Origin of the sequence: Chitinophaga oryzae, from assembly GCF_012516375.2 — a bacterium.
Taxonomy (GTDB): Bacteria; Bacteroidota; Bacteroidia; order Chitinophagales; family Chitinophagaceae; genus Chitinophaga; species Chitinophaga oryzae.
Genome location: NZ_CP051204.2, coordinates 173015 through 230685, shown reverse-complemented (window position 1 = coordinate 230685; position 57671 = coordinate 173015). Strand labels below are relative to the sequence as shown.

General features: G+C 51.4%; 46 protein-coding genes (1 of these 46 cut by a window edge). 27 read left to right on the top strand and 19 right to left on the bottom strand.

Annotated features, from left to right (window positions below; translation table 11 throughout):
• The first annotated feature begins 24 nt into the window (after positions 1-24).
• Positions 25-708 (top strand): hypothetical protein, encoded by a 684-nt coding sequence (locus HF324_RS00960; RefSeq protein ID WP_168861766.1) that lies wholly within the window; start codon positions 25-27, stop codon positions 706-708.
• A gap of 4 nt (positions 709-712) precedes the next feature.
• Here HF324_RS00960 and HF324_RS00955 read toward each other — a convergent pair whose 3' ends face one another.
• The 5 genes from HF324_RS00955 to HF324_RS00935 form a co-directional block, all read right to left on the bottom strand.
• Complete coding sequence (locus tag HF324_RS00955; protein ID WP_168861765.1) at positions 713-1690, bottom strand: NAD-dependent epimerase/dehydratase family protein; 978 nt, start codon at positions 1688-1690, stop codon at positions 713-715.
• 90 nt (positions 1691-1780) lie between these two features.
• Positions 1781-2629, bottom strand: coding sequence for a 3-hydroxyacyl-CoA dehydrogenase family protein (locus tag HF324_RS00950; protein WP_168808587.1), 849 nt, complete (start codon positions 2627-2629; stop codon positions 1781-1783).
• Positions 2630-2803: 174 nt separating this feature from the next.
• The gene (gene pheS, locus HF324_RS00945; RefSeq protein ID WP_168808585.1) at positions 2804-3832 is read right to left on the bottom strand and encodes a phenylalanine--tRNA ligase subunit alpha; all 1029 of its coding nucleotides are present in this window, start codon (positions 3830-3832) and stop codon (positions 2804-2806) included.
• A 24-nt stretch (positions 3833-3856) separates the two neighbouring features.
• Complete coding sequence (locus HF324_RS00940; protein WP_078670335.1) at positions 3857-4543, bottom strand: response regulator transcription factor; 687 nt, start codon at positions 4541-4543, stop codon at positions 3857-3859.
• A gap of 135 nt (positions 4544-4678) precedes the next feature.
• Positions 4679-6118 carry a sensor histidine kinase gene (locus HF324_RS00935; protein ID WP_168808583.1) on the bottom strand — a complete coding sequence of 480 codons (1440 nt, stop codon included), beginning with the start codon at positions 6116-6118 and terminating at the stop codon, positions 4679-4681.
• 190 nt (positions 6119-6308) lie between these two features.
• Here HF324_RS00935 and HF324_RS00930 point away from each other — a divergent pair, with 190 nt between their 5' ends.
• Together HF324_RS00930 and HF324_RS00925 are read left to right on the top strand one after the other, a co-directional pair.
• Entirely contained in the window at positions 6309-7115 is an 807-nt protein-coding gene (locus HF324_RS00930; protein ID WP_168861764.1) for a GLPGLI family protein, read from the top strand.
• Positions 7116-7154: 39 nt separating this feature from the next.
• On the top strand, positions 7155-10019 hold the full coding sequence (locus tag HF324_RS00925) for an outer membrane beta-barrel protein (protein WP_168808579.1): 2865 nt from the start codon (positions 7155-7157) through the stop codon (positions 10017-10019).
• An 88-nt stretch (positions 10020-10107) separates the two neighbouring features.
• On the opposite strand, the gene HF324_RS00920 is transcribed toward HF324_RS00925, so the two are convergent.
• Positions 10108-10392: a hypothetical protein gene (locus HF324_RS00920; protein ID WP_078669638.1), complete on the bottom strand. Its 285-nt coding sequence runs from the start codon at positions 10390-10392 to the stop codon at positions 10108-10110.
• A 200-nt stretch (positions 10393-10592) separates the two neighbouring features.
• Between HF324_RS00920 and HF324_RS00915 the strand changes: the two genes are divergently transcribed.
• Positions 10593-11489: a hydroxypyruvate isomerase family protein gene (locus HF324_RS00915; protein WP_168808577.1), complete on the top strand. Its 897-nt coding sequence runs from the start codon at positions 10593-10595 to the stop codon at positions 11487-11489.
• Between the two features lie 258 nt (positions 11490-11747).
• A complete protein-coding gene (locus HF324_RS00910) occupies positions 11748-13208 on the top strand; it encodes an amino acid permease (RefSeq protein ID WP_168808575.1) in 1461 nt (486 codons plus the stop codon).
• On the opposite strand, the gene HF324_RS00905 is transcribed toward HF324_RS00910, so the two are convergent.
• The 3 genes from HF324_RS00905 to mqnC all read right to left on the bottom strand — a co-directional run bounded on the left by HF324_RS00905 (position 13202) and on the right by mqnC (position 15912).
• Positions 13202-13747: a GNAT family N-acetyltransferase gene (locus HF324_RS00905; protein ID WP_168808572.1), complete on the bottom strand. Its 546-nt coding sequence runs from the start codon at positions 13745-13747 to the stop codon at positions 13202-13204. The two genes, HF324_RS00910 and HF324_RS00905, sit on opposite strands and share 7 nt — an antisense overlap.
• A gap of 149 nt (positions 13748-13896) precedes the next feature.
• On the bottom strand, positions 13897-14523 hold the full coding sequence (locus HF324_RS00900; protein WP_168861763.1) for a hypothetical protein: 627 nt from the start codon (positions 14521-14523) through the stop codon (positions 13897-13899).
• Positions 14524-14787: 264 nt separating this feature from the next.
• Positions 14788-15912 carry a cyclic dehypoxanthinyl futalosine synthase gene (gene mqnC / locus HF324_RS00895; RefSeq protein ID WP_168808568.1) on the bottom strand — a complete coding sequence of 375 codons (1125 nt, stop codon included), beginning with the start codon at positions 15910-15912 and terminating at the stop codon, positions 14788-14790.
• 131 nt (positions 15913-16043) lie between these two features.
• Between mqnC and HF324_RS00890 the strand changes: the two genes are divergently transcribed.
• The 8 genes from HF324_RS00890 (at position 16044) to HF324_RS00855 (ending at position 22592) form a co-directional block, all read left to right on the top strand.
• Positions 16044-16205 carry a hypothetical protein gene (locus HF324_RS00890; protein ID WP_168861762.1) on the top strand — a complete coding sequence of 54 codons (162 nt, stop codon included), beginning with the start codon at positions 16044-16046 and terminating at the stop codon, positions 16203-16205.
• Positions 16205-17275, top strand: coding sequence for an aspartyl protease family protein (locus HF324_RS00885; RefSeq protein WP_168861761.1), 1071 nt, complete (start codon positions 16205-16207; stop codon positions 17273-17275). The genes HF324_RS00890 and HF324_RS00885 overlap by 1 nt, the downstream gene beginning before the upstream one ends.
• Positions 17276-17288: 13 nt before the next feature.
• Positions 17289-18203: an aspartyl protease family protein gene (locus tag HF324_RS00880; protein WP_168861760.1), complete on the top strand. Its 915-nt coding sequence runs from the start codon at positions 17289-17291 to the stop codon at positions 18201-18203.
• 136 nt (positions 18204-18339) lie between these two features.
• Positions 18340-19584: a M16 family metallopeptidase gene (locus HF324_RS00875; protein WP_168808555.1), complete on the top strand. Its 1245-nt coding sequence runs from the start codon at positions 18340-18342 to the stop codon at positions 19582-19584.
• Between the two features lie 36 nt (positions 19585-19620).
• Positions 19621-20901 carry a M16 family metallopeptidase gene (locus HF324_RS00870; RefSeq protein WP_168808553.1) on the top strand — a complete coding sequence of 427 codons (1281 nt, stop codon included), beginning with the start codon at positions 19621-19623 and terminating at the stop codon, positions 20899-20901.
• Between the two features lie 10 nt (positions 20902-20911).
• The gene (locus HF324_RS00865; RefSeq protein WP_168861759.1) at positions 20912-21721 is read left to right on the top strand and encodes a class I SAM-dependent methyltransferase; all 810 of its coding nucleotides are present in this window, start codon (positions 20912-20914) and stop codon (positions 21719-21721) included.
• Positions 21722-21724: 3 nt separating this feature from the next.
• On the top strand, positions 21725-22120 hold the full coding sequence (locus tag HF324_RS00860; RefSeq protein WP_168808549.1) for a lysozyme inhibitor LprI family protein: 396 nt from the start codon (positions 21725-21727) through the stop codon (positions 22118-22120).
• 64 nt (positions 22121-22184) lie between these two features.
• Positions 22185-22592: a lysozyme inhibitor LprI family protein gene (locus tag HF324_RS00855; protein ID WP_168808547.1), complete on the top strand. Its 408-nt coding sequence runs from the start codon at positions 22185-22187 to the stop codon at positions 22590-22592.
• A gap of 76 nt (positions 22593-22668) precedes the next feature.
• Here HF324_RS00855 and HF324_RS00850 read toward each other — a convergent pair whose 3' ends face one another.
• Both HF324_RS00850 and HF324_RS00845 read right to left on the bottom strand, forming a co-directional pair.
• Positions 22669-23808, bottom strand: a complete 1140-nt coding sequence (locus HF324_RS00850; protein WP_168808545.1) for a formimidoylglutamase — start codon at positions 23806-23808, stop codon at positions 22669-22671.
• A 117-nt stretch (positions 23809-23925) separates the two neighbouring features.
• Positions 23926-24174: a hypothetical protein gene (locus HF324_RS00845; protein WP_078669652.1), complete on the bottom strand. Its 249-nt coding sequence runs from the start codon at positions 24172-24174 to the stop codon at positions 23926-23928.
• A gap of 381 nt (positions 24175-24555) precedes the next feature.
• Between HF324_RS00845 and HF324_RS00840 the strand changes: the two genes are divergently transcribed.
• Positions 24556-25617, top strand: a complete 1062-nt coding sequence (locus HF324_RS00840; RefSeq protein WP_168808543.1) for a glycosyltransferase — start codon at positions 24556-24558, stop codon at positions 25615-25617.
• Positions 25618-25693: 76 nt separating this feature from the next.
• On the opposite strand, the gene HF324_RS00835 is transcribed toward HF324_RS00840, so the two are convergent.
• On the bottom strand, positions 25694-26023 hold the full coding sequence (locus HF324_RS00835) for an arsenate reductase family protein (RefSeq protein ID WP_168808541.1): 330 nt from the start codon (positions 26021-26023) through the stop codon (positions 25694-25696).
• A gap of 100 nt (positions 26024-26123) precedes the next feature.
• Between HF324_RS00835 and polA the strand changes: the two genes are divergently transcribed.
• From polA to HF324_RS00820, 3 genes are all read left to right on the top strand, one after another.
• Positions 26124-28934 (top strand): DNA polymerase I, encoded by a 2811-nt coding sequence (gene polA / locus HF324_RS00830; RefSeq protein ID WP_168861758.1) that lies wholly within the window; start codon positions 26124-26126, stop codon positions 28932-28934.
• 134 nt (positions 28935-29068) lie between these two features.
• Positions 29069-29614, top strand: a complete 546-nt coding sequence (locus HF324_RS00825; protein ID WP_078669656.1) for a GNAT family N-acetyltransferase — start codon at positions 29069-29071, stop codon at positions 29612-29614.
• 84 nt (positions 29615-29698) lie between these two features.
• Complete coding sequence (locus HF324_RS00820) at positions 29699-30841, top strand: C1 family peptidase (RefSeq protein ID WP_168808537.1); 1143 nt, start codon at positions 29699-29701, stop codon at positions 30839-30841.
• A gap of 323 nt (positions 30842-31164) precedes the next feature.
• Here the strand turns inward: HF324_RS00820 and HF324_RS00815 are convergent, their stop codons facing one another.
• Together HF324_RS00815 and HF324_RS00810 are read right to left on the bottom strand one after the other, a co-directional pair.
• The gene (locus HF324_RS00815) at positions 31165-31761 is read right to left on the bottom strand and encodes a hypothetical protein (RefSeq protein ID WP_168861757.1); all 597 of its coding nucleotides are present in this window, start codon (positions 31759-31761) and stop codon (positions 31165-31167) included.
• A gap of 13 nt (positions 31762-31774) precedes the next feature.
• On the bottom strand, positions 31775-32392 hold the full coding sequence (locus tag HF324_RS00810) for an L-threonylcarbamoyladenylate synthase (protein WP_168808533.1): 618 nt from the start codon (positions 32390-32392) through the stop codon (positions 31775-31777).
• Between the two features lie 169 nt (positions 32393-32561).
• Between HF324_RS00810 and mtgA the strand changes: the two genes are divergently transcribed.
• Positions 32562-33338, top strand: a complete 777-nt coding sequence (mtgA, locus tag HF324_RS00805; protein ID WP_168808531.1) for a monofunctional biosynthetic peptidoglycan transglycosylase — start codon at positions 32562-32564, stop codon at positions 33336-33338.
• On the opposite strand, the gene HF324_RS00800 is transcribed toward mtgA, so the two are convergent.
• The 4 genes from HF324_RS00800 to HF324_RS00785 all read right to left on the bottom strand — a co-directional run bounded on the left by HF324_RS00800 (position 33304) and on the right by HF324_RS00785 (position 36856).
• Positions 33304-33825, bottom strand: coding sequence for an AAA family ATPase (locus tag HF324_RS00800; protein ID WP_168808529.1), 522 nt, complete (start codon positions 33823-33825; stop codon positions 33304-33306). The two genes, mtgA and HF324_RS00800, sit on opposite strands and share 35 nt — an antisense overlap.
• Positions 33822-34445 carry a nicotinamide riboside transporter PnuC gene (gene pnuC, locus HF324_RS00795; protein ID WP_168861756.1) on the bottom strand — a complete coding sequence of 208 codons (624 nt, stop codon included), beginning with the start codon at positions 34443-34445 and terminating at the stop codon, positions 33822-33824. Before pnuC ends, HF324_RS00800 begins: the two co-directional genes overlap by 4 nt.
• Before the next feature lie 30 nt (positions 34446-34475).
• Positions 34476-36173, bottom strand: coding sequence for a PNGase F N-terminal domain-containing protein (locus HF324_RS00790; protein WP_258539379.1), 1698 nt, complete (start codon positions 36171-36173; stop codon positions 34476-34478).
• Between the two features lie 86 nt (positions 36174-36259).
• Positions 36260-36856 carry a NifU family protein gene (locus HF324_RS00785; RefSeq protein WP_078669665.1) on the bottom strand — a complete coding sequence of 199 codons (597 nt, stop codon included), beginning with the start codon at positions 36854-36856 and terminating at the stop codon, positions 36260-36262.
• 151 nt (positions 36857-37007) lie between these two features.
• On the opposite strand from HF324_RS00785, the gene HF324_RS00780 reads away from it, so the two are divergent.
• From HF324_RS00780 to HF324_RS00765, 4 genes are all read left to right on the top strand, one after another.
• Entirely contained in the window at positions 37008-37523 is a 516-nt protein-coding gene (locus HF324_RS00780; RefSeq protein ID WP_168808525.1) for a ferritin, read from the top strand.
• Positions 37524-37577: 54 nt separating this feature from the next.
• Positions 37578-38030, top strand: a complete 453-nt coding sequence (locus HF324_RS00775; RefSeq protein ID WP_168808523.1) for a methylglyoxal synthase — start codon at positions 37578-37580, stop codon at positions 38028-38030.
• 84 nt (positions 38031-38114) lie between these two features.
• Entirely contained in the window at positions 38115-39968 is a 1854-nt protein-coding gene (locus HF324_RS00770) for a mechanosensitive ion channel family protein (RefSeq protein WP_168861755.1), read from the top strand.
• Between the two features lie 73 nt (positions 39969-40041).
• Positions 40042-41583 (top strand): glycoside hydrolase family 10-like protein, encoded by a 1542-nt coding sequence (locus tag HF324_RS00765; protein WP_168808519.1) that lies wholly within the window; start codon positions 40042-40044, stop codon positions 41581-41583.
• Between the two features lie 22 nt (positions 41584-41605).
• Here HF324_RS00765 and HF324_RS00760 read toward each other — a convergent pair whose 3' ends face one another.
• Complete coding sequence (locus HF324_RS00760; protein WP_168861754.1) at positions 41606-42694, bottom strand: hypothetical protein; 1089 nt, start codon at positions 42692-42694, stop codon at positions 41606-41608.
• 363 nt (positions 42695-43057) lie between these two features.
• Between HF324_RS00760 and gltB the strand changes: the two genes are divergently transcribed.
• From gltB to tamL, 5 genes are all read left to right on the top strand, one after another.
• The gene (gltB, locus tag HF324_RS00755; protein WP_168861753.1) at positions 43058-47587 is read left to right on the top strand and encodes a glutamate synthase large subunit; all 4530 of its coding nucleotides are present in this window, start codon (positions 43058-43060) and stop codon (positions 47585-47587) included.
• A 189-nt stretch (positions 47588-47776) separates the two neighbouring features.
• Positions 47777-49252, top strand: coding sequence for a glutamate synthase subunit beta (locus tag HF324_RS00750; RefSeq protein WP_168861752.1), 1476 nt, complete (start codon positions 47777-47779; stop codon positions 49250-49252).
• A gap of 295 nt (positions 49253-49547) precedes the next feature.
• On the top strand, positions 49548-50165 hold the full coding sequence (locus HF324_RS00745; RefSeq protein ID WP_168861751.1) for a DUF6563 family protein: 618 nt from the start codon (positions 49548-49550) through the stop codon (positions 50163-50165).
• Positions 50166-50434: 269 nt separating this feature from the next.
• On the top strand, positions 50435-55504 hold the full coding sequence (locus HF324_RS00740; RefSeq protein WP_168861750.1) for a translocation/assembly module TamB domain-containing protein: 5070 nt from the start codon (positions 50435-50437) through the stop codon (positions 55502-55504).
• Positions 55504-57671, top strand: the 5' portion of a protein-coding gene (tamL, locus tag HF324_RS00735; RefSeq protein WP_168808500.1) for a translocation and assembly module lipoprotein TamL. It continues 295 nt past the right edge of the window; 2168 of the gene's 2463 nt are visible here — the first part of the coding sequence; the start codon lies at positions 55504-55506; its stop codon lies beyond the right edge, outside the window. Before HF324_RS00740 ends, tamL begins: the two co-directional genes overlap by 1 nt.

Sequence of the window (57671 nt, the reverse complement as noted above, 5' to 3'; positions counted from 1 at the left end):
TTCGTAATCCGTAATTCGTAATTCATGAAAAAACTACTGTTTCCCTTTCTCTTTCTCCTGTCCTGTACCACTGCCAAAAAATCCACCACGACCCCGACGGTCCACAACCTGTACAGCCAGGCGCAGGAATGGCCCGTAAAGGTGAACGACGGCTGGCTGACCGCCAAAACCATCTCCTTCGGACTGTATAGCACCACCTCCCGGAAAAACGGCGTGGCGGAAACCATGGGCAGCTTTGTCAAAGATCCCAAAACACCTTTCAACTTCTACGTAAACGGTAACGATGAACATATCCTGGTGCAAACCATGAACACCACCCGGATCGCTTTCAGTAATCGCGATTTACCGGCCGTTTTAAAAGACCTTGACGGCAGTACGGCCCTTTCGTACACCCTGATCAACGGGACTAAAAATGAGCCGCTGAAACGCTGGGAAATGATATTAAAATCACCCGGGTACCTGGAGCTGAACAATAACAAACAGGCGGGCATCCTCCGTTGTGCAGACACGGATATCCGCATTACGGCACATAACCGTTACGGCAAGGTCAATTCCTACGAGAAAGTATGTTATGAGTTCCAGTATCGCGGTCAGCCGGTAGCAGCAGTTATTGCCGGCGACAAGCCCCGTGTGTGGGTCAGCAAAGATGCCCCTGCGGAAACCGCCAAAACACTGGCGGCGGCTATCGGCGCGTTGTTGTTGAAGTAAAATATCAGTTGCGGGAGGCCAGGAAAGCGGCGGATATTTCCCGGATGGTTTCTTCCAGCGGGCGGAAGGTAAATTCAGGCAGCGCCTTCAGTATCTTTTGGTTGTCGTAGTACACCTTCAGCTGTGCCGTACGCGCCGTTTCTTTCGTTATGACCGGTTGTTTGCCTGTCAGCAGCCCCTTTACTTTTTCGAGCCGCCACACCAGTTCCGCCATCCACGGTTTCGCTGCGATATGGGGCGGCTTTTTACCCAGGGCATGGGCCATGGAGGTAAACAGCTGCCGGTATCCCCAGTTGCCGGCCGACAGGATAAACCGTTCGCCGCTCACGGGGCTGTCCATCAGCAGGACCATGGCTTTTACCACATCCAGAACATCCACGAAGCCGTTAACCCCTTCGGTATAATAAGGGAATTCTTTCCAGGCATTCTTCAGCAGGGTACCGGAGCCTTCATCCCAGAAGCCGGCGCCCAGTATGATAGAGGGGTTGACGATCACGGCATCCAGCCCTTCGGCGATCCCTCTCCACACTTCCATCTCCCCCTGGTATTTGCTGATGCTGTAACGGGAGTTATTGGGGCTGTCTTCCCATTCGCAATCTTCATCGATGGCGGCCTGCTCCTTCGCTCTGCCGATGGCGGCGACCGAACTCACATATACCAGCTTTTTTACGCCGGCATCGAGCGCGAGGTTCACCACGTTGGCCGTCCCTTCCACGTTGATCTTCATCAGACCGGCGGCATGCCCGGGCTGAAAAGACACTACAGCGGCGCAGTGATACACCTGGGTAACGCCCTGCATGGCGTCTTCCAGCGCGCATACGTCGAGGATATCCCCCTGCACCCATTCTATCTTTCCGGAGAGGTCCTGTAACCGGGGAGACGGGGCTTTCCGGTAAAGGGCTCTCACAGGCTTACCTGCCGCAACCAATGACCGAATCAAATAACTGCCTAAAAAACCTGTACCGCCGGTTACTAAAATCATGAAGACTAATTCATTTACTTAAGGAGGCCCAAAAATAACTAATGATTTCCGTGATTTGAGCGGTCCTCCTGATTTATAACTGTTAAAAGTTTACTGCTCGTACCGGTAGAAGCCGAGGCCCGTTTTGCGGCCCAGCCTTCCGTCTTTCACCCGCTGTTCCTGCAGTGCGTTGGGCCTGAAGCGTGGCGCCTGCTGAAAAGCGTCGTATAGTGACTGTGTCACTGCCAGATTGATATCATTACCGATGAGGTCCATCAGGGCAAAAGGCCCCATCCGGAAGCCGGCATTTTCCAGCAACTGATCAATGGTGCTGAAGTCGGCCATCCGCTGTTCGGCCAGCAACATCGCTTCCAGGTAGTAATGGCGCGCTACCCGGTTAACGATAAATCCCGGCGCATCTTTCACCCTTACCGGCACTTTGCCCATCGCCCTGGCCAGCTCATACACGCGGCCGGCCACTTCCGGCGATGTTTGTTCACCGCTTACTACTTCAACCAGCTTCATCAGGTGGGCAGGATTAAAAAAGTGCATACCGGCCACCCGCTGCGGATGGGGGAGGGTGGCTGCCAGTTGGGAAACGGACAACGAAGAGGTATTGGAAACAAAGATGGCGTCTTCCCGGTTGATAGGCGCCAGCTGGCTGAACAAAGCTGTTTTGGCCGCCATATCCTCGACAATGGCTTCAATGATCACGTCCGCCACACAAAGATGGATATCGCTGGTAAAAGTAAGCCGCTCCAGGATAGCGTCTTTGTCTTCCGCTTTCAGGCGTCCTTTTTCCACTGCTGTGGTCAGGCTTTTGGTGATCTGCGCCTGCGCTCTTTCCAGCCCCTCCGGGCGAATGTCAAACAAGACCGTCTTATAACCACCGGAAGCTGCTACCTGGGCTATGCCGGCACCCATGGTGCCAGCGCCGCATACAGCAATAGAATGTATCATCTTGATTTGGGAATTTTTTGATTTACGATTTTTTGATTTGGAGGCTGCCTGGCTTACCTGAAATCAACGATAAATCATTTGTCGGGGACTTTTTTTTGATTTACGATTTTTCGATTTAGACTGCCGGGGCATACTTCAAATCAAAAAATCGTAAATCAAAAAATCGCTAAATAGCTATACCGTTCCTTCAAATTGCTCCAGGAAGCGGGTATCATTCTCAGAAAACAGACGCAGGTCTTTGATCTGGTATTTCAGCATGGTAATACGTTCGATGCCCATGCCGAAAGCGAAACCGGTATATTTCTCCGGATCGATGCCGCAGTTGGCCAGTACTTTAGGGTGTACCATGCCGCAACCCAGGATTTCTACCCAACCGGTTTGTTTACATACGGAACATCCGGTACCGCCACAGATAAAGCAGGAGATATCCATCTCGGCGCTGGGTTCTGTGAACGGGAAGTAGGAAGGACGGAAACGGATACCGGTGTTTTCGCCGAAGAACTCTTTCACGAAGTGATAAAGCGTTTGTTTCAGATCGGCAAACGAAACGTTTTCGTCGATGTACAACCCTTCTACCTGGTGGAAAAAGCAGTGTGCACGGGCGGAAATGGTTTCATTGCGGTATACCCTTCCCGGGCTGATGATGCGGATAGGCAGTTTGCCTTGCTCCATCACCCGTACCTGGGCGGAAGAAGTTTGGGTACGCAACAGCCAGTCAGGATTTTTGCTGACAAAGAAAGTGTCCTGCATATCACGCGCAGGGTGATTTTCCGGGAGGTTCAGCGCAGTAAAGTTGTGCCAGTCGTCTTCGATTTCCGGGCCTTCTGCAATAGTAAAGCCCAGCCGTTCGAAGATGCGGATGATTTTATTCCGCACCAGGCTGATAGGATGACGGGTACCCAGCCGGTGAGGGGCCTCGGGCATCGTATAGTCTATCTCCTGATGATTGGCGCCGGCAGCTTCTTTCAGCGCTGCAAACGCTTCATAGCGCTCTTCTGCCAGCTGCTTAAACTCGTTCAGGATCTGTCCGAATTCTTTCTTGCGATCGTTGGGGACCTGTTTCATTTCGCCGAAAAGGGCCTTCACGATGCCTTTGGTACCGAGGAATTTTATCCGGTACTGCTCCAGATCGGCCGCATTGGCGGGCGTAAAAGCCGCTATTTCCTGTTTATAGGCTGCTATTTGCTGTACTAACTGTTCCATAAAGAACAAAGATAAGCGATAATGCTAAAATATCAGCTTATAACCAACCCCCCGGATATTAACGATCTGGACCCGGCTGTCGTCCTTGAGATAACGCCTCAATTTGGTGATAAAAACGTCCATACTGCGGGCGTTGAAGAAATTGTCGTCGCCCCAGAGGTCCATCAGCACGGCCTTGCGTTCCATCACCTCATTTTTGTTGTCATACAGCCGGCGCAAAATCTCGGCTTCGCGGTGGGAGAGAAACTCGGTGGTGTTATTGCGGGTAAGGGTCTGTTTGGCATAGTTGAAGATGTACTGGCCGATCACCACGGAACCCTCTTCCATCTCCTTCACCGCCGGATGATCGCTGAAGCGCTTCAGCAGGGCCTTGATACGCACAATCAGCTCGTCCATGCTGAACGGCTTCTTGAGATAGTCGTTGCCGCCCAGCTCAAACCCCTTCACCACGTCTGCCGTCTGTGATTTGGCTGTCAGGAAGATGATGGGCGTGAATTTGTCCTGCTTCCGGATCTCGGCTGTCACCGTAAAACCGTCCATATTAGGCATCATGATGTCCAGCACCACCACATCCGGCCGCTCCTGCTGGTACAGGCGCAGCCCTTCCTTGCCGTCTTCTGCATACAGCATCTCAAAACCGCGGGTTTCCAGGCTGTCTTTAACAATCTGGCCCAACTGCCATTCATCTTCTATTAATAATATTTTCGCCATATCGTTTTTTTCGTTCCCGGGCCCCAGGGCTCTCGCCCCGGGCACGTTGCGGAACAGGTGAAGTATTGGAGCTGTTCCGTATGAAAGTCATGTACCTGCTATCATCCTGAAGCCCCCTGATTGTCGCTCCGGGCTTCAGCCCCGGGACAACGGAATATTGATCGTGAACTCCGTCCCTTTGTCCGGCTCACTATGCACCCGGATGGTGCCGCCATGCATCTCCACTATCTTTTTCACATAACTCAGGCCCAGTCCGAAACCTTTCACGTTATGCAGGTCGCCGGTAGGTACCCGGAAAAATTTATCAAAGATATTCTCCTGGTACACCCGGGGGATGCCAATACCATTATCCCTTACCCTGATCTTCAATATACCGTTCTCTTCGCTGCAGCTGATATACAACTGCACCTGCTCCCCGGAATACTTGATGGCATTGTCCACGAGGTTATTGATGGCGTTGGACAAATGGGTTTTATCTACATAAACAGTGGGGCGGGTCAACTTGTTGTCATACCGCACCTGCAGCACTTTCGTCGCTTTCAGTTGATGGTTCGTCAGGATATTATCGATCACTTCGTTGAGGTCTGTTTCCTCGCGGAACAACTCAAAGTCCTCTTTCTCTTCTGCGGCAATGTGCAATACCTTTTCCACCAGATCGGACAGCCGTTGCAGTTCATTTTTGGAAATATCCAGGTAAGTCTGCGTTTTGCGCTGATCGTTCAGCGCATTGAAGTTCTGCAGCGCTTCTACCGCCGCAGATACGGTGGCTATCGGCGTCTTCAGCTCATGGGTCATGTTATTGATAAAATCGTTCTTCACCTCCGACAGTCTTTTCTGTTTGAGGATAGTACGCAGCATATATACGAAACACAGCACAGTCAGTACCAGCAGCGCCACAGAGCTCACCAGCGTCCAGAGCATTTTCTGCAGGATGAACTGCAGCGGCGACTCGAAGCTGGCCTGCACAAACAGGTTGCTGGCAGGATTGAAAGGTATCTTGGATGTTTGCCGGGGCTCTCTTTTCCGGATGCTGTCGCGGAAGCTCTCCCTTTCAAAACCGCTGTAACTCATGTGAAAAGTGTCCAGTTGATACGGGGTGGCTATCTGGCGGTTATGGAGTTCAGCACGGAAAACGGAGTCCAGTTTCCTGAGATTGGCGCTGTCGTTGCGGTTATTGCCGGCGATCAGGAATTCGGAGATCTGACGGGCGAGGGTATCGACATAAATGCGGGCGGTAACATCTCCCTTGATACTGTCTGGCGGAGGCAGAGGGCCGGGTGGCATGTCGCCCGGGCCATGCCGGTGCCGGCCGTCATGCCGGTTTATCCGCAGCATCACCATACGGGCGCTGTCTTTTGCCCTGTAATAACGATAGCTGCGCATATCCGGGAACTGCCGGTGCACATCGGAGAACTGTTTGTTGAATACCGCTGTCCGCAAGGCATCATTGATCTCCTTGCTGAACTGCTCCTGCCGGATGCGGTAGGAATTGTACACCCAGTATCCCTGGAAGAGAAAGATCCCGAGGATACAGCTGCACATGAGGATAAGGATGTTTCGGATTCGTTGCCGCATCAATCATATTTATATCGTTACAAAACTATCTATTCCGGCGCTAAAGGGGCGAAATCCTTAACAGTAATTAACAGTAGATAAGCCTATTTAACGCTGGTAGATAACCTTTAACAGTAAATAACAGTAAATAAAGCTTTTTAACGCAAAAAGAAACGGGGAAGCGGGATTTTTGCCGGTAAAATCAGCAACCATGAAAGGTATATCCCGGATCATTATGAGCGCAGCCCTGGCGCTGCCTTTTTCACAGCCGCTGCTGGCGCAGCAGTCAGGCACTATTGTTTACGAGGTGACTGCTAAAACAGACCCCGAACGGATGCGCGGGTTCCAGCGCGGCGGTGGCGACGGCGATGACGCCCCGCAGATCCCCGACGTGATCACCTTCAAACAAACCCTTACTTTTAATAACGGCCATGCCAAACTGGCCACAGAAAGACCCGACTTTGGCAATGGCGGCGGCCGCTGGGGTGGCAGAGCCCGCAGAGACACCAGCAACGCGCCGGCACAAGGGCCCGGCCCCGGCCAGCGCAGAATGGGTGGCATGATGGGCCGCGGCAACACACAGTACTTCGACCTGGCCAATAAAAAAGTCATCCATGTTTTCAGCACCTTCGGCGAAGACCGCAAAACCTACTACAGCGAAGAAGACTTTATCGTTGCCGCTGATACCAAAACCAGCGAAAAGACAAAGAAAATAGCCGGCTATACCTGTAAAAAAGCCACTGTAAAGCTGAAAGATGATACCTATACAGTATGGTACACCACGGAACTGCCGTTCAGCTTTTCCCCCATCAACGGATTATTGCCGGAAGCCAACGCCGTAGTACTGGTAGCCGAAGGCGGCAAACGTGCTTTCAACGCCTCCAGCGTAAACCTGCAGGCCGTTACAGATACTGACCTCAGTATCCCCGCAGGAGCGGAGAAAATCAGCCAGGAACAAATGCGGGATATCAGGCAACAGGAGATGGAGAAATTACGTAAGCGGCAACCCCAAATGTAAAAATTCATCCTATCTTACCTTTTTGCGCGAACCTCCATTATGAAAAAAATTATACAGCTCTTGCTGGTACTGAGTTTGGGAGTCATCTGCTCCCAGGCTCAGGCACAGCAAGGAAAGATTAAGGGACAGTTAACAGATCAAAGCACCAGGGAAGCCATGCCCGCGGCCACTGTGGTATTATTGCACGCCAAAGACTCTACCGTAGCCAGTACAGCCATCACCGACAACAAAGGGAATTTCGAGATCACTAATATCGCCAACGGCGACTATCGCCTCTTTATCAGCTTCCTCGGCTATAAAGCCATCAATAAACCCGTAAAAATCACGGAAGAAACACCATCGCTCACACTGGGCACACTGGGCATGGAACTCAAAGGCGTAAACCTCAACGCCGTAGAAATCAAAGATGAAAAACCACCCATCGTGGTGAAAAAAGATACCCTCGAATTTAATGCAGATGCCTTCAAAACCCGCGATAACGCGGTAGTGGAAGACCTGCTCAAAAAACTGCCCGGCGTCACCGTGGATAAAGACGGGGCCATCACGGCGCAAGGAGAAACGGTTACCAAAGTATACGTGGACGGCAAACCGTTCTTCGGTACAGACCCTAAAATGGCCACCAAAAATCTGCCTGCCAATATCATCGACAAAGTACAGATCATCGATAAAAAATCCGATCAGGCTGAATTCACTAAAATCGATGACGGGCAGACAGAAAAAGCAATCAACATCACCATTAAAAAAGATAAAAAGAAAGGCCTGTTTGGCCGCGCCTCCGCAGGCTACGGTACGGACGACCGCTTCTCCACCGCGTTTAACATCAACCGCTTCCGCGATAATCAGCAAATGAGCCTCATCGGCGGCGGCAATAACATTAACAGTACCGGCTACTCGGTCCGCGACCAGATGAGCTTCAGTCCCGCCGGCGGCGGCGGTGGCGGGGGCCGCGGGAGAGGTGGCCGAGGCGGCGGTGGCATGATCGTTACACAGGGTGGCGGCGGCGGCAACGCTAACCCCGGCATCACCCGCAACTGGAACGCAGGCCTCAACTTCAGCGAAGACTTCAGCAAAAAAGTGCAGTTCAGCGGCAGCTACTTCTTTAACGATACCAAAAACAACCTGGCGCAACAAACTTCCAGGCAAACCTTCGCCGGCAACAGCACCACCTTCTATAACGAAAATTCCGCCTCGCAGACAGACAACAGCAACAACCGCCTCGACGCCCGCGTGGAATACGAAATAGACTCCATGCACTCCCTGGTGTTTTCACCTTCCTATTCCCTTACAAACGGCAACAGCTTCAGCTCCCGCGACTACCAGACGCTGAACAACAACAAGGACACGGTCAACAAAGGCACTACCACCAACGACGGCCAGGGCAACAATCAGAATATCGGCGGATCACTGCTGTTCAGAAAACGGTTTAAAACACCCGGCCGATCCCTCAGCCTCAACCTGACATACAATACCAGCATTAATGATCAGCAGAACTTCAACAAGTCCAGCGTGTATTATTTTGCCAATGACAGCCTGTCAACATTCAATCAGAACAACCAGATCAATACCACCAGCAAAAATGCCGGCGCCAACCTCACGTACACCGAGCCTTTAGGCAGGGATAAATATCTCGAAGCCAACTATGGCTTTACCAACTATAAAAGCGATAGTAAAAAATATACGTACGACTATGATGAAGGCAAAGGCATATACGATCAGCTCAACGATTCACTGAGCAACGCTTTCACCAACAATACGCTCAATCAGCAGGCCGGCCTGGCTTTCCGTACTACCAGGCTGAAGTACGATTACTCTATCGGGCTGAACGTGCTGTTCAATAATCTCGATAACACCACCTATTCTTTCCGTACAAAAAGAGACAGCCTCATTCATCAGCGGACTGTTAACTTCGCACCCAATGCCAGCTTCAACTACACGTTCGCGAAGAACAAACGGTTACGCATAAACTATAACGGTAACACCCAGCAGCCTACCGTACAACAGCTGCAACCTGTACCGGACAACAGTAATGCGTTGTATGTCCAGGAAGGTAACCCCGACCTGAAACCGTCTTTCAATAATACCCTGCGCATTAACTATAACCAGTTCAACAATACGACGTTCAGGGGTATGTTTGCCATGCTGAGAGGATCTTTCGGCTCCAACAAAATCGTCAACTCCACCCGGCTGGACACCGCTACAGGAAAGACTTTCAGCAAACCGGTAAACGTGAATGGCTATTACAGCATTAACGGTATGTTGCATAACTCCATCCCGCTGTCACGCACACCCGGCCAGAACCTGAATACCGGCACCATGATCGGCTACAGCCGCGATGTAAACATGACACAGGGCGTAATGAACTATAAAAGCACGTTTCAGCTGACGCAATCCGTGAACGTAAGCTATATGTATAAAGAGCTGTTCGACGCAGCCCTGGGCGGCAGCGTAAACTATAACGCCACCTCCTATACGTTGCCGTCTACTCCCAACACACAGTACTTTGACTATAACTTCAATGCCGATGTAAATTTCAATCTGCCGCTGGGCTTCATGGTGGGCTCGGACATTACCTGCACGCTCAGCAGAGGCCGTACTGCTGGCTATAACCTGACTTCCACCATGTGGAACGCCAACATATCCAAGTATGTGTTCCCGAAAAAACAAGGTATGATCAGGATACAGGGCTTCGACCTGCTGCGGCAGTACGTAGCGGTTTCCCGCGATGTGAGCGATAACTACATTGAAGACGTTCGTTCCAATGTGCTGCAGCAGTACTTTATGGTCAGCTTTACTTATTTCCTCAATAAGTTCGGTGGTAATAACAAAGGGAACAATGCAGAGAGAGGTATGCGGATGATGGGGCCTCGCGGAGGACAGGGAGGATTCAGGGTGAACCACTTTTAAAATTTTTTGATTTTCGATTTTTTGATTTGGGAATTTTTGTACACCCACAATCTCAAAATCAAAAAATCGAAAATCAAAAAATTTAAAGTTACCGCATAGAAACGGTCCTTCTGCCCGCCCAGATACGCTTTACAATCCACGCCACGGTGAAGGTGGGGATAAAATCCGTTCCGGGAAACAGTTCTTCCAAAAAGTTAAAGGCACTACCAAAAGTACCAACGGGGCCACCAAACATACGGTAAAAGATAATTGCTGAAATCGGGGCCCAGATCACATCGCTGACATCACCTAAAACAGGTACGGCATAACTCGCACAACCAATCAGGTCCATCAGGATACAGAGCCATAAACTTGGGGTATATTTTTTTTCCATTTCAACCTCCGCTTTTCAATACATAAACAAAATGCTTACCAAAATAAGATTGCTGCTTTAAAGGTAAGATTTTCAGTCCGTTTGCCTTCAAAAAAACTGTGACAACCTGTCGGAGCCCTTTCCTGTTGCGAAGTTGCAGTAAGTGTTGCAAATACGCTTATTTTCAATTAAATTGATGCCACTTAAAGCACACTGAAATTATGCACGAGGAAAACTCCCGCCGCGACATGATCAAAAAAGTAGCGACTATGGCACTGGCATCTACCGCCTTATCTTCCCTTTCAGAAAGGGTAGCGGCTCACGACAAAACCGTTGGAGAACCGCTGAAAGGAAAAATCAACCACTCTGTATGTGCGTGGTGTTATGACGATATTTCGCTGGCCGATCTCTGCGTGGCCGCCAAAAAGATCGGCATTCCGTCAATCGACCTGGTAGACCCGAAGGATTTCGCCGTTCTGAAAAAACATGACATGACCTGCGCCATGGTGGCCAGCAACGGTCCGGAATGGGGCATCACCCGGGGATTCAACAACCCTGCCCATCACGATAAACTGGAAACCTATTTCCGGCATTATATCGATGAAACAGCCAAAGCCGGTTTCTCCAATCTCATCTGCTTCTCCGGCAATCGCAATGGCCTCAGCGACGAGCAGGGGATCGCCAACTGCACGAAAGGACTGCAGCGTATTATCAGCTACGCGGAAAAGAAAAAAGTAACCCTCGTGATGGAGCTGCTGAACAGCAAAGTAGATCACCATGACTATCAGTGCGACCATACCGCCTGGGGCGTAGCGCTCTGTAAATCAGTAGGTTCCGAAAACTTTAAACTGTTGTACGATATCTACCATATGCAGATCATGGAAGGAGACGTTATCCGCAACATCCGTGATCATCATCAATACATCGCGCACTACCATACCGGCGGCGTTCCCGGTCGTCATGAAATAGACGAAACCCAGGAACTGTATTACCCCGCTATCATGAAAGCCATCCACGAAACAGGCTTCAAAGGATACGTGGCGCAGGAGTTCATTCCGTCCCGTCCCGATAAACTGGCTTCCCTGAACAATGCCGTTCATATCTGCGACATCGCATAAAAGATTTGGGGATTTTGGAATTTTTTGATGTCGGAATTTCGGGGAAACATGAATGCGGAGACCGGGCAACAATAGTAAATTTTTAAACTATTTATTATTGTTTGGTTTCGAGTATCAACCTTTATCATCATCCCCGAAATTCCAACATCAAAAAATCAAAAAATCCCAAAATCAAATAAAAAAATGTCCCCAATGACCAAATAGCCAAATATTAGCTACTTTTGCGCCCAATTAGTCCACCAAACAAGTAGGGTATTAATGAAGCAATACTACAAAAAACCACTGGCCTGGCTCTTACAGGAGTCCGGAGAAGAGGGCAGTCATGGCCTGAAACGTACGCTGAGCGGCTTTCAGCTGGTCATGCTGGGCCTCGGGGTTATCATTGGCGCCGGCCTGTTTTCCCTGACAGGCCTGGCAGCAGGCAACAACGCCGGTCCGGCAGTCACCATCTCCTTTGTGGTGGCAGCGGTAGGCTGTGCTTTCGCAGGCTTGTGTTATGCTGAATTTGCCGCTATGATCCCCGTCGCAGGCAGCGCCTACACCTACGCTTATACCACCATGGGCGAGATGCTCGCCTGGATTATAGGCTGGGACCTGGTGCTGGAATTTTCCGTGGGCGCCGCCACCGTATCTATCAGCTGGTCCAACTACCTGGTGGAATTCCTTGCCGGCTATGGCATCTACCTGCCGCCCCGGCTGGTGCATTCCCCATTTGAAACGATCACGCTTCCCGGCGGGGAAGTAGTACACGGGTTGTTTAATCTGCCCGCGGCACTGGTAGTCATCCTGATGTCCTATATCCTGATGCGCGGCACCAAAGGTTCCGCTATCTGGAATGCCGTGGTGGTATCTCTCAAGGTGGGTGTGGTACTGGTATTTATAGCCCTTGGGTGGAAGTATGTACAGCCGGCCAACCTGGTGCCTTATATCCCTAAGAATACGGGGGAACTGGGCCATTTCGGCTGGTCAGGCATCCTGCGGGGAGCAGGGGTGGTTTTCTTTGTCTTCCTCGGTTTCGATATCGTGAGCACCGCTGCGCAGGAAACCAAAAACCCCAAGCGTAACATGCCTATCGGCATTCTTGGCTCTCTGGCCATCTGCACCGTGCTGTTTATATTGTTTTCTCATGTAATGACAGGTCTCGCTCCTTACACCGAGTTCAAAAACAGCGGCGCCCCGGTAGCCATCGCCATATCCCACACACCTTTCAAATGGCTGGGACAATTGGTGGTACTCGCCATTATCATCGGCTATACTTCGGTGATCATGGTAGATCTCTGGGGTCAGTCACGCGTATTCTATTCGATGTCTAAAGACGGGCTGCTGCCTGAAATATTCTCGGAAATACATCCCCGCTTCCGCACCCCGTGGAAGTCAAACATCCTCTTCTGTGTTTTCATCAGCATATTTGCCGCGCTGGTACCTATCAAGGTGGTAGGGGAGATGACCAGCATCGGCACGCTGCTGGCCTTTGTCATTGTATGCGCCGGCGTATGGATACTGCGCTATACCATGCCCGACGCGCCGCGGCCATTCAAAACACCCTGGGTGCCTTTTGTGCCTGTCATGGGCATTCTCACCTGTGTGGGTATGATGGTGTTCCTTCCGCTGGATACATGGCTACGGCTGATTATCTGGATGGCGATAGGGATGGTGATCTATTTCTGCTACGGCAAAAAACACAGCCGGGTAAGGCGGGAACTCAACGCCGGTCAGTAATGCTTCCAGTCCTGCCGCAGCACGCCCATCACAACCATGTCCACATACTGGCCATGCAGCTTGGCGTTGTGCCGCAGGATACCTTCGCGGGTAAATCCCAGCTTAATAGGGATTTGCCCGCTACGCTCGTTCTGTAACACGAACCGGATCTCAATTTTATTTAACCGCAGTTTTTTGAAAGCATAGGTGATCAGCGCCCGGCAGGCTGCTGTGGCAATGCCTTTCCCCTGAAAAGCTTCTCCCACCCAATATCCGATTTCCGCTTTTTGTACCTGGTGGTCCCACCCGTGAAGGTCCATCACCCCGCATAAATGGTGCTGGTACCAAATGCCCAGCGCAATGGCTTCCTGTTCTTCCGCTTTGCGCTGCATCATCTGAATAAAACGGGCGCTGTGTTCTTCATTGGTATTGTAATCCACCCAGGGCAGGAACTTACGCAGGCTTTTCCGGGAGGCATCCAGCTGTTTATATACCAGTGGGGCGTCCTGCATGGTGAGTTGCCGCAGATAAAGATCTTCATTGACAGGTATATCTAACATAACCGGAATTAAAGTGGGGGATAAACCTACGAATAAAATTATGATTTGCGAATTTATTGATGATGAATCGCTGACAAAATAAAAGGCAGATCAATAATGATCTGCCGTCATTTTTATCACACTTAAAATCTGTCTTTTATCCGCTGTTATTAGTTTTGTGCCAGCAGGTTTCTCTTCGTCATATCTTTCACTACCTGCTGTGCATACAACACCGCCATTCTTGCAGTGGACGGCGGGTCAAAAGATTGTGATTGTACAGAGTACAGCAACTGGCCGCTCTTCAGGTCGTACAGGTTGCCTTCCCACTGATACCTGGTGCTGTAGGTAACATACCCGGGACCATAATACGTATTATACCAACGGGAATAGTAAGGCCAGAATCCCCAGTAACCATAAGGAGCGTAGGCATATCCCGGCGTATAGCTTTTTTCCCTGCCTTTATCTACCATGACGATGGTCAGGACCTGGCCGACATCGCTACCCTGAAGCTTTCTGACAGCCTGTTTTTCGCCCATTTTCATAAACTCGCCGGGACCGAATTCCTGTAACGCGGAAACGGCGTTATACCCCTTGCGCCTGAATTCTGCTACGGTGAAATCCTCCATCTGGCTTCTAAGGGCACGGTCTTTCTGGGGTACCAGCGCCATCACCATTATTTTCTGATCTTTCCGTAACTGTTGCGCATTATTGGCGCGCCAGGAAGAAGTAACTTTCGTACTGCACGCAGCCAAAGCCATTATCACTAATCCTGACAATATTAAACCCAGCTTTTTCATGGTTTCCTCCTTGTTTTTGCGTTATACCTGTTAGACGTGGCAGGGAGGAAAATGTAACAGCGACAAAATAGTTTTAACATTCCTATAACTGTGAGATCATGATTACTGCAGATTTGCGAAGATCATAGCACGACATAAACGAGATAAAAGAAGGCAAGCTCAGATATAAAAAAAGACATGCCCCGGAGGCATGTCTTTTTTTATATCTGAGTTTCTATTACGCCATGATCTTCGCAAATCTGCAGTAATCATGGCCATCAAAGTTTAGTAGTTAATCACCTGCTCTTCGATAGCGGCCGGTAATTCGCGGAACTGGTACAGTTGCGTACGCAGCTGCGGTTCAAAACCAGCTTCCCGGATAGCGTCCTGCATGGTGCGGTAGGTAAAGCGGTGTGGTGCGCCGGCAGCGCTCACCACGTTCTCCTCGATCATGATGGAGCCGAAATCGTTGGCGCCGGCATGGAGGCACAGTTGCGCTACCTGTTTACCGACAGTGAGCCAGGATGCTTGTATGTTTTTAACATTGGGCAGCATAATACGGCTCATAGCGATCATGCGGATATACTCTTCGGCGGTGGTCATGTTATGTACCCCGCGGATCTTGGCCAGCAGCGTGTCTACGTCCTGGAAAGTCCAGGGGATGAAGGCGGTGAAGCCGTAGTGTCCTTCGGGTTTTTCGCTCTGTACCTGACGGATGTCCACCAGGTGTTCGAAGCGTTCCATCACCGTTTCCACGTGACCGAACATCATGGTGGCAGAGGAGGCTATATTCAGCTTATGCGCTGCCCGCATCACGTCCAGCCATTCCTGTGCGCCGCATTTGCCTTTGGAGATCAGCCGGCGTACGCGGTCATTCAGAATTTCGGCACCGGCGCCGGGAAGGCTGTCCATGCCCGCTTCCTGCAGCGCGCGCAGCACTTCGATATGGGTGCTTTTCTCCAGTTTGGTGATGTGCGCTACTTCCGGGGGCCCCAGTGTATGCAACCGCAGGGTAGGGTATAGCTTCTTCAGTTCCCTGAACAGGTTGGTATAGAAGCTCAGCCCCAGTTCCGGGTGATGCCCGCCCTGTAACAACAGCTGGTCGCCGCCGTATTTCAGGGTCTCGTCTATCTTGCGTTTATATTCCTCTATGTCGGTAATATAGGCTTCGGCATGGCCCGGTATGCGGTAAAAGTTGCAAAACTTACAGTTGGCCGTGCACACGTTGGTCGTGTTCACGTTTCTGTCTATCTGCCAGGTCACCTTCCCATGCGGCACCTGCTGCTTACGTAACTCGTTGGCTATATGCATCAGTTCTGCCAGCGGTGCATTCTCAAACATGTACACCCCTTCTTCTGCTGTCAGAAACTCAAACTGCTGCGCCTTTTGATATAAATCCTGAAGTACCATATGCTTTTTTCTAATCGCTGAATAACCCGACAAAGGTAGTATATCGCACAATAACAGCGGGTAATAAAAATATTTTATATGTAGCGTATTAAACATTAAATTTAGGCAAATGATCCCCTTGCATCACCTGTATGCCTAAACCAAATCTGTTACTCGCCGCGCTGCTCTCCTTAGCAGCCATAGCCGGTCTTTATCAACCAGTATCTGCCGGAAATGCCATCCAGGAGAATGACACCACTCAGCAATCTGTGTTCATCACCCGCTTTAAATTCAAACAATACTACGGGGCGTAGTGGTTATCTCGGCCACACTGGACAACATCCCGGACACGCTTCAGTTTATCCTCGACACCGGCAGCGCCGGCATTTCACTGGATACCGCCACCTGTGTCAGGCTTGGCATCCCCCTAACGCCTACCGACAAGGTGGTGAAAGGACTCGGCGCCGCCAAAACCGTCTCTTTCGCCATGGGGCACTCCCTGAAGCTACCCGGGCTGACAGTAGACAGCCTCAACTTCCATGTCAATGATTATGAACTGATTAGCCAGGTATACGGTATACAGGTGGATGGTATCATCGGCTACAGTTTCCTCAGCCGCTATATCGTAACGGTAGACTATGATACGGAAGAAATTATCGTTAACACCAAAGGCCGTTATGCCTATCCGAGAGGCGGGCAACTCCTGCGCCCTTCGCTCACCCAGATACCACTGATCACAGCACCGCTGCGCAACGAGCGGAAAACGGTCACCAACCGCTACTACTTTGATACCGGGGCCGGCATGTGCCTGCTGCTCTCCACCCAGTTTGTGAAAGACAGTGCGCTGATCACCAGGCAACGCAGAGCCCGGAAAATTATTCAGACGGAAGCACAGGGCCTGGGCGGCAAAATGCAGATGTCACTTACCACCGTGCAGGAGTTCCGTATCGGCAACTACTCCTTCCGGAACGTGCCGACCTACATCTTCGACGACCGGACCAACATCACGGCCTATCCCTTCCTCGGCGGCATGATCGGCAACGACCTGCTGCGCCGCTTCAATATTACGCTCAACTACAGCAAAAAAGAGATATACCTGATGCCCAATACCCATTACAAAGACATGTTCGACTACTCCTATACCGGCCTTATCATCTACCTGATCGACGGCCGGGTGGAAGTAACGGACATCATCAAAGGGTCCCCGGCAGAAAAAGCCGGTATCCATAAGGGCGATATCATCATGGCTGTCAACAACAATCTCGGCTCCAACCTCCAGGTGTTCCGCGAACTGCTCAAAAATGTAGGCACTAAGGCCACCCTGCTGATTGCCAGGGATAATGAACTGTTAATTAAAAAGTTGCCAATAAAAAGCATTCTTTAACGTTATTTGCAGCATGTGGCGTACTCTGGTGACTGTAATATGCTTATGCTGTAATTTATTCCTGCCTGCTTTCGCACAACGAAAAAACGCTGCCACCGCAGCGGCAGACAACAGCAAACCGCTGGCTGTGATCCCCTTCCGCATGATCGGCAAACATGTGGTGCTGCCGGTCGTTCTCTCCGGCAGTACAGACACCCTGCGCTTTGTATTTGACTCCGGCGCCGAAGTCACCGTACTCCATAAACGCATCGCCGAAAAAATGCGGATCAACAGCGGACGCCAGGCTTTTATGAGCGGCACCAACAATGCCATGGTAAAAACGCCGGTAGTTACCATCAATGCACTGTACCTGAACGAATTACGACTTCCTTACGTCAACGCCTACCTCGAAAACCTGGACAACCTCGGCGATATCGACGGCGTCATCGGCGTAACCCTGATGAAACTGTACATCGTAAAGATCGACTACCGGCAACAACAGCTGGTACTGTACCGCAATGGTAAAACACCCGCCGGCAACACCGGGCGGCTGCTGCATTTCCAGCTCAATTACTCCACGCCGGTGATAGATGCCGCCATCACCATGCCCGACGGCCGCCACCTTCCCGGGCATTATCACATCACCACCGGCGGCGATTACGGCATCCTGTTCAACTGGCCTTACGTAGACTCCAACCGCATCAACAGTCTCCCTACCATCAATACCGACAGGGTACAGGACATGGTCAGGATACTGTATTACATCAACAGCACCATCCCCTCGCTGCAACTGGGCGGGAAAACAATGAACAACGTGCCCGTCAGTTATTGTAAAGACATCAACGATGTGGGCGTGTTCACAGAAATCGCCGGGTCTGTCGGTTATGAGGTATGGAAACAGTTCACCATCACCATCAATTACGGAAAGAAAGAGCTGTACCTGGAATGACCGCCACCACTACATTACAGCGTATATGTCTCCCCCAAACCCATCCTGAGAACAGCAAACCCACACCCTAATTCTTAATTCCTAATACGTAATTAGTCCTTTTACCCTATTTTTACTCTTATACGAATATTACATTATGATTCATTATAATAAATTTACATTAGCTAATGGGTTGCGGGTAGTGGTACATGAAGACCACACTACGCCCATGGCTGTATTAAACGTACTGTACGACGTAGGCGCAAGAGACGAGAATCCTCAACAGACCGGTTTTGCCCACTTATTCGAACACCTCATGTTTGGCGGGTCTGTGAACATCCCGGAATATGACGAGCCGCTGCAGATGGCAGGAGGGGAGAACAACGCCTACACCACCAGCGACCTCACCAACTACTACATACAACTGCCGGCGGAAAACATCGAAACCGCTTTCTGGCTGGAAAGCGACCGGATGCTGTCGCTCGCCTTCAGTGAAAAAAGCCTGGACGTACAACGCAAAGTGGTATCGGAGGAATTTAAGGAACACTATATCAACAAGCCTTATGGCGACGTTTGGCATAAGATGCGGGAGCTGGCATACAGCACGCACCCGTACCGCTGGATGACCATCGGTAAAGAACTGTCGCATATCGAAAATGCGCAGCTGGAAGATGTAAAAGCCTTCTTCTTTAAGTTTTACCGGCCGGTCAACGCCATTCTTTCCGTAGCGGGCAATGTGACCGTGGAACAGGTGAAAACGCTGGCCGAAAAATGGTTTGGCGACATCCCCTCCGGAGAAAAATACACCCGCAACCTGCCGGTAGAGCCGCCGCAGGACGCAGCACACAAACTGGAAGTAAAAGCCAACGTACCACTGGACGCGCTGTACAAATGCTACCATATGTACCCCCGCTCCGACAAACGGTACTACGCGGCCGACCTTATCTCCGATATCCTCGGCGGCGGCAGCTCTTCCCGGCTGCACCAGGTACTGGTAAAAGAGAAAAAACTCTTTAGCAATATCGACTGCTATCATTTCGGCAGCCTCGACGCCGGCCTGCTCACCATCGAAGGTAAACTGGTCAAAGGCGTGAAAATGAAAGACGCCGAAAAAGCCATACAAACGGAACTGGAAAAACTGCAGGGCGAAGTGATCGCAGAACGCGAATTGCAAAAGGTGAAAAACCGTGTGGAAAGCCTGCTTGCCTTTGAAGACATGAGCCTGCTCAACAGGGCCAACAACCTGGCCTTTTATGAGCTGCTCGGCGATGCCGGCCTGATGAACAAAGAATTTGAAAACTATGAAGTGGTGACAGCAGAAGATATTCACCGGGAAGCACAGCTGCTCTTCGATGAAAAAAATGCCAACACCATTTACTATTACGCCGAAAACCAGGGATAATCCACTTCTCCGTCACACGGTATAAATGAGCTATTTATGAACAGAACGATTCCTCCTCCCATTAAAGACGCTGTGGAGTTTGATATAAAACTGAAACCTTACGAGAAATTCACACTGGACAACGGTATTCCCGTTTATGTGATTAAATCGGAAGAGCAGGAAACACTCCAGCTGGAACTGATATTTCCGGCAGGGTCGTGGTATGAAAGTGAAAGCCTGGAAGCCACCGCTACCAACTTTCTCATGAAAAACGGGACCAGCAAAAGGACCGCGCTGGAGATCAACGAAGCCATCGACTATCATGGCGCCTATCTCAACCGGAACGCCTATCACGAAAACGCCACCTTCACCCTGCACTGCCTTACCAAACATACGGAGGTGCTGCTGCCGGTGCTGCAGGACGTGATCCTTGATCCGGTATTTCCGGAAGAAGAGCTGCAGCTCTACAAACAAAACCAGAAACAGAAACTGGCTGTCAATCTCCAGAAATGTGACTTTGTGGCCAACCGCTTTATCGATAAATACCTGTTTGGCGAATTCCATCCCTATGGCCGCGTGAGCAGCATGATGGCCTATGACGCCCTACAGACAGAAACGCTGCGCGCTTTCTATCAAAAGCACTATACGTACAATAACTGCCGCATTTTTGTGGCCGGCAACATGCCCGCCAATATGCTGGAACTGCTGAATAAACACTTCGGCAGCACCCAATGGAACGGCGAAACCAGCCTTACCAGGCTGGACCTTCCGGTACAACCCGCTGAGGAAAAGAAATTCCGCATCTTCAATGATGAAAACGGGGTGCAGGGCGCCATCCGTATCGCCCGGCCGTTCCCGAACCGCTACCATCCCGACTTCCCCAAAATGCTGGTGCTCAACACCATCCTGGGCGGATACTTCGGCTCCCGCCTGATGAGCAATATCCGGGAAGACAAAGGATATACCTACGGCATCTATTCCCAGCTGTACAACTTCCGGCAGGTGAGCGCCATAAACATCCAGACCGAAGCCGGCCGGGACGTGTGCGAAGCTACCATCGAAGAAGTGTACAAAGAGCTGCAGCGCCTGCAAAATGAGGCTGTGCCGCAGGAAGAGCTGGACCTGGTACGCAACTATATGATCGGTTCCATTCTGGGCGACCTGGACGGAGCGTTCCAGCTGATACAACGCTGGAAAAACCTGATCCTCAACGACCTGGACGAAAACTATTTTTACAACAATATTCAGACGATCAAGAACATCACCGCAGAAGAATTACAACATCTCGCCAAACAATACCTTACACCCGGCGACTTCTATGAACTGGTGGTGATCTGATGAGATAATCATGCACGACGAACAACATTACCTGGCAGCTAATAAAGCACTGTGGAACAAACGTGCAGCCGTGCACGTTAACTCTTCCTTTTACGATGTGCCGGCTTTCCTGGAAGGGCGTAATTCGCTCAACAGTATTGAGCTGGCATTGCTGGGCGATGTCGGGGGAAAACGCATCCTGCATCTGCAATGTCATTTCGGGCAGGATACGCTTTCCCTGGCGCGCATGGGCGCCAAAGTAACAGGAGTGGACCTCTCCGATGTGGCAATAGCCGAAGCAACCAGGCTGACTTCCGAGCTAAACCTTTTCCACCAGGCCACGTTCATCTGCTCGGACATTTATAGCCTCCCCGTACACCTGCACGACAAGTTCGATATCGTGTTCACCTCCTACGGCACTATCGGCTGGCTGCCCGACCTGAACAAATGGGCCGGCGTAGTGCAGCATTTCCTGAAGCCGGGCGGCGTTTTTGTCATGGCAGAATTCCATCCGGTCGTATGGATGTTTGACGATCAGTTCACCCGCGTGCAATATGATTATTTCAATACAGAAACGATCGTGGAGAACAATACCGACACTTATACAGATGCCGAAGCGGCCGCAGATGTGAAAGGTGTTTCCTATTCCTGGAACCATCCGCTGAGCGATGTCATTGGTTCCCTGCTGGCGCAGGGCCTGCAGTTACAGGTGCTGCAGGAATTTGACTATTCCCCGTATAACTGTTTTCAGCATACCACCGGAGAAAACGGGCATTTCCAGATCAAAGGCATGGAGGGCAAGCTGCCCATGGTGTACGCATTTAAGTTCCTTAAACCTTAACATATGAAGTCACTTCTCATTACATTGTTATTCGTGGCGGGCAGTCTCACCGGGATGGCCCAAACCCAGTCGGATATGAACAAACAAGCCGGACAGGAATACAAAGAGGCAGATAAGAAGCTGAATACCATATACCAGGAGATTCTGAAAAAATATGCGGCCAATAAAACGTTTATTACCAATTTCCGGGAAGCGCAGCGGCTGTGGGTGCAACTACGCGACGCACAGCTGAAAGCGATGTATCCCGGGCCCGCCAAAAGTTACGGCAGCATGTTCCCCATGTGCAAAGCCACCTATCTCACAGAACTGACCAATCAACGTACAGAAGCTATACGGGTGTGGCTCAATGGCCTGCCTCCCGGTGAAACCTGCACCGGTTCTGTCGGCGCTACGGAATAGCTAACATTTATATAATATAAATTACATATTATTTTTTGTATATTTGGCGCAGAACACCGCGCCTATGAGACTCCCTATCCTAATCCTGGCGGTATTGCTATGTGGTAATGCCTATAGCCAGTCCCGCCAGACAGCACTGGACACACTCGAAAACCGCTATCAGCGTTGCCTGTCAGCAGGCAGCAACAGTTACGGCTGCGCCCTTGTATATTATAAACAACTGGACAGCCTCCTCCACACCACGTTACAGCGCCTTTACAGCCAGATCGACCCTAACAGGCTGCACACCCTTCAGACAGAACAGGGGGCGTGGGAAGAGAAAAAAGATGCGTATTTCCGCAAAATAGACGAGCGGGTGGAGAAAATGCACAAAAGCACGATGAACGGGCTGGACGATGATATGATCTCTACAGATAACAAGGCGGCTTATGTAAAAGACCGGGTTACCGCACTCCTGGATTTTGAAATTTAGAAATTTACGGATTTTGAGATTTCGGATCCAACCCCAAAATCTCAAAATCCGTAAAATCAAAAAATCCCTAAATGCGTTAAAGTCTCTCCTGGTGCCGCAGCCAGCGTTCCGGCATTTCGTTATTGCTGGCCAGCAGGTAATCATTGTACGCGCAGGGCACAAACTCCTGGTCGGGGAGCTGCATCCACCAGCGGCCGGTACGTTTGCTTTTCAGGAAAACGGTTTCTATATCGGAGAAGGCTATATGAAATTCCCAGAAGGCATCCCTGTCATCCAGCAGGGCTTCTTTGTTTTTGACGGAGCGGCCGTCCATAAAATACCACATCATCTGCGCTATCTGGCGGGCTGTGAGTTGTTCCTTATCTTTTTCAGGCCGGTAGCCATAAATGCCGAAGGAAGACAAGCGGCTGCTCATCCCTGCATAACGGGCCAGCGAGCAGGCTTCTTCGCCGCTGAAGCCGTTGGGAGAGAGGCTGTTGGCCGGCGCATCGGTATGCCGGATGATATTGATGTCCAGGCTGAACAGGTCCGAGTGGCGCAATACCGGCTCCGCTTCTTCCATATTCTCACGGATACGGCCTAAACGAAAACAGTCGAAACGCAGCTTGTCCAGCGTTTCTAACATGCGCGGATGTACGAAATAGCTCTGAAATCCCAGGTGGTTGTAATGACGGAGATAATTGGGTTGTTCTGTAAGGATATCCATCAGGTACCTTTCACTGCGGTGGGCGGACTCCTCCTGCAGGTCGATCAGCGCATCTGCCACGGTGGCTTCGATGATCAGCTGATGCGCAGCATATGCTTTGTATTGCGGGTAGGTAAGGTCGTGAGAGCCCCCGAGTATCAGTACGGTTTTGTTGGCCTGTATCAGTTCCCCCACCACTGTTTTCATGGCGGCGTAAGCATCGGCCAGGAAAGCGCCGGAGCGCAGATTGCCCACGTCGGCCAGGCGGATATCGCGGTGCCAGTTGTAGAGCTTAAAGAACTCGCGCCGGATGGCATCGGGGCCGCTGGTGCCGGTTTTACCACTGGCACTGCCTCTCTCTTCTCCCACTCCAAGCAACACAATATCGGCAGCATCCAGGTCCGGATGATGCTCTTCCTCATAAGCGTCTATCACACCCCCGATCTGGAAGGCGTCATACTCCTGATCATCGTTCAGAAAAGCTTTGGAAACAGGTTGCAAAAAATCCTGCAGGTGCAAAAAATCTGCCATCACTTTAGTTGGGTTTGTTTGACGGCAAACGTACAACAAGAATTTAAAAAAAATACATCATGATGCAGATAAGCAGCGGGTTATGCTACTGTAACGGGAATACCAAAGGCACGACTCTTAGTTGCGGTGAATAATAAACTCAAAAGGCTTATGCGCTTTACGTGAAATTGCTTTCTCCAGCACCGATCGTTTGCTGGTAATTCTGCTTTTGTTGCAATCTACTACTTCCATTACTGCGCACAGATAATCCATTGTTTCAATTAAAGACAACATCTCACTGATTTGCCTTACAGCAGACTGGATCTGCTGCTCTGTGTACCTATCTTCATGTAGCAGGATCAATAAATCTCTATCTACCGGTTTCATGAAAAAAATTTTGACTGTTCCCCGAAATAATTGTTTGGCCAGGTTTTCATGGGATAATCCAAAAAAGATAAGGTAAAATCATTTCAATGTTGCGTCAGGTGTGTGCCTCTTAGTGCATTCGTTTTTTGTTCATAGTGGGACATCCGCAATCGTTTTTCTTAAACACTTTGCAACCTGTCATCGTTAAACTTCCACAAAGAAAAAAGATCACCATCCATTTAAGCCTTTTCATAATGCTAGTTAAAATACTTCCGGTTAATTATAAATCCTTCCCTAATTAGTTTACCTTTTCTTAACAATCACCCTTTGTAATTTAAGCTAAATTCGCAAAAAAATTCAATTTATTTGTCCACAATCCAGCCTCCCGTAAAAATTTTAACAGTGCCTCTGGACTGGGGCCTGGGACACGCCACCCGCGATATTCCCCTCATCCATGAAATGCTAAACGCAGGCGCACAGGTTTTTATTGCTGCCGAAGGCAAACATGCCGCACTGCTGAAACAGGAATTCCCGGAAATTACCATTTTACCGCTGCCCGGATACCGCATTCAATACGCGCAGAAAGGCAAGTTCTTCGGAATGAAGATCATACAACAAATTCCCAAGATATATAACGCAGTGAAATACGAGCAACGGTGGCTCAAAAAGATCGTGAAAGAATATCAGATCGACGCCGTGATCTCGGACAACCGCTTCGGACTGTCCCATAAAGACATCCCTACCGTGTTCATCACCCATCAGCTCCTGATCAAAACCCCTTTCGGCGGCTGGATTGAGCGAACACTGCAGAAAATCAACTATAATTTCATCCGCAAATACAGCGCCTGCTGGATCCCGGACTTCGCCGGCGACAACAACCTCTCCGGTGAACTGGCCCATCCGGCAAAACTCCCGCCCAACACTACCTACATCGGATGTCTTAGCCGTTTCGAGCCCCAACCGGATGTCGAAAAAAAATACGACCTCCTCGTGCTCATCTCAGGACCGGAACCCCAGCGCACCAACCTGGAAAAGCTGGTACTGGAACAGGTGAAAGACCTCTCCCTGAAGGCGCTCATCGTCAGCGGCAAACCGGGCACACCCTTTCATGAAGAGGTAGCTCCCGGCGTAACGCACGTTAACCATCTGAACGCCAAGGCGTTAAACGAAGCCATGCTGGCTTCTGACATGGTGCTGAGCCGCTCCGGCTATACCACCCTGATGGATCTTGTGAAACTCAACAAAAAAGCGATCCTGGTACCCACACCAGGCCAGTCTGAACAGGTATATCTGGGAGAATACCTCATGGAGAAAGGGTATTTCTATTCAGTCGTACAGGAAAAATTCGACCTGAAGACGGCCCTGGAGGAAGCTTCCCGCTTTCCGTTCAAATCTTTCCAGCACGAACAGGACATGTCGCTTTACCGGGAAGTGGTCAGGCAGTTTGTCCAAAAACTACGTTGATGCCCATATTACTGATTCCCCTGACCGCCAATCTCCGCCTACCAGGAAAATCAGTAATATTCATGGATTGTCACAGTTACATGTTTTTCACTTCCGCCCCGATATAAATCCTGTTACCGGCAATACCCACCGGCCTTTTCAGGAAAGAATATTCCTGTAGTATCAGGTCCCGGTAATCCTGCTCCGTCAGGCTTTTCTCATGAAGTCCCATGGGCCTGTACTTCTGTGACCTCCGGCTGAAAAGGGCTTCATAGCTGCCAGCCAGCGTATGCATCTCGTCCAGTTGCCCGGGCGTGATTTTTTCCGTTTTGATGTCCTGCAGTTCTATCCCCCTTTCTTTGGCTTTTATTTCTTCGAGAATTTTTTTGCAGGTATTACAGGTCGACAAATGATATATCTTGTTCATATGCTTTGATATTATTTCCGGGTTTAAAAATACATTCTGAACGTATATTGTGGTACTATCTTAATTTTGTGCATTCAAATTAATTCTTGTAGGTTTAGTGATGCAAAAGAAATTATTTTTACTCGACGCTATGGCCTTGATTTACAGGGCTTACTACGCGCTGATCAGAAATCCCAGGCTTACCAGCACAGGTCGCAATACCAATGCCCAATTTGGTTTTACGACCACCCTGCTGGACCTTATCAATAAGGAAAAACCTACCCATCTGGCTGTTGCGTTTGACACGCATGCGCCCACCGAACGCCATACCACTTTCACCGACTATAAAGCCAATCGCCAGGACGCTCCGGAAGATCTGCTGGACGCCCTCCCTGATATTAAACGGATCATCGAAGGGTTTAATATCCCGGTAGTGGAAATTGATGGTTACGAAGCCGATGACGTGATCGGGACGCTCGCCTGGCAGGCTGCTGACGCCGGTTATACTGTGTACATGGTAACACCCGACAAAGACTACGGCCAGCTGGTGAAAGAAAACGTATTCATCTACAAACCTCCCTATATGGGCAGCAAAGAAGAGATTCTGGGCCCGAAGGAAGTATGCGAGAAATGGCAGATCAAAGATGTACACCAGGTGATTGACATCCTCGGCCTCATGGGCGATGCGGTGGATAATATCCCCGGGATCGCCGGCGTGGGCGAAAAAACAGCCATGAAACTGCTGGCCCAGTACGAAACCCTGGAAAACGTACTGGCCAATGCCGACGCCATCGGCGGCAAAATGGGAGAGAAGATCAAAGCCGGTCACGACAACGCACTGCTGTCCAAAGAACTGGCCACCATCATCACCAATGTGCCGGTTACCTTCCATGAAGAAGATTTTTCCCTGACCGGTATCCATAAAGAGAAATTAACCGAAATCTTTACCGAACTGGAATTTAAAACCCTCGGTAAAAGAGTGCTGGGAGATGGTTTCTCCTTTAGCGGCGGCGCGCCCGAACCCAAAGCCAAAGTGGTGCAAACAGACCTCTTCGGCCAGGCCGTGGAAACAGCCGTGGCGGAAGAACCAGCCGAAGCCCCCGCCTTCCTGGCGCCGGATAAAAACATCAACAACACACCACATAACTACCTGCTGATCGATACGCCGGAAAAACGCGCCGCACTGCTGGCCGATCTCCTGCAACAGCAGGAAGTGGCCTTCGATACCGAAACTACCGGCACCGATGCCAACGAAGCGGACATAGTGGGCATGAGCTTCGCTTACAAAAAAGGGGAGGCCTATTACATTCCCCTGCCGGCGGATTATGACGCCGCCCGTGCGATCATGCATGAGTTCAAACCGCTCTTCGAACATCCGTCTCTCACCCTGGTAGGCCAGAATATCAAATACGATATGCTGGTGCTCAAATGGTACGGCCTGGAAGTGACCACCGCGCTGTTCGACACCATGCTGGCGCACTACCTCATTGAACCGGAAGGCCGCAGAAGCATGGACGCCCTGAGCGCCCAATACCTGCAGTACGAGCCCGTGGCCATCGAAACGCTGATCGGCAAAAAAGGAAAAGGGCAGGGCACCATGCGCGATGTGGAAGTGGAGAAAATCAAGGAATATGCCTCCGAAGATGCAGACATCACCCTGCAGCTGAAACATACCTTCGTGCCCATGCTGCCGGAAAAAGCAGTGGAGAAAGTATTTTACGATGTGGAAAATCCGCTGGTGAAAGTACTGACCGACATGGAGTTTGAAGGCGTACGCATCGATACGCTGGCGCTGGCAGACTACTCCCGCGAACTGGAAACGGAAATCAAACGCGCAGAGGAAAGCGTATATGAACAGGCCGGCGTAAGGTTTAAACTGGCGTCTCCCAAACAACTGGGCGAAGTGCTGTTTGAAAAACTGCAACTGGACCCTAAAGCCAAGAAAACAAGGACAGGACAATACGCCACCGGTGAAGACGTGCTGGCGAAGCTGGCCAACAAACACAAGATCGTGGATGATATCCTGATCTTCCGTGAACTGAGCAAGCTGAAATCTACCTACGTAGACGCGTTGCCGTTAATGATCAACAAACGGACCAACCGCGTGCATACGTCCTACAACCAGGCCGTGGCCGTCACCGGCCGCCTGAGCTCCAATAATCCCAACCTGCAGAATATTCCGATCCGGACAGACCGCGGACGGGAAGTGAGAAAGGCGTTTGTTCCGCGCAATGAAGAATTTGTACTGCTGTCTGCCGACTACTCGCAGATTGAACTGCGTATCATTGCAGCCATCGCGCAGGACGAGCAGATGATGAGCGCCTTCCGTGAGAAAATAGATATCCACGCGGCCACGGCAGCCAAAGTGTACAACGTTGAACTGGACGCCGTTACTTCAGATATGCGCCGGAACGCGAAAAGCGTCAACTTCGGTATTATCTACGGGGTGAGCGCCTTCGGCCTGTCCGAAAACCTGGGCATCGCCAGAAGCGAAGCAAAAACCCTCATCGACAACTATTTCACGCAGTATCCGTCTATCAAAAAATACATGGACGATCAGATACAATTTGCGCAAACTAACGGTTACGTACAAACGATGCTCGGACGCAAGCGGTGGCTGAAAGATATCAACTCTTCCAATGCCGTAGTACGTGGCTATGCGGAAAGGAACGCGATCAACATGCCTATCCAGGGCACGGCCGCCGACATGATCAAACTGGCCATGATCTCGGTCCACAAGGCGTTTAAGGAAAGGAACCTGAAATCCAGGATGATCCTGCAGGTGCATGACGAATTGGTATTCGACGCCCATCGCTCTGAACTGGAAATTATTAAACCCCTGATATTGGATTGTATGCGTAATGCGCTGCCATTGGCCGTTCCCGTTGAAGCTGAAATGGGCATCGGTGAAAACTGGCTGCAGGCCCACTAATTTATTTTGAGATTTTTTGATTTACGATTTCCTGATTTTGTGGTCGCTAAAATATACCCAAAATCAGGAAATCGTAAATCAAAAAATCCGCAAATCCATTATGATTTCCCAAAACAGTTTACTAGTTTCAAAACATGATCCAAACTCCTCGACTACAATTGTTGCCTTGCACATTGCAGCATTTTGAGTCGCTATTACAGGGCAATGATACACTGGCCGACCTTCTTGGCATTTCGGTTCCGGAAGGGTGGACAGAATATCCCGAAATGGTGCTGGTAGCATATGATAAATTACGCAACGACCCTTCCATGCTGGGATGGTTCTTTTACCTTGTTATTCACCGGGAAGACAAACGCCTGATCGGCGCCGGCGGATTCAAAGGCAAACCCAATCACCAGGGCCTCGTTGAAATGGGCTATGAAATTACTGCAGATTACCGCGAGCAGGGCCTCGGCTCTGAAATGGCGCAGGCGCTCGTTCGCTTCGCCTTCGGGCACTCGTACGTTAAAAAAGTAATCGCCCACACGGAAGAAGAATATAACGCCTCCGTTAAGATATTACAAAAAGCAGGAATGCGATTTGTCGGCACTGTTAAAAACAAAGAAAACGAAGACCTCTGGGAATGGGAGGTCACCAGGGAACAATACCAGGAACAACAAAATACTGTGCAAAAGCTGTAGCAAGCTCCGTTCATCCATCTTTTTCAGGGAGGAATACCCCGATTCCCTTATTTTTGGCCCTTGTCTAAAACCTGTCTTAACAACATGAAGAAATGGATGATCAGCGCTGCCATGCTGTGCAGCACTGCCGTATTTGCCCAAACAAGCACTAATGTAGAGGGTAGCCGCTACCAGTTTTCCGTTATTAAAAATATGGACGCAGGAGATGTACAGAACCAGGGCCGTACCGGCACCTGCTGGTCTTTCTCCGGCCTCTCCTTTTTTGAATCTGAACTGCTCCGCAGCGGTAAAGGCAAAGGCCTGAACCTCAGCGAAATGTTCGTTGTCCGCAAAATGTACCCGCTGAAAGCAGCCAACTACGTAAGAATGCACGGCCGGGCCAACTTCGGCGAAGGCGGCGGTTTCCCCGACGACCTGCTGTGCCTGCGCGAATACGGACTGGTGCCGCAGGGCGCTTACGACGGCAACAAAGGCAAAATGTACAACCATGCCGAAATGGAAAGCCTGCTGGAAGGCATGGTGAAAACCATCGGCAACGCCAACGGTACCATTAACCCCGACTGGCAGAAAGCATTCGACGGTGTACTGAACGCCTACATGGGCGACGCACCGGAAAAATTCCAGTATAACGGCAAATCCTATACGCCGCAGTCTTTCGCTAAAGAACTCGGCCTGAGCGCTGACGATTACGTGCTGATCTCTTCTTTTACCCACCACCCGTACAACAGCCAGTTCGTGCTGGAAGTACCGGATAACTGGAACTGGGAGAAAGTATACAACGTAACCCTGGATGACTTTAACCGCATCGCGGAAACTGCCGTTACCAACGGTTACACCCTCGCATGGGCCGCTGACGTGAGCGAAAAAGGTTTCAACTTCAAAGATGGCCTCGCCATCGTTCCGGATAAAGACTGGGCTGATATGTCTGCAGAAGAAAGAAAAAACATGTTCCTCGAGCCAGTGAAAGAAAAAACCATCACCCCGGAAGTACGCCAGCTCGCCTTCGATAACTTCGAAACCCAGGACGACCACGGCATGCACATCGTAGGCATCGTAAAAGACCAGAACGGCAACAAGTATTTCCGCGTGAAAAACTCCTGGGGCACCGAGAACTTCGGCCAGGGTTACTTCTACGCCTCTATGCCGTACTTCGCTTATAAAACCACCTGCTTCATGGTGAACAAAAAAGCACTGCCGGCTGATATCGCGAAAAAATTAAAACTCTGATATCCGGACGTCAGGCACAGCTGCCTGGTACCGGTCAGCGTTTTCAACTGACTTTTAAAAGGGGCTCCCTCCGGGTAAGCCCCTTTATTTTTTGAGCCCTGCATAATTACTGCCGATCAAACCGCAGCGCCTATACGCTCATCACAGTCCGGCAATTTCCCCCGCTGACGCGAAGCCACCGGATCATCCGAACATCACCCGGCAATTGTTGCAATAAATGAATTGGTTTTCAGCATGGAAAATCTATTTGACTTTGTCAAATAAATATATTTGATTAAGTCAAACAATCATTTATAATATATTATTTTACAATATATTACATGCTACTTTCCTTCTTGTCGCTGGGTGAGGTCATAACTTCCCAGTCTTAATTTCACCGGGATGCCGGTTTGTTTCTGCCAAACCCATTCTTTCTTGCAGAAAAAACCAAAATGCTGGTCGTAGTAAGCATGGCTGGTCATCAAACAGGCCGGGGAGGGTGAGCGAGAGGACAGGGCTGTCCGCTGCGGGAAGTTATCATTGGCGCGGTCTTCTCTTGAAAGCAGCGCGAAAGGGAAGCTTCCGAAAGAGACCTTATCAGCAGGTAGACCGTCCGCAGAGAGGCCATCGAAAAACAGCCGGCCGGCAGCAAGACCTCCTGACCGGGGAGGAGAGGATATTTTTTCTGCGTTGAAGCCACCGGAAGTGTGAGCAGACGAAAGCCGGGCAGCGGCATTACCAAAAAGGGAAACGCTGCTACGGGAAAATACAAACGGTGCGGGCGCTCCTCCGGCAGACCTGCTCTGAGGCACATGGCCGGAGTCCGCAACCAGCAACACCTGTTTGCCGGACGCCGGAACCTCCGTGATCTTACCGGATGATACCTGTGCCTGTAATGATACAGGCCCTATCATCAAACAACCGATCATCCACCATTTCATTTTATAAAATATTTCAGGTAATAGCCTCATAGCTGCCTATGCCTTCACGTATCAGTTCCGGTTCCGGACCGGTACAATCCACCACCGTGGAAAAACCCATTCCCCCGGGGCCGCCATCCACCACAATATCCACCACCTTGCCGAATTTCTCATAAATGATTTCCGGATCCGTATATTCTTCCACGTAGTGGTCAACGGGAAGCGTGGTACTCATCAGCGGATTGTCCAGTTCATGCACAATCGTCCGGCAGATATTGTTGTCCGGCACCCTGATACCGACCGTATCCTTCTTGGTCTTTAACAGTTTGGGCACCATCTTGCTCGCAGGCAGGATAAAAGTATAAGGGCCGGGCAGCGCTTTCTTCAGCATCCTGAATACCGGCGTATCCACGCTCTTGGCATAGTCCGAGAGATGGCTCAGGTCATAACAGATAAAAGAAAAATGCGCCTTCTTCGGATCGATCTGTTTAATCCGCGCGATCCGCTCTATCGCTTTGTGCTGGGTAATATCACAACCCAACCCGTAAACGGTATCAGTAGGATAGATAATGATACCTCCGTCCTTCAGACATTCCACGATCGTTTTTATATGGCGGGGATTCGGATTATCCGGGTGAACATTTAACAGCATAGTATCATGAATTAAATGAAAGTAACAACGATGACAACTGCGCAACAACCGTGCTGCTACTGTAAATTTACCAAATTAAATGCTCACTGTAAGTTAATATGCAATTCGTAATTCATAATTCCACAATTACTTCCTATCTTTCGGCCCGATTTTTCCAAACCTACGCGGAATGAAGTTAAAAGGCATTGTCCCCAGAACGTGGAGGAGATTGAAGCGGATACTGCTGGTCCTGTTTGTCGCACAATTTGTATATATCATCCTGTTACGATGGGTCAATCCACCGATCACTATCACCATGATCTCCAGCTGGGTCAGCGGCTGGGGCACCGATAAGCACCTGCAGAAATCCTGGGTCAGCTACGATGAGATATCCCAGCACGCCAAACTGGCCGTGATTGCCAGCGAAGATCAGCTCTTCCCGGACCACGACGGTTTCGACTATAAGTCGATCGAAAAGGCCATGAAACACAATTCCACCAGCAAAAAGATAAGAGGGGCCAGCACCATCAGCCAGCAGGTGGCCAAAAACGTATTCCTCTGGCAGGGCCGTAGCTGGGTGCGCAAAGGGCTGGAAGTGTATTTTACATTTATGATCGAAAAAATCTGGGGCAAACAACGCATACTGGAAGTATACCTGAATGTGGCCCAGACAGGCGATGGTATTTTCGGCGTGGAAGCCGCCTCTCAGGCTTACTATCATAAACCAGCCGCCAGCCTGAACCGCGAAGAAGCCGCGATGATAGCCGCCTGTCTTCCTAACCCTGTTAAATATACAGTCAATCCGCCGGCCCGCATTACCGCCTGGAGACAGCGAAAAATCCTGGTACAGATGCGCAACCTCGCGCCCGACCCGGACATTATGGAACTTGTTTCCGGCGTGAAAAAAGAAACTCCTGCATCAGAAAAAGGCGCTACTCCGCCAGCAACCGGCTCACAGCCTCAATAGCCAGCGCCTCCCGCTGTTCATAACTTCCCCGTATATCCGTCCAGGTTACTCCCGACTGCATCACGATGTCGCGGTACACCCGGTAAAAGTAAGACCGCATCTCCGGATCGGGATATTCACGCTGGGGATCTTCTTCCCAGGGCAGATCAATATAAGTCAGCAGGTAATGATCACACTCCTGTGCCGCGATGGCGGTCAGGATACGGGGATCGCATTCCTGGTATTTATGCTCGCTCCATACTTTGATTACATACAGATCAGTATCACATACCAGCAGGCGATTGGCTTTGGCAGCCATTTCCCGCTCCAGTTGCAACTGCCCTTCGGCGATGGCCAGCAGATCATGCTGCTCATAGGGGCGCCCAAGACCGTCCAGGTACTCCCGGGCGTACTCCGGAGTCCAAACGGTATGGAAATGCGCTGCCAGCGTGGCGCTGAGCGTGCTTTTGCCTGTTGACTCAGGCCCTATGACGACTACTTTTTTCATGAGTGGGAGGTTTCCTGTTGCAGCACAGCCTTACGCCAGCTGAAATATCCGAAGATAGCAATGATAAACAAAAAGATGGTCAGCAGCGCCGTCAGGTACAGGTGTTTGTAAAACAGCAGTGGCACTGCCACGAAGTTGGAGATATTCAGCAGTATCCAGTTTTCCACTTTCCGCTTTGCCAGCAACCACATCCCGCTACATGCCGTAGCAGAGATAAACGCATCCATGACCGGCACATTGGAATCGGAGAAATTGACCAGCAGCACATAAAAGACGGCCCATCCTGCCAGTGCGATGAAGATCGCCGTAGCCAGCTCCCGGGAGCTGCTACGGCTGATCTTCACTTCCGGTTTGGCCGGGCCCTGCCGGGCCCAGTATACCCATCCGTAAATGCTCATCACCAGGTAATAGGCGTTGAGCGTGGCGTCTGCATAGAGTTTAAAATGCTCCCGCGATAGCAGGTAGGTATAGATGCCGGTGCTGATGATACCGGTAGGGTATACCAGTATATTGTTTTTCTTCTGAAAGACGACCGACAATACAGCAAACAGTACTGCAATCGCTTCCAGCCAGGTCATGCCATGCAAGCTGTTTTGCAGTCCCGTTATAAAATCATTCATACAACAAATGTAAGTATTGCAGTTGATGGATTATTTTTTCCGTATACCCATGAGCGTACCGGATATATCCCAGAAACTCTGGCTGGTACCGGCCGGGGCGCCCTGTGGAATGGCCACCCTGATGGTATGCAGCCCCGGGCCGAGATCAGGCAGGGAAATGAACACCGGCGGGGTCAGCGTACCCGGGCACCAGTTGGAGCGGCTCAGGTCAGAAGAAGACAGGCCGTTGCCGAAGTTGCCGGATGCCGGATTGGACAGGCGATAGGTGCCGCAGTCCGTACGCCAAGGGATGAAGTGATATGCCCTTTTTCCGTCAACGAAAATTTCATTCTGCTTCGGGTTAAACTCATCGCCGCCGCCCCAGCCACCATGGCCGGTAGTGATATAACGCAACTGCAGGTGATGAACACCTTCCGGGATGTTGACGGTCACCGTCAGAGAATCCTTATCGAAGAGGGTAGGATACTCCTGTCCGGCCATTTCCATCAGGTTGGTGGTATTAAAAACCGGGTAGATCCAGTCCGGCTTCTGGCTGTTTTCATCTTCGTCGTCGCCGGGATAATATTTAAAACGCAGGCTTACCTTGTGTCCGCCTTTGTCGTAGTTACCGATATAAACGCCGAGCCACACTTCGCCCTGGAGGCGGTTCTGCAGTTCGGTGATGTCCTGTTTGTACATGACGGAATCGGCCCAATGATATCCTTTTATTTTCACCTGTTCATTGAAGTGGCGTACGCCGAAAGGGGTAAAGAAACGCAGCACTTCCAGCGCGGGCAGGTAATTATCGGTAGCTATCATGCCCTGGTACTGTTTGCCGTTTTTAGCGGTAAATACCGGCAGGGCGGCGGCGCCTTTACGGAGGCCGTCGAGGAAAGAAGCGGCTTTGTCTGTGGGCACCATGAACACGGAGCCGGTACGGTCATAGGCGTCTCCATTGGAATACTGCACCAGTTCAGCAAACATGGTTTCCCCTTTTTTAGGCGCTGGCAGTTTTACTTTTTTGAGGATCACGGTACCGCCGGCATAGCGGTAGGTGATGTTTGACTGGTCGTCTGCCGGGTTGGCGATATTGTTGCCCCAGCTGATCTGTTCCTGGTCAAACACCGGCAGGGTGGTGTAGCGGCTTTCGATCACTTCCCGCATGTAGGCAGCATCGTCTACCAGTTGCCCCGTTTGTGCCGGCCATGCCAGTTCTGCCGGGGTTATCTTGCGGTAGTCGATTTTGCGGGCGACGGTTTCGCTGTTGCCATTCCGTACGATTTTGAGCACCAGTCCCAGTCCCGGCGCCACCGCCAGGTTGGGCGTACCTTTGAGCGCCAGTTGATTAGTATACCATACTTCGATGGTATTGGAGCGGATAAAGAGTTTAGCTTTCTGACAGACCAGTCCAAGGATGGTGTCTGTGCCGGGCAGCAGTTCCGGCTGAACATACTCTGCGAAGGGTTTCTTTAACGTGTAGATGTTCCCGTTAGGACTGCCAAGCACCTGCAGGGAGGCATTTTCGGCCAGGTCCAGGTATTGCTGCTCTTTGGCGGCGGGACCGCCGGGAACGAGGCGGGCCCTGTTGTGGTCAATGAATAGCTGCAAGCCGTTGCCTGCATCTTTTCCGTTGCTGCGCATGCCGTAGGTGATCACGGCGGCGGCGCTGTCGGTGTTTCTTTTCTTCTGTGCCAGTACCGGCTGGGCGGTGATGGCCAGGCCGGCCAGCATAACCAGTAATCCTTTCATTGTCGCTATATCTATCTTAAAAAAATAAAAAAGCACAGCCAAAAAGACTGTGCTTCATTTAACACTATCATTCACTCAACTATGGCTTATTCTGCTTCTGCCACAACTTCCTTCACTTCCGGGATCATACGCTTCATCATGCCTTCGATACCGGCTTTCAGCGTAATCATGGAAGAGGGGCAGCCTGAACAGGAACCCTGTAACATCAGTGTTACCGTGCCGGCTTCATAGTTTTTGAACTGAATGGCGCCGCCATCCATTTCTACCGCAGGTTTCACATAGTTTTCCAGCAGTTCCTTGATTCTTTTTACCACGTCGCTGTCATCTGCGCTAACGGTGTTGCTGGCGGTGTCTTTCGTCACTACCACTTCGTCTTCGTTGATAACAGGGCGGTTATCCTCCAGGTATTCCTTCAGAAAGGCTTTTACCGTGGGGATTATATCGTTCCAGTCTGTTTCACTGGTTTTGGTGAGCGTGATGAAGTTGGCCATAATGAACACGCCCCTGATGAAAGGGAAGCTGAACAGTTCTATCGCCAAAGGGGACGGTTTTGCGCTGGCCTCATCCGGAAAATCGATGCTCTTGCCGGGATACAGGAGTTTGTTGGCTACAAACTTCATGGTTTCCGGATTGGGCGTCATTTCCGTGTATATGCTAATGATCGGATTTCCTGTTTTAATCATTTTATCCTAATTTACCTGACAAAGGTAGCACTTTCCGGGCAGAATTTAAGCCAGCGGAAAGGGAAACCTCATCGAATTTTACAATAACGTTATAAGCGGCAGCAATATCCCCTCTAACGCCGTTCCCTACATCAAATTAAAAACTAATGTCATGTTACTGAAAGAGCTTTCTCCCAAAATTCAGGCTGCGCTCAACCAACAGGTGGAAATGGAAGCCGCTTCGTCCCAGTATTACCTGGCCATGGCTTCATGGGCCGAAGTACAGGGGTATAACGGTATCGCACAGTTCCTCTACCGGCATTCCGACGAAGAGCGTATACACATGCTGAAACTGGTGAAATTCATCAATGAAAGAGGCGGTCACGGCCTCGTTCCGGCACTCCGGCAACCGGAGCATCAGTTCGCCAACATTCATGCTGTATTTGAACACGTATACAGCCATGAGCTGGCCGTTTCCCGGGAGATCAACAAACTGGTGGACCTCTGCCTGCAGGAAAAAGACTATGCCACCCACAACTTCATGCAGTGGTATGTCACCGAACAGATTGAAGAAGAACGCATGGCGCGCAATATCCTTGATAAACTCAAACTGATCGGGGAAGACAAAGGCGGCCTTTATATCTTCGACCGCGACCTGGCCAACCTCGATACGGCCGACAGGCACTAATATTATTAAATTTTACATTTATTTTTCTCCCGCGGCTTAGTACTTTTGCAGCATATGCAGACCATCAAAACATTGAAAGCACGCAAAAGGGTGGCCCTGATCGCGCACGACCACAAAAAGGCCGAGCTGATAGAATGGGCGACCTACAACAAAACGGTACTGAGCCGCCATGAACTCTACGCTACCGGCACCACCGGCAAACTGATCGAGGAAGCGCTGGACGTTTCTGTCAGGAAACTGCTGAGCGGCCCGCTGGGTGGCGACCAGCAGATCGGCGCCCTCGTTGCCGAAGGCGCGCTGGACGTGATCATCTTCTTCTGGGACCCCATGGAAGCCCTGCCGCACGATCCGGATATCAAAGCGCTGCTGCGACTGGGCGTAGTGTGGAATATCCCTGTGGCCTGTAACCGCGCTTCGGCCGACTTCCTGCTGACATCCCCGCTGATGCACCAGGACTACGAAGTGATCCTGCCGGACTATTCCCAGTACCTGCAACGGAAAGTCTAGCCCCGCCTTACACTCTCCCGTTTTTTATGCCCTGTAGCTATGTTGCGCCGGGAAATTTCCGTACTTTAATAAAAAGCTTCGGGAATGAGATCCGTATTTTCCTTTTTATTAACCATCCTTACCATCCATCAGAGCCTCGCACAGGACAGCAGCAAAGTATCACAAGACTCCACCACCAACGCACAGCTCATTGCCACCACCCGGCTGCTCCGGGAAAGCGACTCCCTGATAAGGGCAGATGCCGCCACCAAAGCCGCCCTGGAAGAACAGATCCTGCAACTCAGCAATAACAACCAGCGCAAAAAAGAACTGGAACAACAGCTCGCTGTGATCGTGCAGGCCGACTCGCTCAGGAAAGTCCACCAACGGGAACGTATCCTCCGGATGAAAGCCATCTCGCAAGGCATACCCGTAGCCCCTTTCGGCGACACCCTGTTCCGCGTGTATAACAAACTGGGCCCGTTCAAACCCAGCGACCGCGCCGCCAATATTTCCCGTAAACTGCAACTGATCGAAAAAGACCCGTTCTACTCGCCGGATTCCATCCGGGTAGTGCCCAACGAAAACAATGTCGATGTGGTGTACAACGACATGATTATCCAGACCATCACCGACGACGACGCGCTCTGGCTGGACCAGGACAAGGCCCGGGTGGCCGATACCTACGCAGCGCTTATCCGCAAAGCCATACAGCAGGAAAAAGCGCAGCACAGCGTACAGTACATCCTGGTACGTCTTGGCTGGCTGGCGCTGATACTCGTCGTGCTGGGCTTTATCATCTTCGGTATCAACCGGCTGTTCAGGTCCCTTCGCAAAAGGCTTGTCCGCGAAAAAGACCGTTACGTGAAAGGCGTGAAAGTAAAGAACTACGCCCTGCTGAACCAGCAGAAACAACTCAGTCTTATCTACAGCGCCCTTGGCGTGGTACGCATCGTACTTATCCTGCTGGTCCTCTACATTACGCTGCCGCTCATCTTCGGCATCTTCCCCTGGACCAAAGGCATTGCCGATAAACTCATCGACTGGACCTTATCGCCTATCAAATCCATCCTGCTGGGCATCTTCAGCTATCTGCCCAAACTACTGACGATACTGGTCATATATGTGGTAACGCGCCTGCTCATCCGGCTGGTCAACTATCTCGCCAGTGAAATCGCCTGCGGCAACCTGAAAATCAACGGCTTTTATACAGACTGGGCCTGGCCTACCGCCAGTGGCATCAAGTTCCTGCTATACGCTTTTATGTTTGTCGTGATCTTTCCTTATCTCCCGGGGTCAGACTCCAAAGTGTTCCAGGGCGTGTCCGTATTTCTCGGCATCCTTTTCTCCCTGGGATCGTCGTCCGCCATTTCCAATGTGGTAGCCGGCTTTGTGATCACCTACATGCGGCCCTTTAAAATAGGGGACCGTATACGGCTGGGGGAAATCACCGGCGATGTTATTGAAAAGAACCTGCTGGTAACGCGGTTGCGCACCACCAAAAACGAAGAGATCACCGTGCCCAATGCCAGCATCCTCAACGGCCATACGGTCAACTTCACTTCTTCCAGTAAAGATCTGGGGCTGATCCTGCACACCACCGTCACTATTGGTTATGATGTCCCCTGGAAACAGGTGCACGATCTGCTGGTCCGCGCTGCGCTGGCCACCGATGGCATCCTGAAAGACCGGCAGCCATTTGTGTTGCAAACAGCGCTGAATGATTTTTCTGTAGCTTATGAAATCAACGCCTATACGGAAAAATCGCACCGGATGAGTGAAATCTATTCCCTGCTGAACCAGCAGATACAGGATCATTTTAACGAGGCCGGCGTAGAGATCATGTCTCCGCAATATCATGCACACCGCGATGGAAATACCACGACCATTCCGGCTTCCTATATGCCGGGAAATTACGAGCCTCCCGCATTTAAGGTAAAAGTGGACCATAAGCCATAAGAATCATATAATTAAGCAAGCAAACAGGCTTCCTTTTTGCTATTTTCGCATCTTACGGTTTAAAGCAAGGCAGATGTTGAAGCAGTTATTAGCCGGTGTGGCCCTTTGTGCGGGCCTCACACAGCAGGCATGGGCGCAGTTGCCGCCCAAAAGGGAAATGCGCGGGATGTGGATCGCCACAGTGGAAAATATTGACTGGCCTTCCAGGCGCGGATTGCCCACGGAACAACAAAAGCAGGAGTTTATCGATTTGCTTGATCAGATGCAACGCAATGGCATGAACACGGTCGTTGCCCAGGTACGGCCTGCAACCGACGCGTTTTATGCTTCTCCTTATGAACCCTGGTCCGAATATCTGACCGGCACACAAGGGCAGGCGCCCAACCCTTACTACGATCCCCTTCAGTTTATGATTGAGGAGACCCACAAGCGGGGCATGGAGTTTCACGCCTGGTTCAACCCCTACAGGGCCGTATTCAATGTCAGCCGCAGCAGCGTAGCCGCTAATCACATCACCCGCCTGAAACCGCAGTGGTTCCTCGTCTACGACAATAAAAAATATTTCGATCCCGGTATCCCGGAAGTGCGGACCTATGTGACTACCGTCGTGCGCGATGTGGTAAAAAGATATGACATCGATGCCGTCCACTTCGATGACTATTTCTATCCTTATCGTGTGCCCGGCAAAGAATTCCCCGACAACGTTTCCTACCGCATGTATGGTAACGGCATGATGAAAGATGACTGGCGCAGGGCCAATGTGGACGCCATCATTGAAATGCTCAGCGTTGCCATCAAAGCCGAAAAACCATGGGTGAAATTCGGTATCAGCCCCTTCGGCGTGTGGCGCGACCGCAGCAAAGATCCTGAAGGCTCCTACACCCGCGGCGGCATGACCAACTACGACGATCTCTACGCTGATATTTTAAAATGGCTGAAGAAAGGATGGATAGATTACGCAGCGCCTCAGTTGTACTGGGAGCGGGGCCACCGCCTGGCGGACTATGAAGTGTTGCTCAACTGGTGGAGCCAGCACGGCTATGGCCGGCAGATATACATCGGACATGGCGTTTACCGCCTCGGCAGCAACGCCGCCTGGAAAAATCCACGCGAACTGCCGATGCAGATAGAAGAGGCTCGGACACTGAATACCATACAAGGCAGCGTCTTTTACAGCGCCAAATCTTTCCGCGGCAACCCGCTGGGTATCGAAGACACGCTGCGCAACCACTACTATAAGTACCCCGCGCTGCGGCCGGTAATGTCGTGGCTGCCCAATACCACACCAGACCCTCCTTATTTCATCGATGCTTTTGAAAGGCCCGGCGGACTGGAAATCCACTGGACCGACGACGATACCAGCGGCCGTACCAAACAATATGTGCTGTACCGTTTTGAAGCCAATGAGCCGGTTAACGTGACCGACCCCACGAAAATCCTGGCCATCCTGCCACAATCGTCAGATCCGGAATACAAAGACCTGACTTATGTGAGAGGGAAGACCTACACTTATGTAGTTACCGCGCTGGACCGGCTCCAGAATGAGAGCCACCTCAGCGAACCGCTGCGGATGGAGATCAGAAACGGTAAAACGACATTTATCTTTGAACCCTGACAACCGGAAACAGGCGCATATATCAGAAGATAAATGCGCCTGTTTCCATATCTATAGCTGTAGCGTCCGGGCTTACCTTCAGGGCAGGAAAAGCGTCGGCACTGACCATATGCCCGCTGCCTGATGCCGCCAGCGCTCCTATGGCGCCTCCCAATATACCACCTGTCATTGCAGCCCGGCTACGGTCACGGCTATCTTTCAGGTAACGGGAAATAACATATCCATATTCGAAACGCTCCAGCTGAACCAGCTTCCCCTCCACATAGCGAAATATGTTTCCTTCCTTTACAACAGCCCAACAGGATTTAACCCGTCCTTTCTGCCCCTCCGGGGTGGTTGCAATAATATCCCACCACTCATACTCATATTCGCCCTTTTTAATTTCAAACTGCGTGAAGACAGGAGTGTTGTTCCGGAAAGCTTCAAAGCTCTGATACACACCATCTTTCAACTGTGCCATTAATGCCGGTACTTGTCTTATTTGCAGGTGACGGGCAAGGATATCTGACTTCGCCCACAGGCTGTCAGATTTTTCCGGTGTCTTCTGCAGCAACTCCGCAAAAGCACCGGCTATAAACTGATGGTGCTTTTTCGTTAGCCCCAGGCCCCTGTTCAGTTTGGCCTCATCCATAGCGTACAGCCGTTTGTAATGCTGGCCGTCTGTAGATCCATAAGCTGTGGCCTTCAGGCGGACGAAAGCTTTTTCGGTCATACCGCCGGGTTGTTCGCCTATCCGCAGGTCATCTATCACCCACAGGAGCTTCATCCCATCCGGGGTATACAGGTGAGAAAATGCATTTTCCACAAATTCCGAAAGGTAGGGCGTCATTGCTTTATCAGGGGTGGCGGGCATCCAGCGGGAACCCAGCGAGATAAAGCCCAGGTGCGCCGTATCCCACAGCGCGCTGACCACTTCGATACCGCTGATCTTTAATGGCAGTTGCTCTGCTGTCAGCAGTTTTTCTTTTCCGAGAACGATTTTTCCTGTGTTCAGTTCTGCCTGCTTTTGTGATTTCACCGGCGCCACCTCGTCAGTAGGGTATTGCGCCATAGCCGTCACGGCAGAAGCGGTTAACAACGCTGAAAGCAGCAGGGATTGTTTGGTTGACATTTTATATTATATATATGATTGATAGGTATAGGTTGCTGTTTATGACAATTTTCCGCGAATTTAAGTCAATCCGGGTATTGCCACTGTCTGCTTCCGGGCCCGGATATTTCCGTCCGCCAAGTTGACAATAACTCCGCAACCGCCTGCCCGGATTACCGGCCTCACTGCAATCATTTTTCTATAAATTCTAACAATAAGGGATATATTTTTATTTTTTTCTAAATTTTTAGCTTCTATCAAAAATTTATATAAAAAATACAGCGTTCCTTTAGTATCTTTAAACCGTTCCCGAATTATATCGTACACCACCCATCGACGAAAGTCAGAAGGGAGGAGTGTATCAAAGCAAAAAATCTAAACCAAATGGATGAAGTGAAGCAAACGCAAGGTTTATACCGTCCTGAATTCGAACATGATGCCTGCGGAACAGGTTTTACGGCTCATATCAAGGGTCGTAAATCCCACCATATTATTCGTGATGCCCTCACCATGCTGGAAAACATGGAACACCGCGGTGCCTGCGGTTGTGAGCAGAACACGGGTGATGGTGCAGGAATCCTGTTTCAGGTCCCCCATGAATTTTTATATGATGAGTGCCTTCGGTTAGGTATCAGCTTGCCTGAATTTGGTAAGTATGGTGTAGGCATGGTCTTTTTCCCGAAAGAACCCCGCTGGCGCGAAGAGTGCCGTGAAATCCTGCAACGCAGCGCCGAAAAACTGGGCCTCGAGATCCTGGGATACCGTAAAGTACCCGTTCGCCCCGATGGCATCGGAGAATCCGCCCTGTCTGTAGAACCGGAAATTGAACAGGTATTTATCGCCTGTCCCTATCATATCAGCGACCCGGAACTGTTTGAGCGCAAACTGTTTGTGCTCCGCAATTACGTGTCCAAAACCGTTCGTAATACCATCCCCAAAGAGAAAGCACTGTTTTACATCGCTTCTCTTTCCTATAAAACGATCGTATATAAAGGTCAGCTGACCACCTACCAGGTACGTCATTATTATACTGACCTGAGCGATGAGAAGATGGTGTCCGCCTTCGCCCTCATCCACTCCCGTTTTGCAACCAACACTTTCCCCAGCTGGCGGTTAGCGCACCCTTACCGTTATATCGCCCACAACGGGGAAATTAATACGCTGAAAGGCAACCTTAACTGGCTCCGCTCCGGTGAGCGCGACTTCATGTCCCGGTTTTTCACTCCCGAAGAAATGGACATGCTGCTGCCGATCGTAGAAGAAGGTCAGTCGGACTCCGCCAGCCTCGACAACGTGATCGAGCTGCTGACCATGACCGGCCGCTCCCTGCCCCATGTAATGATGATGCTGATCCCAGAAGCATGGGACGGCAATGAAGACATGGCGCCGGAGAAAAAAGCTTTCTACGAATACCACGCTTCCCTGATGGAACCCTGGGACGGCCCGGCCTCCATCTCCTTCACCGACGGTAAAATCATCGGTGCTACGCTGGACCGTAACGGATTACGCCCCAGCCGCTTTGTCGTGACCAAAGACGATCGCGTGATCATGGCCTCTGAAGCCGGTGTATTACCCATCGATCCTAAAAACGTAAAAGAAAAAGGACGCCTGCAGCCCGGAAAAATGTTCATCGTAGACATGGACCAGGGCCGCATCATCGGCGATGAGGAGCTGAAACAACAGATCTGCACCCAACAGCCATACGGCGAATGGCTCAATAAATATAAGATCCGCATGGAAGAGCTGCCTGAGCCAAGGGTTACCTTTACCCACCTCGAGCACGACCAGATCTTTAAATACCAGCGCGCTTTCGGTTACAGCACCGAAGATATGGAGCATATCATTGCCCCGATGGCCATCGACGGCAAAGAACCGGTAGGCTCCATGGGCACGGATACGCCGCTGGCCGCGCTCAGCAATCAGCCGCAGCACCTGGCCAACTACTTCAAACAGCTGTTCGCCCAGGTGACCAACCCACCCATCGATCCCATCCGGGAAAGACTGGTAATGTCGCTCGCCACCTTCGTAGGCGGCAACGGCAACCTGCTGGACGAAGATCCGCTGCACTGCCACAGCCTGGCACTGCGCCATCCGATCCTCAACAACTACGAACTGGAAAAAATACGCAGTATCGATACCGGCCTGTTTCAGGCGAAGACGCTGCATACCTACTTTAAGGCCGACGGCAAACCCGGTTCCCTCGAAAAAGGGTTGGCCCGCCTGTGCCGCTACGCAGTAGATGCCGTAGAAGACGGGTTTGAAGTCCTCATCCTCTCTGACCGCGCCATCGACTCCGAGCACGCCGCCATCCCGTCACTGCTGGCCGCATCCGCCGTACATCACCACCTGATCCGCAAAGGTATCCGCGGCTCGGTAGGGCTGATCGTGGAAGCCGGCGACGTTTGGGAAGTACACCACTTCGCCTGCCTGCTGGGCTTCGGCGCTACCGCAGTAAACCCGTACCTGGCGCTCAGCACCATCCGCGACCTGAAACTGTCCAATAAGCTGGACACCGACCTGGACGTAGATAAACTGAAGAAAAACTACATCAAAGCCGTTTGCGACGGTTTGCTCAAAGTATTCTCCAAAATGGGTATCTCCACCCTGCAATCTTACCAGGGCGCGCAGATATTCGAGATCCTGGGCATCAACCAGCAAGTGGTGGATAAATATTTCGCCGGCGCCGTATCCCGTATCCAGGGCCTCGGCCTCGATGAAATCGCCCGCGAAACGCTGGCAAAACACTGGATGGGCTACGGCCGCAAGGAAACACCGGTACAACGGCTCACCGAAGGCGGCGTATACCAGTGGAAACGCAAAGGCGAATTCCACCTCTTCAATCCCACTACCATCCACCTGCTGCAGTATTCCACCCGTATGGGCGACTACAGCGTGTTTAAAAAATACTCCAAAGCCGTTAACGACCAGAGCGAAAAAGCCTGCACCCTACGTAGCCTCTTTTCGTTTAAACGTACCCGTGCTTCCATCTCCATCGATGAGGTGGAACCAGCTTCCAGCATCTTCAAACGCTTCGCGACAGGCGCTATGAGCTTCGGTTCCATCTCTCACGAGGCGCACTCCACCCTCGCCATCGCGATGAACCGCATCGGCGCTAAAAGCAATACCGGCGAAGGGGGAGAAGATGAGATCCGCTATGAGCAACTGCCCAACGGCGACTCTATGCGCTCCGCCATCAAACAGGTAGCCAGCGCCCGTTTCGGCGTTACCAGCTACTACCTGACCAATGCCGACGAATTACAGATCAAAATGGCCCAGGGTGCTAAACCCGGCGAAGGCGGCCAGCTGCCCGGCCATAAAGTGGACGACTGGATCGCGAAAGTAAGGCACTCCACCCCGGGTGTAGGCCTCATCTCTCCGCCGCCGCACCACGATATTTACTCTATCGAAGATCTGGCACAGCTCATCTATGACCTGAAAAATGCCAACCGCGCCGCCCGCATCAGCGTAAAACTGGTGTCTAAAGCCGGCGTAGGCACTATCGCTGCCGGCGTGGCCAAAGCACATGCCGACGTGGTACTGATTGCCGGTCATGATGGTGGTACCGGCGCTTCTCCGATAAGCTCCATCAAACATGCCGGCCTGCCGTGGGAACTTGGCCTCGCCGAATCCCACCAGACACTGGTGAAAAACAAACTCCGCAGCAGGGTAGTACTGCAGACCGACGGCCAGCTGAAAACAGGCCGCGACATCGCCATCGCCACACTGCTCGGCGCAGAAGAATGGGGCGTGGCTACCGCCGCACTTATCGTGGAAGGCTGTATCATGATGCGTAAATGCCATGTCAACACCTGCCCCGTAGGCGTGGCCACCCAGGACCCGGACCTGCGCAAACGCTTCACCGGCGACCCGCAACATGTGGTGAACCTCTTCACCTTCCTCGTGGAAGAACTGCGCGAAATCATGGCCGACCTCGGCTTCCGTACCATCAACGAAATGGTAGGCCAGGTTGACAACCTCCAGATGCGCGAAGGTATCACCCACTGGAAAACACAGAAACTGGACCTTTCTCCCATCCTGTACAAAGAACCGGCAGCTCCTGAAACCGGCCTGTACAAACAGGAAGAGCAGGACCACGGTATCGCTGAAGTGCTCGACTGGCAGCTGCTGAAAGCAGCACAGCCGGCGCTGGAGAAAAAGACAAGGGTTTACCAACAATATCCTGTTAAAAATACCGACCGTACCATCGGCACCATCCTCTCCAACGAAATATCCAAACGTTACAAGAGCGAAGGCCTGCCGGAAGATACCATCCACTTCAAGTTCACCGGTTCTGCCGGCCAGAGCTTCGGCGCCTTCTCCACCAGGGGGCTTACCCTCGAACTGGAAGGCGAAGCCAACGACTACTTCGGTAAAGGGCTTTCCGGCTCCAAACTGATCCTCTATCCTCACGGAGAAGCAGGCTTCAAAGCGGAGGAAAACATCATCGCAGGTAACGTGTGCTTCTATGGCGCCACCTCCGGTGAAGCCTACATCCGCGGTAAAGCTGGCGAACGCTTCTGCGTCCGTAACTCCGGCGCTACCATCGTGGCAGAAGGAGTAGGCGACCACGGCTGCGAATACATGACCGGCGGCCGCGCTGTTATCCTCGGTGAAACAGGCCGCAACTTCGGCGCCGGTATGAGCGGCGGTATCGCTTATGTGTACGATGTCAAAGGCTCCTTCGCCAACCACTGCAACCGCGATATGATCGATCTCGATCCGCTGGACCAGGAAGATGTGGCTGCCCTGCAGGACCTGATCACTAAACATCACGCCTACACGAACAGCACCGTGGCGAAATTTATCCTGAAAGACTGGGAAAATCAGCTGCGTCATTTCGTGAAAGTATTCCCGAAAGAATACAAGGCCGTGCTGAAAGCAGGCGTATCACAAGGACAGAAGATAAAACGTTAATATGGGGTCATTGGATTATTTGGTTATTGGATTATTGTAAAGCGAATAACAATAAAAAATAACCAGATAATCAAATGATAAATAACAACCGGCTATTTGATTATTGGGCTGATCAGTGAAAAAGAAGCGATGTGATGAAACAGCCCGGAAAATGATCAAATGACCAAATAATAAAATGAGATAATAGTTATGGGTAAACCTACAGGATTCCTGGAATTTACACGAGAGCTGCCCGGAAAAGCAGATCCCCGGGAAAGGATAAACCACTACAACGAGTTTGTGGAGCGTTTCCCTGAAAATAAACTGAACCAGCAGGCCTCCCGCTGCATGAGCTGCGGCGTGCCTTTCTGCCACAGCGGATGCCCGCTGGGAAACGTCATACCAGAATTCAACCATGCCGTATACCGTCAGGACTGGCAGGATGCTTACGATATCCTGACTTCCACCAATAATTTCCCCGAATTCACCGGCCGTATTTGTCCGGCTCCCTGTGAAAGCGCCTGCGTACTGGGCATCAACCAGCCGCCGGTAGCCATCGAGGAAATTGAGCGGCATATCATAGAAATAGCATTCGACAAAGGCCTGGTCCAGGCTAAAGTTCCCCGCGTGCGTACCGGTAAAAAAGTTGCCGTGATCGGTTCCGGTCCTGCCGGGCTGGCTGCCGCCGCCCAGCTGAACTACGCCGGCCACAGCGTCACCGTATTCGAACGCGACGACAAACCGGGTGGCCTGCTCCGCTATGGCATTCCTGACTTCAAACTGGAAAAATGGACCATCGACCGCAGGATCAAACTGATGGATGAAGAAGGCGTTACCTTCCAGTGCAATGCCAACGTAGGTGTTAACGTAAGCACCAATGACCTGTTGAGGGAATACAACGCCATCGTACTGGCTGGCGGCTCTACCATTCCGCGCGACCTCGGTATCACCGGCCGCGAACTGAAAGGGGTACACTACGCCATGGACTTCCTCAAACAGCAGAATAAAAGAGTCAGCAGCCTCCCTGTGGATGGACACGATATCATGGCCACCGGTAAAAACGTGGTAGTGATAGGAGGGGGCGATACCGGTTCCGACTGCGTAGGTACCAGCAACCGTCATGGCGCGGTGAGCGTTACCCAGCTGGAACTGTTGCCCAAACCTCCCGGCGAGCGCACCGATTACATGCCATGGCCTACCTATCCCATGGTGCTGAAAACATCTTCTTCCCATGAAGAAGGCGCAGACCGCCAGTGGGCCATTGCCACCAAAGCCTTTATCGGCGACGACAACGGGCACCTGAAAGCCCTCCGCATAGTAGACCTTCAGTGGACCCTGGGCGCCGACGGCAAACCAGCCAGGTTCACCGAAGTTCCCGGATCTGAAAGAGATATCCCCTGCGAACTGGCATTACTGGCTATGGGCTTCGTACATCCGCAGCACACCGGTATGCTCGAACAGCTCGAAGTGGAAAAAGATGAAAGAGGCAACGTAAAAGCCACCGAAAAAGATTACCTGACGTCCATCCCTAAAGTGTTCACTGCCGGCGATATGCGCCGTGGCCAGTCACTGGTGGTATGGGCAATCAGCGAAGGTCGCGAGTGCGCAAGAAAAGTGGATGAGTTCCTGATGGGCAGCTCCCAGCTGGAAAGCAAAGACCATTCCCTGCAGGCAATGGCACTGTAATAATAGCGTACACTTTTAGCCTGTTGCTTAACAATGACAGGCTGAAGGCAACGTTCATAAAAATATGATATCGGCTAACGGCTAAAAGCTAGTAGCTATTTATTAACGCTTTTCTCATAAGCAGGTTTAGATTTTGTTGTAACCTTCAGCCGGGCCGGGTTTTTACCCGGCCTTTTATTTTTCCGGTCCCCCTCCTGATAACTTTACAGACAGAAATAACAGATCAGCAGAAACAATTCCTCCGTTCAGCTATTTCCCCACACCAGCGTACAGATTCCGGATACATTTGTGCCCTATGAAAAAATGGTGCAGCCTCTGGACACTTCTCTGCTTTTGCCTGACGGCCAAGGCCCAGGACGAGTTTATCCTGCAGGCTGCTACCCTCAAAAAAGGCCTGTACAGGTCTTTCCGGGAATTTCAGCAGAACAGCCCTTCCGAATCGGGCGACCTGATCGTGAAAAACCGCAGCACGGCCGCACAGATCTACCTGCTCGCCAGCAGGAACGAGCTGGTGCTCCGCGACGCAGCAGGGCAGGAGCACAAAGTGAAAAATTTCTGGGGGTTCTGTGATGGCACCCATATCTACATAAAAGATAACGGGCTCAATGTCATACAAGCCACCGGCTACTATTGCACCTATGAGCTGCAGGGAGTGCAGCCGTCCCGCAGTGCCTATAACCCCGCCGACATGACGGTGAACGCGCTTAACACACCTGTCAGGCTTAAAAAAGTGATTAACATCGTTACCGGGGAAATCCTGGAGTTATCGCTTTTTAATCTCAAAAAATATATCCTCCCGCAGGATCCGGAGCTGCTGGAAGAATTCCGCGCCGACAAAGCCAAAAAAGATAAACTGGATTACTATATCTCCCGTTTTAACACACGCAACAAACCACCTCAAACCGGGCAATAATCTACCCGGTCACCAGCAGGGCTCCCTGAATATCCGGCCCCTCCAACACCGGTCGATGGTGGCTGTTTCCGGCATCCCGGACAATTTTCAGTATGTCCGTTCCCGTATTTTAATGTATCCTTGCAGTACTGTTTATCCCCGGTACCCACGGGTATGGATTTTGTGCTTTCGCCGGGCAAGCGGACGGAACACGGGTCTTTATCCGAAAGTAAACCATTGGAACGCTCATGCGTTTTAATTCAGTAAATTACTTTTAGTAAGCTATCATAGTGACAGAACCAGCAGAAACAGAAATTAAACACAGGCGCCCCTGGTGGCGGTGGCTTTTATGGATCATCGTTGCGGTGCTTCTTTTGCCCGTGATGGCGGTGTTATTATTGCAACTGGACGGCGTACAGAACTATCTGCGCCAACAGGGCGAAAGCTATCTGCAGAAAAAACTGAAAACAAAAGTACAGATCGGGTACCTCCGCGCCAGGGGATGGAAATACCTCGAACTGAGAAATGTGTTTGTGGCCGACACTTCCCATCAGGCCCTGCTGTATTCCGGCTCCCTGAAAGTGCGTTACAACCTGCTGGCTTTTCTCAACAATGAACTGCAAATAGATAAACTGGAATGGGATACCCTGCTGATCAATGTTTACCGCCACCAGGGAGACAGTACCTTCAACTTCCAGTTTGCGGTAGACGCTTTCGTTTCTCCCGATACAAAGCCGGATACTATCGCCCCTGCCTCCGGCACCACCATCCAGTTCCGCATAAAAGACGTTTCCCTCCGGCATGTGAAACTGAACTTCGAAGACCAGACCGGCGGCATGCATGCAGTAGCCACCTGGGACACCCTCCACGCCGATCCTGATGACCTTATCCTCGACGATGGCATCTACGCTTTCAGAGGCATAGAGCTGACAGGCCTGAAAGGCTTTTTCCGTCAGCATTATATTCCGTCGCCCGCTACCGCCGCCGCTCCTCCGCCGCCGCCGGAAGATACCGGCAGCGCCGGGCTTCACCTGCTGCTGAAAAAGCTGCGTATCAAAGAAAGCAACTTCCTCTACAGCAGCGATGGTATCGGCATCACTACCGGCTGGAAAATCGGCGACCTCGTATTACGCAACAGCAGCCTTGACCAGGACTCTACCCGCATACAGGTAGGCGACCTCTCCATTCACCGCACGACCGGTATCCTGGCCATGATGCCCGGAAAAGACACTACGCCTGCGCCACCGGACACGGTGCCCAATACCTGGCAGGTCTTTGCCACGCAGGTCAATCTCGACAAACTGGCCCTACGTTATGACAACGGCGGCCCCGCCCCTAAAGCAGCCGGCCCCGATCCGGATTATAACCACCTGTTCCTGTCAAACGTAAATGCTAAAGTCAGCAATATCCGCTATACGCCCGACAGCATACAGGCTGGCCTCAAGAGCCTGGCAGCCCGGGACTGGTCCGGGTTCACCCTCCGGAAGGCCAATATGGACGTGACCTTCACGCCCAAAAGCCTGGAGCTGCGCAACTTTTTCCTGCAAACCAACAAGAGCGTTTTCAGAAAACATATAGCCATCACCGTACCCTCCTGGTCAGGTATCGCAGACCATATGGACCAGCTGGGGATCGACGCCAACCTCGACTCCGTACAGGTAGCCCTGGCAGAATGGTTGCCCTTCGTACCCGACGCCCGTAAAAACAAATCCTTTGCACCTCTTTGGAAAAAGGAACTAACGCTGTCGGCTATATTAAAAGGTAATCTGGGCTTGCTGAATATCAAACAACTCTACCTGAACGACCATGAAGGCAACCTCGTCAGAACGGCCAACGGCCAGATAGAACACGCTACCGATATGGACCGGCTCAACGCCAACCTGCCGGAGCTCTATATCCAGTCGGGCAACAAAGCCCTGCGGTCCTGGCTGCCGGCCGGCACTTTGCCCGACACGCCAAGATTACCGGAAAACATGCTGATCACCGGCCTGTTCAAAGGCGGCATGAAAAATATGGTGGCGCAGCTGCAACTGAAAAGCGACTACGCCAATGCCAATATCAACGCCAAACTGGCCAATATCACCGACAGCATCCGCGGCACCTACGATGTAAGCGTGCCTTCCTTCCGGGTACACCCGGGTATCATGCTTTATGATACCACCCTGGGATGGGTGAGCGGCAACCTCATGGCCAACGGGCAAGGGTATACGCTAACACAGATGGCCGCACAGGCAGCCATCCGGCTGAATGAAGCGACCTATAACCGGTATACATATCACGATGTCAACGTGAATGCCAATATCCGCAACGGCGCCTTCGAAGCCAACGGCGAAAGCGCAGATACCAGCCTCAATACCCGCTTTACTATCGCCGGTAACCTGAGCGATACCGCGTTGCGAAGCCTCAGGGCAAACGCAGCAATTACCAATGCCGACCTGTATACCACTCACTGGTACACAGAACCGCTGACCATCAAAGGCAACCTGGACGCTGACTTCAGCAGCCTGGAGCCACAGCGGCTGGAAGGGGCCGCATTACTCACCGGCTGGCAGGTGGCTACCAAAGACCATGTGGTGCCGCTGGACACCATTGCGCTCAACGCCCACTACGACAGCCTCCAATACATTACGCTGAAAAGTCCTTTTGGCCCGGTAACAGCACAGGGACGCATGGATTATACCAAAATCGGCAACGCTTTCAGCCAGATCATCATGAAACCGCTGAAACCGGCCGATTCAGGCCGTATCGTAGTCGTTCCTCCCGGGCAGTACCTGGAATTTGCCGCAGCGCTGCAGGTACCACATACGCTGGAACCGCTCATACCAGGCATCCGCATGGAAGTGCCCATGGACATCGCCGGCCGCCTCAACAGCGACAGCAGCCTGCTGTTCGTCAAAGCGAACCTGCCGAAAGTGAACTATGACTCTATCCAGGTAGACAGCCTTCGCCTGTACGCCCGCATTGTAGACACTACCCTCCAAACGTATGTGTCTATCGCAGACATGAAACATCCGTCATTCCCGCTTTATCATACGGTTTTATCCGCCAAAGCCAACACCGGCGTGGTGGACTTCGGCCTGCTTATGGACGATATCAAACGGCAGCCTAAATATCGCCTCGGCGGCATCTTTACTTTCCTGCCGGACAATATGATGCAGCTGGTGCTCAAACCAGACCTGCTGCTGAACAAACAAGCCTGGAACGTGGCGGAAAACAACATTTTCCGCATCAAAAACGGCGGCCCGGACACCGCCAATATAAAGCTGTCCTACGGTGATCAGTCCATACAAATCAATACACAGGCAGATACTTCCGGCGTGCCCGCCCTGCAGGCGAAAGTCAGCAACTTCCAGCTGGCCACTATCACCGGTATGCTCGCTACCGACACCCTGCTGGCCAACGGCCTGCTCAACGCAGACGCCGTAGTGCGTCACTGGAACACCCAACCGCTTATACACGCCCGGCTGAAAGTAGACAGCCTCACGGTGAAAACAGCGCCGCTGGGCACCCTCACGGCGACAGCTGAAAGTACCGCTCCCAATGCGTATAAACTGGACGCTGCGCTCAAAGGCGACAACAACGACGTTACCATCACCGGTACCTACGACAGCACCATCAATGCCCAGGTGAACATCGCCAATCTGCAGATGGCCTCCCTCGAGCCTTTCACCATGGGCAGCGTCACCCATATGTATGGCGAAGCCACCGGTAAATTCGACATCTCCGGCACCGCCAGCCAACCAGCAGTAAGAGGCAGTATGCACTTCAATAACGCCGGCGGCATCATCAGCTTCATCGGCAGCAATCTTCACCTGCCCGATGAAGACATCGTGATCGATGAAAAAGGCATCCTGCTTAACAACCTGGTAGTGGCCGACAGCCTTAACAATGAAATGGTGGTGAACGGCCGCATCAACACTTCCGACTTTATCAAATACGGGTTCAACCTGAGCATCAACGCCGAAAACTTCATGGCCCTCGGCAAACAGCAGAACCAGGACCAATGGATCTACGGGCCAGCCTTTATAGACAGTAAAGTCACCGTGCGCGGCTCCCTCGACCTGCCCCGTGTAGACGCCAATGTTAAACTGCGCGACAAATCCAGTGTCACCGTTATGCTGCCGCAGGAAGAACCCGGACTGGCCGACAGGGAAGGGGTAGTGGAATTCATTGACCGCGATCACCCGATCGACAGCGCGCTGCTGGCCAAACAGGACAGTGCCAAATACAGCAATCCCAGGCTCAAAGGCATGTTCTTCTCCGGTAACGTGGAAATCACTCCCGAGTCGGTGCTGAAGATCATTATCGACCAGGCCAACGGCGACTTCGTACAGGCAAAAGGTACCGCCAACCTGAACGCCACCCTCGATCCATCCAGCAAAATGAGCATCACCGGCCGTTACGAGATCTCAGAAGGTAAATATGAAATGTCGCTCAACCAGCTGATCAAACGCTCTTTCGATATCCAGAAAGGCAGCTTCATCTCCTTCAACGGCGATGCCATGGCCGCAGACCTGGACATCACCGCCAAATATACTGTCAATGCCCCCGCCATCGACCTGGTACAGGACCAACTCGGCGGTATGACAGCAGAACAACGCAATACCTATAAACAACGCATTCCGTTTGAAGTATATCTCAAAATACAGGGCAGCCTGCTGAAGCCGGATATCAGCTTCCAGCTCGATATGCCCGAAAGAGAAAGGAACGCCTTTAATGGCATGCCTTACAACCGCATCAAACAGATCAACCAGGTGCCTTCCGAGCTGAATAAACAGGTAATGGGCCTCCTGGTGCTCAATACCTTCATTCCGGACGATCCCATGTCTACCCTCGACGGCGGCGGTGGCGCGGTAGGACAGGCAGCCCGTAACAGCGTGAGCAAGATCCTGTCGCAACAGCTGAATAACCTCGCCGGTAACCTCATCAAAGGCGTGGACCTCAACTTCGATCTGCAAAGCAAGGAAGACTACTCCTCCGGTTCCGCACAGGAAACCACCAACCTCAATATCGGTGCGTCCAAGAAATTGTTCAATGATCGTTTAACCGTTTCCGTTGGTTCCAATATCATGCTTACCGGCAACACCCAGAATGCCAGCTCGCTGGTAGGGGATATCTCTATCGAATACAAATTAAGCCGTGACGGCAGGTACCGTCTCAGGGTATATCAGCGCAACGATAACCAGACGGTTATCCAGGGCCAATACACCGAAACCGGCGTAGCGTTTATGCTGGTAATGGATTATGACGAATTCAGAGAGATATTGCAACGTTCTAAAAGGGAAGCCAGAAAAGAACGCCTGCGCGACGAAAAAAAGAAAAAGCGGGCAGCGCAAGATGAATCAAACAAAAACAAGTAATGCAGAAGGGAAATAGCTATATCATCTGTTGTATCACATTATGCCTGGGATTCCTGGCTATCAGCTCCTGCAGCACTACCCGTACCGTGCCCGAAGGCGACCGCCTGTACACCGGCAGCACTGTAGCCTGGAAAGGAAAACAACCCAAAGATTACGGTTCACTCAGCGAGGGCCTGAAGAAAAGAATACGGCCCAATACCAACCGGAAATTCCTCGGCATGCCTATTAAGCTGTGGCTGTATAATATGGGCCACGAACCCAAAGGCAAAGGGCTCAACTACCTGCTTCGCAAAAAATGGGGTGAGCCGCCGGTACTGCTAAGCCAGGCTAAACCCGATTACACCGGTGAGGTGCTGGAAGGATACCTGGTGGACAACGGCTACTTCCAGGCGGCAGTTTCCTCCGCCGTAAAAAACTCCGGCAGCAAAAAGGCATCTATTCGTTATGAAGCAGTGCCCAATCACCGGTATACCATCAAAAGCGTTGCCTACCTGACAGACAGTAGCGCCATTGGCCGTACAGTGACCCAAACGTATCACAAAAGCTCGCTGATAGTAGGAAAACCTTATTCGCTGGACTCTATCAGGGCTGAACGGGAACGCATACACGCCGCACTGAAAGAACAGGGATACTATTACTTTACGCCCGACTACCTGCTGGTACAGGCAGATACCACCAATAACGGCACGGTAGACCTGTTCCTGAAGATAAAAGACAATACGCCACTGGTGGCGCTGCGGCCCTACCGGATGCACGATATCAGCCTCTTTCCGGATTATTCACTGGACAACGAAGCGCAATCCACCACAGGCACACCGGTATACTACCGGGGCATGTATATCATCGATTCCGCCAAACGCTTTAAACCGATTGTATTCGAACGCTCCGTATTCCTCCGGCCGGACAGCCTTTACCGCCTGAGCTCCCACAATATCACGCTGCAACGCCTGATCAATCTCGGTGTATTCAAATTTGTAAAAGGTACTTTCCGTCCGGTGAGAGACACTTCACGACATAACATCACCGGCGGCAGTCCCAATACCCCTGCACCGGCACGCGATACCACCGCGCCCCGCTTCGTGAAACGCAACGCTGCCGCCGACAGCACCTATCGCCGCGATACCGCCCTGGCCGGCACCTACCGCGCCATGGTGAATAACAAAGTAGCGCTCGACAGCGGCTGGCTCGACGCGAAATTCTATCTTACGCCCTACAAACGGCGCTCCCTCCAGACAGAGTTACGCGGCACCTCCAAGTCCAACGGATTTATCGGTTCAGAAGCCCGTATTACAGCGAAGAACCGTAACTGGCTGCACTCTGCTACCGCTTTGGAGATAGGGCTCCACGGCGGGATGGAATGGCAAACAGGCAACAAACGCGCCGGTGGCTCCAATTCCTACAGCCTCGGTGCGGAAGTAGCGGTGACTTTCCCGCGCTTCCTCACGCCCTTCCGGCTGAATATCCGTACACCCTACGTGCCTCGTACCCGTATGAGCGCCAGCTATGAACTGTATAGCCGGGCAGATCTTTATAACCTAAACGCCTACACGCTGCAGTTACAATACCTGTGGCAGAAGACGGCTTACCTGAATCATGCTTTCGCCCCCGTTGCGGTGACTTACGTGCTGCCCACCAAGACCACAGCGGCATACGACAGTATTCTCAAAAACGATCCCAGCCAGCGGGCCTCTATCGAAAAACAATTTATCCTGGGAGGAAACTATACCATCACATTCAATAACCAGACGGCTAACCGTATCCACAGCTTCTATCTCAGCGGCAACGTGGATATATCGGGGAACATCGCAGGACTGGTTATTCCCAAAAGCGATTCTGGTACAAAAAACATCCTGAAAAACCCGTTCGCCCAATACGAACGTTTCTCCCTGGAAGGCCGCCACTATTGGCAGATAGGCAAGGGTAAACAATGGGTGAACCGCCTCTTTATCGGCTATGGCCTGCCTTACGGCAATTCACAAACACTGCCTTTCGTCAAACAGTTCTTTACCGGTGGTAGCAGCAGCATACGCGCTTTCAGGGCACGCACGCTCGGCCCCGGCTCTTACTATAACAAAGCACAGGACACGGCTGCATTGCTCGCCAATGAAGCAGGTGACATTAAACTGGAATTTAACTCGGAAGTACGCATACACATCGCCAGCGTGTT

Bases quoted from the DNA above. Each gene is read 5' to 3' on its own strand.
- mqnC (WP_168808568.1), bottom strand. From the start codon at position 15,912: ATGGTACTTCAGGATTTATATCAAAAGGCGCAGCAGTTTGAGTTTCTG.
- HF324_RS00780 (WP_168808525.1), top strand. From the start codon at position 37,008: ATGTTACTGAAAGAGCTTTCTCCCAAAATTCAGGCTGCGCTCAACCAA.
- HF324_RS00880 (WP_168861760.1), top strand. From the start codon at position 17,289: ATGTGGCGTACTCTGGTGACTGTAATATGCTTATGCTGTAATTTATTC.
- polA (WP_168861758.1), top strand. From the start codon at position 26,124: ATGCAAAAGAAATTATTTTTACTCGACGCTATGGCCTTGATTTACAGG.
- HF324_RS00835 (WP_168808541.1), bottom strand. From the start codon at position 26,023: ATGAACAAGATATATCATTTGTCGACCTGTAATACCTGCAAAAAAATT.
- HF324_RS00745 (WP_168861751.1), top strand. From the start codon at position 49,548: ATGAAAAAATGGTGCAGCCTCTGGACACTTCTCTGCTTTTGCCTGACG.
- HF324_RS00860 (WP_168808549.1), top strand. From the start codon at position 21,725: ATGAAGTCACTTCTCATTACATTGTTATTCGTGGCGGGCAGTCTCACC.
- HF324_RS00940 (WP_078670335.1), bottom strand. From the start codon at position 4,543: ATGGCGAAAATATTATTAATAGAAGATGAATGGCAGTTGGGCCAGATT.
- HF324_RS00845 (WP_078669652.1), bottom strand. From the start codon at position 24,174: ATGAAACCGGTAGATAGAGATTTATTGATCCTGCTACATGAAGATAGG.
- HF324_RS00905 (WP_168808572.1), bottom strand. From the start codon at position 13,747: ATGTTAGATATACCTGTCAATGAAGATCTTTATCTGCGGCAACTCACC.
- HF324_RS00950 (WP_168808587.1), bottom strand. From the start codon at position 2,629: ATGATACATTCTATTGCTGTATGCGGCGCTGGCACCATGGGTGCCGGC.
- gltB (WP_168861753.1), top strand. From the start codon at position 43,058: ATGGATGAAGTGAAGCAAACGCAAGGTTTATACCGTCCTGAATTCGAA.
- HF324_RS00850 (WP_168808545.1), bottom strand. From the start codon at position 23,808: ATGGCAGATTTTTTGCACCTGCAGGATTTTTTGCAACCTGTTTCCAAA.
- HF324_RS00820 (WP_168808537.1), top strand. From the start codon at position 29,699: ATGAAGAAATGGATGATCAGCGCTGCCATGCTGTGCAGCACTGCCGTA.
- HF324_RS00800 (WP_168808529.1), bottom strand. From the start codon at position 33,825: ATGAAAAAAGTAGTCGTCATAGGGCCTGAGTCAACAGGCAAAAGCACG.
- HF324_RS00815 (WP_168861757.1), bottom strand. From the start codon at position 31,761: ATGAAATGGTGGATGATCGGTTGTTTGATGATAGGGCCTGTATCATTA.
- HF324_RS00855 (WP_168808547.1), top strand. From the start codon at position 22,185: ATGAGACTCCCTATCCTAATCCTGGCGGTATTGCTATGTGGTAATGCC.
- HF324_RS00775 (WP_168808523.1), top strand. From the start codon at position 37,578: ATGCAGACCATCAAAACATTGAAAGCACGCAAAAGGGTGGCCCTGATC.
- HF324_RS00930 (WP_168861764.1), top strand. From the start codon at position 6,309: ATGAAAGGTATATCCCGGATCATTATGAGCGCAGCCCTGGCGCTGCCT.
- HF324_RS00770 (WP_168861755.1), top strand. From the start codon at position 38,115: ATGAGATCCGTATTTTCCTTTTTATTAACCATCCTTACCATCCATCAG.
- HF324_RS00935 (WP_168808583.1), bottom strand. From the start codon at position 6,118: ATGCGGCAACGAATCCGAAACATCCTTATCCTCATGTGCAGCTGTATC.
- pnuC (WP_168861756.1), bottom strand. From the start codon at position 34,445: ATGAATGATTTTATAACGGGACTGCAAAACAGCTTGCATGGCATGACC.
- HF324_RS00765 (WP_168808519.1), top strand. From the start codon at position 40,042: ATGTTGAAGCAGTTATTAGCCGGTGTGGCCCTTTGTGCGGGCCTCACA.
- pheS (WP_168808585.1), bottom strand. From the start codon at position 3,832: ATGGAACAGTTAGTACAGCAAATAGCAGCCTATAAACAGGAAATAGCG.
- HF324_RS00925 (WP_168808579.1), top strand. From the start codon at position 7,155: ATGAAAAAAATTATACAGCTCTTGCTGGTACTGAGTTTGGGAGTCATC.
- HF324_RS00890 (WP_168861762.1), top strand. From the start codon at position 16,044: ATGCCTAAACCAAATCTGTTACTCGCCGCGCTGCTCTCCTTAGCAGCC.
- HF324_RS00790 (WP_258539379.1), bottom strand. From the start codon at position 36,173: ATGAAAGGATTACTGGTTATGCTGGCCGGCCTGGCCATCACCGCCCAG.
- HF324_RS00750 (WP_168861752.1), top strand. From the start codon at position 47,777: ATGGGTAAACCTACAGGATTCCTGGAATTTACACGAGAGCTGCCCGGA.
- HF324_RS00910 (WP_168808575.1), top strand. From the start codon at position 11,748: ATGAAGCAATACTACAAAAAACCACTGGCCTGGCTCTTACAGGAGTCC.
- HF324_RS00960 (WP_168861766.1), top strand. From the start codon at position 25: ATGAAAAAACTACTGTTTCCCTTTCTCTTTCTCCTGTCCTGTACCACT.
- HF324_RS00760 (WP_168861754.1), bottom strand. From the start codon at position 42,694: ATGTCAACCAAACAATCCCTGCTGCTTTCAGCGTTGTTAACCGCTTCT.
- HF324_RS00870 (WP_168808553.1), top strand. From the start codon at position 19,621: ATGAACAGAACGATTCCTCCTCCCATTAAAGACGCTGTGGAGTTTGAT.
- HF324_RS00900 (WP_168861763.1), bottom strand. From the start codon at position 14,523: ATGAAAAAGCTGGGTTTAATATTGTCAGGATTAGTGATAATGGCTTTG.
- HF324_RS00920 (WP_078669638.1), bottom strand. From the start codon at position 10,392: ATGGAAAAAAAATATACCCCAAGTTTATGGCTCTGTATCCTGATGGAC.
- HF324_RS00785 (WP_078669665.1), bottom strand. From the start codon at position 36,856: ATGATTAAAACAGGAAATCCGATCATTAGCATATACACGGAAATGACG.
- HF324_RS00875 (WP_168808555.1), top strand. From the start codon at position 18,340: ATGATTCATTATAATAAATTTACATTAGCTAATGGGTTGCGGGTAGTG.
- HF324_RS00865 (WP_168861759.1), top strand. From the start codon at position 20,912: ATGCACGACGAACAACATTACCTGGCAGCTAATAAAGCACTGTGGAAC.
- HF324_RS00810 (WP_168808533.1), bottom strand. From the start codon at position 32,392: ATGCTGTTAAATGTTCACCCGGATAATCCGAATCCCCGCCATATAAAA.
- mtgA (WP_168808531.1), top strand. From the start codon at position 32,562: ATGAAGTTAAAAGGCATTGTCCCCAGAACGTGGAGGAGATTGAAGCGG.
- HF324_RS00955 (WP_168861765.1), bottom strand. From the start codon at position 1,690: ATGATTTTAGTAACCGGCGGTACAGGTTTTTTAGGCAGTTATTTGATT.
- HF324_RS00915 (WP_168808577.1), top strand. From the start codon at position 10,593: ATGCACGAGGAAAACTCCCGCCGCGACATGATCAAAAAAGTAGCGACT.
- HF324_RS00825 (WP_078669656.1), top strand. From the start codon at position 29,069: ATGATCCAAACTCCTCGACTACAATTGTTGCCTTGCACATTGCAGCAT.